Annotated in this window: 57 protein-coding genes (1 of these 57 running past the window's edge); 32 read left to right on the top strand and 25 right to left on the bottom strand. The window is 73.2% G+C overall.

Annotated features, from left to right (window positions below):
• The 6 genes from pdxS to AC5L35_RS31750 form a co-directional block, all read right to left on the bottom strand.
• Positions 1-413, bottom strand: partial view of a pyridoxal 5'-phosphate synthase lyase subunit PdxS gene (gene pdxS / locus AC5L35_RS31775; RefSeq protein WP_495063424.1) — the 5' end (the start) only. 502 nt of this gene lie to the left of the window's left edge; 413 of the gene's 915 nt are visible here — the first part of the coding sequence; its start codon is at positions 411-413; the stop codon falls past the left edge of the window.
• Between the two features lie 4 nt (positions 414-417).
• Entirely contained in the window at positions 418-1002 is a 585-nt protein-coding gene (locus AC5L35_RS31770; protein ID WP_495063423.1) for an NUDIX hydrolase, read from the bottom strand.
• Entirely contained in the window at positions 999-2132 is a 1134-nt protein-coding gene (locus AC5L35_RS31765; RefSeq protein WP_495063485.1) for a glycosyltransferase family 4 protein, read from the bottom strand. The genes AC5L35_RS31770 and AC5L35_RS31765 overlap by 4 nt, the downstream gene beginning before the upstream one ends.
• Before the next feature lie 41 nt (positions 2133-2173).
• Positions 2174-3214, bottom strand: a complete 1041-nt coding sequence (locus tag AC5L35_RS31760; RefSeq protein ID WP_495063422.1) for a phosphatidylinositol mannoside acyltransferase — start codon at positions 3212-3214, stop codon at positions 2174-2176.
• A complete protein-coding gene (gene pgsA, locus AC5L35_RS31755) occupies positions 3211-3864 on the bottom strand; it encodes a phosphatidylinositol phosphate synthase (protein ID WP_495063421.1) in 654 nt (217 codons plus the stop codon). The genes AC5L35_RS31760 and pgsA overlap by 4 nt, the downstream gene beginning before the upstream one ends.
• Positions 3865-3938: 74 nt before the next feature.
• Entirely contained in the window at positions 3939-4541 is a 603-nt protein-coding gene (locus AC5L35_RS31750; RefSeq protein WP_495063420.1) for an HIT family protein, read from the bottom strand.
• Between the two features lie 95 nt (positions 4542-4636).
• Between AC5L35_RS31750 and AC5L35_RS31745 the strand changes: the two genes are divergently transcribed.
• Positions 4637-5347, top strand: a complete 711-nt coding sequence (locus tag AC5L35_RS31745) for a VOC family protein (protein ID WP_495063419.1) — start codon at positions 4637-4639, stop codon at positions 5345-5347.
• Positions 5348-5371: 24 nt separating this feature from the next.
• Here the strand turns inward: AC5L35_RS31745 and thrS are convergent, their stop codons facing one another.
• Positions 5372-7441 carry a threonine--tRNA ligase gene (thrS, locus tag AC5L35_RS31740; RefSeq protein ID WP_495063418.1) on the bottom strand — a complete coding sequence of 690 codons (2070 nt, stop codon included), beginning with the start codon at positions 7439-7441 and terminating at the stop codon, positions 5372-5374.
• A gap of 107 nt (positions 7442-7548) precedes the next feature.
• On the bottom strand, positions 7549-8343 hold the full coding sequence (locus AC5L35_RS31735; protein ID WP_495063417.1) for a hypothetical protein: 795 nt from the start codon (positions 8341-8343) through the stop codon (positions 7549-7551).
• Between the two features lie 69 nt (positions 8344-8412).
• Here AC5L35_RS31735 and AC5L35_RS31730 point away from each other — a divergent pair, with 69 nt between their 5' ends.
• From AC5L35_RS31730 to AC5L35_RS31715, 4 genes are all read left to right on the top strand, one after another.
• Entirely contained in the window at positions 8413-9456 is a 1044-nt protein-coding gene (locus tag AC5L35_RS31730; protein WP_495063416.1) for an LLM class flavin-dependent oxidoreductase, read from the top strand.
• Positions 9457-9603: 147 nt separating this feature from the next.
• Complete coding sequence (locus AC5L35_RS31725; protein ID WP_495063415.1) at positions 9604-12090, top strand: transglycosylase domain-containing protein; 2487 nt, start codon at positions 9604-9606, stop codon at positions 12088-12090.
• Positions 12091-12117: 27 nt separating this feature from the next.
• Positions 12118-12354 carry a hypothetical protein gene (locus tag AC5L35_RS31720; protein ID WP_495063414.1) on the top strand — a complete coding sequence of 79 codons (237 nt, stop codon included), beginning with the start codon at positions 12118-12120 and terminating at the stop codon, positions 12352-12354.
• Between the two features lie 65 nt (positions 12355-12419).
• A complete protein-coding gene (locus tag AC5L35_RS31715) occupies positions 12420-13574 on the top strand; it encodes a DUF3500 domain-containing protein (RefSeq protein WP_495063413.1) in 1155 nt (384 codons plus the stop codon).
• A gap of 137 nt (positions 13575-13711) precedes the next feature.
• On the opposite strand, the gene AC5L35_RS31710 is transcribed toward AC5L35_RS31715, so the two are convergent.
• A complete protein-coding gene (locus tag AC5L35_RS31710) occupies positions 13712-14368 on the bottom strand; it encodes a nucleoside/nucleotide kinase family protein (RefSeq protein ID WP_495063412.1) in 657 nt (218 codons plus the stop codon).
• Positions 14365-16791 (bottom strand): SpoIIE family protein phosphatase, encoded by a 2427-nt coding sequence (locus AC5L35_RS31705; RefSeq protein ID WP_495063411.1) that lies wholly within the window; start codon positions 16789-16791, stop codon positions 14365-14367. Before AC5L35_RS31705 ends, AC5L35_RS31710 begins: the two co-directional genes overlap by 4 nt.
• 108 nt (positions 16792-16899) lie before the next feature.
• Here AC5L35_RS31705 and AC5L35_RS31700 point away from each other — a divergent pair, with 108 nt between their 5' ends.
• From AC5L35_RS31700 to AC5L35_RS31690, 3 genes are all read left to right on the top strand, one after another.
• Entirely contained in the window at positions 16900-17298 is a 399-nt protein-coding gene (locus tag AC5L35_RS31700; protein WP_495063410.1) for a VOC family protein, read from the top strand.
• Positions 17295-17645 carry an MmcQ/YjbR family DNA-binding protein gene (locus AC5L35_RS31695; RefSeq protein ID WP_495063409.1) on the top strand — a complete coding sequence of 117 codons (351 nt, stop codon included), beginning with the start codon at positions 17295-17297 and terminating at the stop codon, positions 17643-17645. The genes AC5L35_RS31700 and AC5L35_RS31695 overlap by 4 nt, the downstream gene beginning before the upstream one ends.
• A gap of 96 nt (positions 17646-17741) precedes the next feature.
• The gene (locus tag AC5L35_RS31690) at positions 17742-18521 is read left to right on the top strand and encodes an alpha/beta fold hydrolase (RefSeq protein WP_495063408.1); all 780 of its coding nucleotides are present in this window, start codon (positions 17742-17744) and stop codon (positions 18519-18521) included.
• Positions 18522-18533: 12 nt separating this feature from the next.
• On the opposite strand, the gene AC5L35_RS31685 is transcribed toward AC5L35_RS31690, so the two are convergent.
• Positions 18534-19421 (bottom strand): dihydrodipicolinate synthase family protein, encoded by an 888-nt coding sequence (locus AC5L35_RS31685; RefSeq protein ID WP_495063407.1) that lies wholly within the window; start codon positions 19419-19421, stop codon positions 18534-18536.
• A gap of 70 nt (positions 19422-19491) precedes the next feature.
• On the opposite strand from AC5L35_RS31685, the gene AC5L35_RS31680 reads away from it, so the two are divergent.
• Positions 19492-20397, top strand: a complete 906-nt coding sequence (locus tag AC5L35_RS31680; protein ID WP_495063406.1) for a LysR family transcriptional regulator — start codon at positions 19492-19494, stop codon at positions 20395-20397.
• A 27-nt stretch (positions 20398-20424) separates the two neighbouring features.
• On the opposite strand, the gene AC5L35_RS31675 is transcribed toward AC5L35_RS31680, so the two are convergent.
• Together AC5L35_RS31675 and AC5L35_RS31670 are read right to left on the bottom strand one after the other, a co-directional pair.
• Positions 20425-21087, bottom strand: coding sequence for a hypothetical protein (locus tag AC5L35_RS31675; protein ID WP_495063405.1), 663 nt, complete (start codon positions 21085-21087; stop codon positions 20425-20427).
• A complete protein-coding gene (locus AC5L35_RS31670; protein WP_495063404.1) occupies positions 21084-22280 on the bottom strand; it encodes a cytochrome P450 in 1197 nt (398 codons plus the stop codon). Before AC5L35_RS31670 ends, AC5L35_RS31675 begins: the two co-directional genes overlap by 4 nt.
• Before the next feature lie 92 nt (positions 22281-22372).
• Between AC5L35_RS31670 and AC5L35_RS31665 the strand changes: the two genes are divergently transcribed.
• The gene (locus tag AC5L35_RS31665; RefSeq protein ID WP_495063403.1) at positions 22373-22984 is read left to right on the top strand and encodes a TetR/AcrR family transcriptional regulator; all 612 of its coding nucleotides are present in this window, start codon (positions 22373-22375) and stop codon (positions 22982-22984) included.
• 93 nt (positions 22985-23077) lie between these two features.
• Positions 23078-23542: a RidA family protein gene (locus AC5L35_RS31660; RefSeq protein WP_495063402.1), complete on the top strand. Its 465-nt coding sequence runs from the start codon at positions 23078-23080 to the stop codon at positions 23540-23542.
• Between the two features lie 15 nt (positions 23543-23557).
• Here the strand turns inward: AC5L35_RS31660 and AC5L35_RS31655 are convergent, their stop codons facing one another.
• Complete coding sequence (locus AC5L35_RS31655) at positions 23558-23965, bottom strand: RidA family protein (protein ID WP_495063401.1); 408 nt, start codon at positions 23963-23965, stop codon at positions 23558-23560.
• A gap of 65 nt (positions 23966-24030) precedes the next feature.
• Here AC5L35_RS31655 and AC5L35_RS31650 point away from each other — a divergent pair, with 65 nt between their 5' ends.
• Entirely contained in the window at positions 24031-24639 is a 609-nt protein-coding gene (locus tag AC5L35_RS31650; protein ID WP_495063400.1) for a TetR/AcrR family transcriptional regulator, read from the top strand.
• A 28-nt stretch (positions 24640-24667) separates the two neighbouring features.
• On the opposite strand, the gene AC5L35_RS31645 is transcribed toward AC5L35_RS31650, so the two are convergent.
• Entirely contained in the window at positions 24668-25090 is a 423-nt protein-coding gene (locus AC5L35_RS31645; protein WP_495063399.1) for a TIGR03668 family PPOX class F420-dependent oxidoreductase, read from the bottom strand.
• Between the two features lie 166 nt (positions 25091-25256).
• Between AC5L35_RS31645 and AC5L35_RS31640 the strand changes: the two genes are divergently transcribed.
• The 8 genes from AC5L35_RS31640 (at position 25257) to AC5L35_RS31605 (ending at position 35389) form a co-directional block, all read left to right on the top strand.
• A complete protein-coding gene (locus tag AC5L35_RS31640) occupies positions 25257-26909 on the top strand; it encodes an ABC transporter substrate-binding protein (protein WP_495063398.1) in 1653 nt (550 codons plus the stop codon).
• A gap of 16 nt (positions 26910-26925) precedes the next feature.
• Entirely contained in the window at positions 26926-27882 is a 957-nt protein-coding gene (locus AC5L35_RS31635) for an ABC transporter permease (protein ID WP_495063397.1), read from the top strand.
• Between the two features lie 72 nt (positions 27883-27954).
• Positions 27955-28845 carry an ABC transporter permease gene (locus AC5L35_RS31630; protein ID WP_495063396.1) on the top strand — a complete coding sequence of 297 codons (891 nt, stop codon included), beginning with the start codon at positions 27955-27957 and terminating at the stop codon, positions 28843-28845.
• Positions 28842-29852: an ABC transporter ATP-binding protein gene (locus AC5L35_RS31625; protein WP_495063395.1), complete on the top strand. Its 1011-nt coding sequence runs from the start codon at positions 28842-28844 to the stop codon at positions 29850-29852. Before AC5L35_RS31630 ends, AC5L35_RS31625 begins: the two co-directional genes overlap by 4 nt.
• 79 nt (positions 29853-29931) lie before the next feature.
• A complete protein-coding gene (locus AC5L35_RS31620) occupies positions 29932-30894 on the top strand; it encodes an ABC transporter ATP-binding protein (protein ID WP_495063394.1) in 963 nt (320 codons plus the stop codon).
• An 80-nt stretch (positions 30895-30974) separates the two neighbouring features.
• On the top strand, positions 30975-31283 hold the full coding sequence (locus tag AC5L35_RS31615; protein ID WP_495063393.1) for a GNAT family N-acetyltransferase: 309 nt from the start codon (positions 30975-30977) through the stop codon (positions 31281-31283).
• A gap of 103 nt (positions 31284-31386) precedes the next feature.
• Positions 31387-34545, top strand: coding sequence for an SNF2-related protein (locus AC5L35_RS31610; protein ID WP_495063392.1), 3159 nt, complete (start codon positions 31387-31389; stop codon positions 34543-34545).
• Positions 34538-35389 (top strand): SWIM zinc finger family protein, encoded by an 852-nt coding sequence (locus tag AC5L35_RS31605; protein ID WP_495063391.1) that lies wholly within the window; start codon positions 34538-34540, stop codon positions 35387-35389. Before AC5L35_RS31610 ends, AC5L35_RS31605 begins: the two co-directional genes overlap by 8 nt.
• A gap of 69 nt (positions 35390-35458) precedes the next feature.
• Here the strand turns inward: AC5L35_RS31605 and AC5L35_RS31600 are convergent, their stop codons facing one another.
• Positions 35459-36760 carry an amidase gene (locus AC5L35_RS31600; protein WP_495063390.1) on the bottom strand — a complete coding sequence of 434 codons (1302 nt, stop codon included), beginning with the start codon at positions 36758-36760 and terminating at the stop codon, positions 35459-35461.
• Between the two features lie 64 nt (positions 36761-36824).
• Here AC5L35_RS31600 and AC5L35_RS31595 point away from each other — a divergent pair, with 64 nt between their 5' ends.
• Entirely contained in the window at positions 36825-38015 is a 1191-nt protein-coding gene (locus AC5L35_RS31595) for a trans-sulfuration enzyme family protein (protein WP_495063389.1), read from the top strand.
• Positions 38016-38123: 108 nt separating this feature from the next.
• Complete coding sequence (locus tag AC5L35_RS31590) at positions 38124-39044, top strand: TIGR03854 family LLM class F420-dependent oxidoreductase (RefSeq protein WP_495063388.1); 921 nt, start codon at positions 38124-38126, stop codon at positions 39042-39044.
• 16 nt (positions 39045-39060) lie between these two features.
• Here AC5L35_RS31590 and AC5L35_RS31585 read toward each other — a convergent pair whose 3' ends face one another.
• Together AC5L35_RS31585 and AC5L35_RS31580 are read right to left on the bottom strand one after the other, a co-directional pair.
• Positions 39061-39393, bottom strand: a complete 333-nt coding sequence (locus AC5L35_RS31585) for a DUF3817 domain-containing protein (RefSeq protein WP_433272697.1) — start codon at positions 39391-39393, stop codon at positions 39061-39063.
• Positions 39394-39453: 60 nt separating this feature from the next.
• Entirely contained in the window at positions 39454-41490 is a 2037-nt protein-coding gene (locus AC5L35_RS31580) for a transglycosylase domain-containing protein (protein ID WP_495063484.1), read from the bottom strand.
• Between the two features lie 266 nt (positions 41491-41756).
• Between AC5L35_RS31580 and tatA the strand changes: the two genes are divergently transcribed.
• Genes tatA through AC5L35_RS31560 form a run of 4 tightly spaced genes read left to right on the top strand, consistent with a single transcriptional unit; the run spans position 41757 to position 43306 of the window.
• The gene (gene tatA / locus AC5L35_RS31575) at positions 41757-41954 is read left to right on the top strand and encodes a Sec-independent protein translocase subunit TatA (RefSeq protein WP_495063387.1); all 198 of its coding nucleotides are present in this window, start codon (positions 41757-41759) and stop codon (positions 41952-41954) included.
• 37 nt (positions 41955-41991) lie between these two features.
• Positions 41992-42381: an ArsR/SmtB family transcription factor gene (locus tag AC5L35_RS31570; protein ID WP_495063386.1), complete on the top strand. Its 390-nt coding sequence runs from the start codon at positions 41992-41994 to the stop codon at positions 42379-42381.
• Positions 42382-42401: 20 nt separating this feature from the next.
• A complete protein-coding gene (locus AC5L35_RS31565; RefSeq protein ID WP_495063385.1) occupies positions 42402-42596 on the top strand; it encodes a hypothetical protein in 195 nt (64 codons plus the stop codon).
• A 56-nt stretch (positions 42597-42652) separates the two neighbouring features.
• On the top strand, positions 42653-43306 hold the full coding sequence (locus AC5L35_RS31560; protein ID WP_495063384.1) for a DUF4383 domain-containing protein: 654 nt from the start codon (positions 42653-42655) through the stop codon (positions 43304-43306).
• Positions 43307-43327: 21 nt separating this feature from the next.
• Here AC5L35_RS31560 and AC5L35_RS31555 read toward each other — a convergent pair whose 3' ends face one another.
• On the bottom strand, positions 43328-44860 hold the full coding sequence (locus AC5L35_RS31555) for an AMP-binding protein (RefSeq protein ID WP_495063383.1): 1533 nt from the start codon (positions 44858-44860) through the stop codon (positions 43328-43330).
• Positions 44861-45018: 158 nt separating this feature from the next.
• Between AC5L35_RS31555 and AC5L35_RS31550 the strand changes: the two genes are divergently transcribed.
• Entirely contained in the window at positions 45019-46305 is a 1287-nt protein-coding gene (locus AC5L35_RS31550) for an acyl-CoA dehydrogenase family protein (protein ID WP_495063382.1), read from the top strand.
• 189 nt (positions 46306-46494) lie between these two features.
• On the opposite strand, the gene AC5L35_RS31545 is transcribed toward AC5L35_RS31550, so the two are convergent.
• Entirely contained in the window at positions 46495-47466 is a 972-nt protein-coding gene (locus AC5L35_RS31545; protein WP_495063483.1) for an aldo/keto reductase, read from the bottom strand.
• A gap of 67 nt (positions 47467-47533) precedes the next feature.
• Here AC5L35_RS31545 and AC5L35_RS31540 point away from each other — a divergent pair, with 67 nt between their 5' ends.
• Positions 47534-48325, top strand: a complete 792-nt coding sequence (locus AC5L35_RS31540) for an META domain-containing protein (RefSeq protein ID WP_495063381.1) — start codon at positions 47534-47536, stop codon at positions 48323-48325.
• A gap of 9 nt (positions 48326-48334) precedes the next feature.
• On the opposite strand, the gene AC5L35_RS31535 is transcribed toward AC5L35_RS31540, so the two are convergent.
• Positions 48335-48511, bottom strand: a complete 177-nt coding sequence (locus tag AC5L35_RS31535; protein ID WP_495063380.1) for a hypothetical protein — start codon at positions 48509-48511, stop codon at positions 48335-48337.
• Between the two features lie 19 nt (positions 48512-48530).
• Between AC5L35_RS31535 and AC5L35_RS31530 the strand changes: the two genes are divergently transcribed.
• On the top strand, positions 48531-49283 hold the full coding sequence (locus AC5L35_RS31530; protein ID WP_495063379.1) for a hypothetical protein: 753 nt from the start codon (positions 48531-48533) through the stop codon (positions 49281-49283).
• A 637-nt stretch (positions 49284-49920) separates the two neighbouring features.
• On the opposite strand, the gene AC5L35_RS31525 is transcribed toward AC5L35_RS31530, so the two are convergent.
• Positions 49921-50664 carry an enoyl-CoA hydratase-related protein gene (locus tag AC5L35_RS31525; protein ID WP_495063482.1) on the bottom strand — a complete coding sequence of 248 codons (744 nt, stop codon included), beginning with the start codon at positions 50662-50664 and terminating at the stop codon, positions 49921-49923.
• 284 nt (positions 50665-50948) lie between these two features.
• Between AC5L35_RS31525 and AC5L35_RS31520 the strand changes: the two genes are divergently transcribed.
• The 3 genes from AC5L35_RS31520 (at position 50949) to AC5L35_RS31510 (ending at position 52870) form a co-directional block, all read left to right on the top strand.
• The gene (locus tag AC5L35_RS31520; protein WP_495063378.1) at positions 50949-51287 is read left to right on the top strand and encodes a histone-like nucleoid-structuring protein Lsr2; all 339 of its coding nucleotides are present in this window, start codon (positions 50949-50951) and stop codon (positions 51285-51287) included.
• 59 nt (positions 51288-51346) lie between these two features.
• Positions 51347-52399, top strand: coding sequence for a DUF3047 domain-containing protein (locus AC5L35_RS31515; protein WP_495063377.1), 1053 nt, complete (start codon positions 51347-51349; stop codon positions 52397-52399).
• 93 nt (positions 52400-52492) lie between these two features.
• Positions 52493-52870: a nuclear transport factor 2 family protein gene (locus tag AC5L35_RS31510; protein ID WP_495063376.1), complete on the top strand. Its 378-nt coding sequence runs from the start codon at positions 52493-52495 to the stop codon at positions 52868-52870.
• 57 nt (positions 52871-52927) lie between these two features.
• On the opposite strand, the gene AC5L35_RS31505 is transcribed toward AC5L35_RS31510, so the two are convergent.
• The 3 genes from AC5L35_RS31505 to AC5L35_RS31495 are packed head-to-tail and all read right to left on the bottom strand — an operon-like array spanning position 52928 to position 55643.
• The gene (locus tag AC5L35_RS31505) at positions 52928-53689 is read right to left on the bottom strand and encodes a 3-hydroxyacyl-CoA dehydrogenase (RefSeq protein WP_495063375.1); all 762 of its coding nucleotides are present in this window, start codon (positions 53687-53689) and stop codon (positions 52928-52930) included.
• Positions 53690-53741: 52 nt separating this feature from the next.
• On the bottom strand, positions 53742-54290 hold the full coding sequence (locus AC5L35_RS31500) for a GNAT family N-acetyltransferase (protein WP_495063374.1): 549 nt from the start codon (positions 54288-54290) through the stop codon (positions 53742-53744).
• 18 nt (positions 54291-54308) lie between these two features.
• Positions 54309-55643 carry a hypothetical protein gene (locus AC5L35_RS31495; RefSeq protein ID WP_495063481.1) on the bottom strand — a complete coding sequence of 445 codons (1335 nt, stop codon included), beginning with the start codon at positions 55641-55643 and terminating at the stop codon, positions 54309-54311.
• Positions 55644-55859 lie beyond the last annotated feature (216 nt).

Here is a 55859-nt window from a genome sequence, read left to right as displayed (position 1 = left end):
CCACAGACGAACGGCACGGTGAACGCCCACTTGTCGATGTGGTGCGCCTCGTCGGCCGGGGTGAGCACCTCGGACTCGTCGACGTAGTCGACGCCGAGCGACTGGAGCACCTGCGCCTCGACGAAGTGGCCGATGCGAGCCTTCGCCATCACCGGGATCGAGACGGCGTCGATGATGCCCTGGATCATGTCGGGGTCGCTCATCCTGGCCACCCCGCCCTGGGCGCGGATGTCGGCGGGCACGCGCTCGAGCGCCATCACCGCGACGGCCCCCGCGTCCTCGGCGATCTTGGCCTGGTCGGCGTCGACCACGTCCATGATCACGCCGCCCTTGAGCATCTCCGCCATCCCGCGCTTGACGCGTGCGGTGCCCAGCGCTGGGCCGGCGGTGGTCTTGGACGTTTCGGACGACACGGTTCTACCCCTCGGTTCTACGATATGCGGACACCCGATCGTACTTCAGAGCAACGATCTGCAAGTCCGGATTGGCGGCGGGCGCGACGGTGGTCACTCCGGCGTCGGCGTCGGCGATCTCGAAGTACGCCGGCAGCGGCGCGGTGCCGGCGAGATGCAGCCAGCGCACCAGCCGACGCGACCGCAGGCCGAGGGTGTCGCGCACGGCATCGTTGTACACCCGCCGGGCCAGTATGAGCAGCTGTTCGGCGTCGACGAGCTCCTCCAGCACCGCCGGGGGCAGCACCGCCCGGTCGAGGGTCGCGAGCGCCCGGCCGAGCAGGTTCTCCGCGGCCTCCCGGTCGCCGGTGGGGGCGCGGGCGGCCGCCACCGCGGCCCGCAGCCGGTCGGCCCGCTTCCCAGTGGTGGCCGCCGCGGCCGCCAGCGCCGCCGCGGCCCGGCGTTCGAGCGCGGACTCCAGACCCGCACGGGCGGCGTCGGTGCGCATGTGCAGGCGGTCCAGCCGGCGCACCCTGACGACGGTCAGCAGGATCACCCAGGCCAGCACGAGTGCGCCGGCGACGGCAGCCGTCCAGAGCACTCCGGTCACGATGCACCCCGGCCCACGGCGACCCGGCGGGGGTCGGCCGCCACCGCGGCCCGGTAGACCCGCACCACGGATGCGGCGACGGCGGGCCAGCCGAAGTCGGCGGCCCGCAGCCGGCCGGCCGCGGACATCGCGGCCCGCAGCGGTGGGTCGTCCAGCAGGGCGGGGAGCGCGGCCGCGAGGGCGGCGGCGTCCCCCGTCGGGAACAGGGCACCTGCCTGGGAGTCGCCCAGGACGGCCCGGAAGGCGTCGAGGTCGCTCGCCAGCACCGGCGCTCCGGCGGCCATCGCCTCCGCCAGCACGATGCCGAAGCTCTCGCCTCCGAGGTTGGGCGCGCAGAACACGTCGACCGACCGCAGTGCAGCCGCCTTGGTGGGGTCGTCGACGGCTCCGAGGACGTCGAGCCGGTCGGCCACCGGTCCGGCCGCCCGCCGCAGCGCCCCGACGTCACCCCGGCCCACGACCAGCACGCGCAGGTCGGGGCGCGCGGGCGCCAGCGCGCGCAGCGCGTCGAGGAGCACGGGCATCCCCTTGCGCGACTCGTCGAACCGGCCCAGGAAACCGACGGTGCCCGGCCGCGGATAGCCGGGCAGGAGTGGCCCGTCGGCGAAGGCGGGGATGTCGACCCCGTTGGGGATCTCCACGGCGTCGCCGCCCAGGTGCTGGACCTGCACGCGCCGGGCCAGTGGCGACACCGCGATGCGGGCCGTGACCTTCTCCATCAGCGGTCGCAGCATCCCGCCGAACGCGCTCAGCGCGCGCGACCGGTCCGTGGACGTGTGGAACGTGGCCACGATCGGGCCCTCGGCGGCGAACAAGGTCAGCACCGACAGGCTGAACGTGGTGGGCTCGTGCAGGTGCAGCACGTCGAAGGAGTTGCCGGCGAGCCAGCGCCGGGACCGTGCGTAGGTGACCGGCCCGAACGACACGCGCGCCACGGAGCCGTTGTAGGGCACCCCCATCGCCCGCCCGGTCGGCGTGACGAAGGTGGGCACGGGCGTGTCGTCGCCTGCGGGGGCGAGCACGCTCACGCTGTGGCCGAGGTCCTCCAGCGCGCCCGCGAGCCCGACCACGTGGGCCTGCACCCCGCCCGGGACGTCGAGCGAGTACGGGCAGACGATGCCGATCCGCAGTGGGGGCCGCCTGCCTGCCGACACCGGGTGCACCATCTCGTTCATCCCGTCTCCGCCCGGGCGACGTGGTCGGCGGTCCAGATCGGCTGCAGCGCGTGCCAGTCCGCCGGGGCCTGCGCGATCAGCGTGCCGAACGCATCGGCGATCGCCTGCGTCGCGTGTGCGACGGCGGCCCGCGTGGCGCCCGCGCCGCGCAGCGGTGAGCCGTCACCGACCGGCACCGGCTCCCCGATCGGCACGACCCAGCCGCCCGGCCTGAAGTGCGGGTAGGCCGGCATCAGAACGGCGCCGGTGAGCGCCGCGAGCCGGGCCGGGCCGGTGGGGAAGCGCGCCCGTTCGCCGAGGAACTGCACCTCCACGCCGGTGCCGGTGATGTCGCGTTCCGCCACCAGGCAGACGACGCCACCGGCGCGCAGCCGCCGGGTGAGGGCGCGGTGGGCGGCGACCGCGTCCTCGGCGGCCACGACCTCGAACCCGAGCAGCTCCCGGTAGGCGACGAATCGCCGGTAGAGCGACTCCGGACGCAACCGCTGCGCCACGGTCGTGAACCCGGCCGGCAGGCCCCGCCTGCGCAGCTCCTCCACCAGCCACACGCCGGCAGCGTCCCAGTTGCCGCTGTGCGGCACCGCGAAGACCACCCCGCGCCCGGCGTCCAGCGCCTCGAAGAACGGGCCGGTGCCGGTGAAGAACGGGTCCATCCGGGCGTGGACGGCAGCCGGGTCCATCGACGGCAGGCGGAACGCCTCACACCAGTAGCGGGCGTAGCTGCGCATGGCGTCGCGGACCAGCGCGTCGACCTCGGCGGGAGTCGCGGCCGGGACCACCCGCGCCAGGTTGGCCCGCAGCTGCGCCACCCCGGCCCCGCCGCGCCGGCTGGCGAGGTCGGCACCGAACCGGAAGAGCCCGGACGCCGCCGCGGGCGGGAGCGCGCGCACCAGCCGCCAGGCCGCCGCGAACTCGGCGTCCGCAACCCGCTCGGCGAAGCGGGGCACGGCCGCCGGCTCGCCGGGTGCCGGGCCGGCCTGCGGTCGCCCGGCGGGAGACGGCGTCCCGGCGTGGGGCGGATCGAGCCGGGCGGTCACGGGCCCGGACCGGGGTCGGCGGAGTCGCTCGCCACGGGCTCGTCCGCCGCGGCCTGCGCGCTCCGGTACACGGCCAGGATCCGCTGCCCGACGGTCCACACCGACGCCACGGCCAGCAGGCACAGCGCGACGGGCAGGGCGTAGGGCACCCCGAGACCGTGCAGCCCGGTGCCGACCAGCGCGACGATCAGCCGTTCGGCCCGCTCGACGAGGCCGCCGTCCGCGGAGAGCCCGGCGCCCTCGGCGCGCGCCTTGATGTAGGAGACGATCTGGCCGGCGACCAGGCAGACCAGGGCCGCCACGCCCAGGAGGCGCTGGTCCCCCACACCGAGGCACCACCAGGTGATCGCGGCGAACACCGCGCCGTCGGCCACGCGGTCGCATGTGGAGTCGAGCACCGCACCGAACGGCGTGCCGTGGCCCCTGGCCCGCGCCATGGCGCCGTCGATGAGGTCGAACAGCACGAAGACGGTGACCACCACCGTGCCGACGAACAGCTGGTCGCGCGGCAGGAACCAGAGTGCCGCCGCCACGGTGCCGACAGTGCCGACGACGGTGACCACATCGGGTGCGACGCCGTGCCCGACGAGCCACCGGCCGATGGGGTCGGTCACGCGGTTGATGCGAACGCGGGCAAGGACGTTGAGCATGGACTCCTGCTTGTCGACCGGGGTCCTGCCCGGCCGGCCGCAGCGCGCCGGCCGCCGCCTGGACCGTCTGCAGCCTAGCCCCGATCGGTCGGGGCCCCTCCCTGTGGCTCTCCGACCGGCGGCCAGGCCTGCGCGAGCAGCGCCCGGGTCTCCGACAACAGCTGCGGGATCACCTTCGTCTGTCCGACGACCGCGATGAAGTTGGCGTCGCCTCCCCAGCGCGGCACGACGTGCTGGTGCAGGTGCTCGGCCAGCGAGCCGCCAGCGACGGTACCGAGGTTGATCCCGACGTTGAACGCGTGCGGCGCCGCGACCTGCTTCATCGCCTTCACGGCCGCCTGGGTGAACGTCATGAGCTCGACCCCCTCCTCGGGGGTGAGGTCCTCCAGCTCGGCCACGTGCCGGTAGGGCAGCACCATGAGGTGTCCCGGGTTGTACGGGTGCAGGTTCAGCACCGCGTACACCGTGCGCCCGCGGGCGACGACGAGACCCTCCTCGTCGGGGAGGCCGGGGATGCGGCAGAACGGGCAGCCGTCGCCCCCGGCGTCCTTGATGTAGGCCATGCGGTGCGGCGTCCACAGCCTGCGGAAGCCGTCGGGTGTGCCGACGCCGTCCCGCAGCTCGACCACCGGCTCGGCCGGGCCGTCGGTCTCTCCCGGCTGGGCCGCGTCGCTCATGCTCCGATCCTAATGTCACCGCCAGGAACCTCGGCGCAGTGATCACCGAGGACCCGTGATTGCGCCGGCGTCCCACCCGCTGCACAGTGGCGCCGGTGAGACTCGAGAACATCATCTGGGACGCCCGCGATCCCCACCGGCTCGGCCGGTTCTGGGCGGCCGCCCTCGGCGCGGAGCAGATCACGAACGAGCCGGACCTCGTCGAAGCCCGGCTGCGCCTCGCCGACGACGCCTTCCTCGATCTGTGCTTCCAGCGGGTGGCCTCGCCCTCCGCCTCACCGGCCCGCCTGCATCCCGACCTCTCCGGCGGAGCGCGGCAGCAGGAGATCGTGCAGCGACTGCTCGACCTCGGCGCCGAGCACGCCGACATCGGCCAGGGCGCAGCGCCCTGGGTGGTCCTCACCGACCCGGAAGGCAACGCCTTCTGTGTGATGGAGGACCGCGAGGTCTACCGCGACACCGGACCCATCGCAGCGCTGCCACTCGACAGCGCTGATCCGGACCGGGACGCCGCGTTCTGGGCGGAGATCACCGGCTGGGTGCCCCGAGCAGGGATGCCCGGGGCAATGACGCTGCGCCACCCGTCTGGCGTCGGCCCCCTGCTGGAGCTCTGTCCCGAGCCCGAGCCCAAACGCGGTAAGAACCGGCTGCACCTCGACGTGCGCCCCGACGCCCAGGACCACGACATCGTCGAACGCATCCTGAACCGGGGAGCCACCCCGCTCACCGACCCGTCCGACCACCCGTGGCTCGTGTTCGCCGATCCCTCCGGCAACGAGTTCTGCATCCTGGCCCAGCAGACCTGAGCCAGGACCAGTAGGCACCGGCCGCTACGGGGCCGCCGCGAAGAGCTCGCCCGTCGGCGAGGTGTTGTTCCGGCTCGCGATCCAGTCGACGACCGTGGCCACGGCGTCGGCCACCGGGATCCCGTTGAGCTGGGACCCGTCGCGGAACCGGAAGCTGACCGCGCCCGCCTCGACGTCCCGGCCGCCCACCAGCATCAGGAACGGCACCTTCTGCAGCGTGTGGGTGCGGATCTTCTTCTGCATCCGGTCGTCGCCCGCGTCGACCTCGACCCGCACGCCCTGGCGGCGCAGCTGCGCGGCGACGTCCTCCACGTAGCCGACCTGGTCGTCGGTGACCGGGATCGCGACGACCTGCACGGGGGCGAGCCACGCGGGGAACGCGCCCGCGTAGTGCTCGGTGAGCACGCCGAAGAACCGCTCGATGGAGCCGAACAGGGCGCGGTGGATCATCACCGGCGTCTGGCGCGAGCCGTCGGCCGCCGTGTACTCCAGCCCGAACCGCTCGGGCAGGTTGAGGTCGAGCTGGATGGTCGACATCTGCCAGGTGCGGCCGATCGCGTCGCGCGCCTGCACCGAGATCTTCGGCCCGTAGAACGCCGCGCCGCCGGGGTCGTCGACGAGGTGGAGGCCCGAGTGCTCGGCGGCCTCGCGCAGCGCCTCGGTGGACCGCTCCCACATCTCGTCGGTGCCGACGGACTTGTCGGGGTTACGGGTGGACAGCTCGAGGTAGAAGTCGTCGAGGCCGTAGTCGCGCAGGAGGTCGAGCACGAACTTCAGCAACGACTTGAGCTCGTCCTGCACCTGCTCAGGGGTGCAGAAGATGTGGGCGTCGTCCTGGGTCATGCCCCGCACACGGGTGAGCCCGTGGATCACTCCGGACTTCTCGTAGCGGTACACGGAGCCGAACTCGAACTCGCGTAGCGGCAGCTCCCGGTACGAGCGGCCGCGCGAGTCGAAGATCAGGATGTGCATGGGGCAGTTCATCGGCTTCAGGTAGTAGTCCTGCCCCGGCTTGCGCACCTCGCCGTCCGGACCGCGCTCCTCGTCGAGGTGCATCGCCGGGAACATCCCGTCGGCGTACCAGTCGAGGTGACCGGAGATCTCGTAGAGCCGGCCCTTGGTGATGTGCGGGGTGTAGACGAACTCGTAGCCCGCCTCCTCGTGCCGGCGGCGGGAGTAGTCCTCCAGCTCGCGCCGGATGATCCCGCCCTTCGGGTGGAACACCGGCAGCCCGGAGCCCAGCTCGTCGGGAAACGAGAACAGGTCGAGCTCCGCGCCCAGGCGGCGGTGGTCACGGCGCTCGGCCTCGGCCAGCCGCTCCAGGTGAGCGTCGAGGGCCTCCTGGCTCTCCCACGCGGTGCCGTAGATGCGCTGCAGCTGCGGGTTCTTCTCGCTGCCCCGCCAGTACGCCGCCGCGGTTCGGGTGAGCTTGAAGGCGGGGATGAAGCGCGTGGTCGGGATGTGCGGCCCACGGCACAGGTCGGACCACACGGTCTCGCCGGTGTGGGCGTGCACGTTGTCGTAGATGGTGAGCTCGCCGGAGGCGTCGACCTCCATGACCTCGCCGTCCTCGGCCGCATCGGACTCCGGCCCGCCCTTGAGCTCGATCAGCTCGAGCTTGTACGGCTCGCCGGCGAGCTCCTCGCGGGCGTCCTCGAGCGAGTCGAAGCGGCGGCGGGAGAACCGCTGGCCGGCTTTGATGATCTTCTTCATCGCCGACTCGATCTTGGTCAGGTCGTCGGGCGTGAACGGCTTCTCCACGTCGAAGTCGTAGTAGAAGCCGTCGGTGATCGGCGGCCCGATCCCGAGCTTCGCCTCGGGGTACAGCTGCTGCACGGCCTGGGCGAGCACGTGGGCTGCGGAGTGCCGGATGACGCTGCGGCCGTCCTCGGTGTCGGCGCCGACGGGCTGCACCTCGACGTCACCGTCGGGCACCCACCCGAGGTCGCGCAGGCGCCCCTCGGGATCGCGGACGACGACGACGGTGCTCGGGCCGCTGGTGGGCAGACCCGCCTCGCGCACGGCGGTGCCCGCCGTCGTCCCGGCCGGCACCCGGACGGGGGCGGACGCGACGGGAGATACGGGCGCGGACACGGGAGGCCTCCAGCAGTCAGACGATGTACAAGCCGATGGTAGAGGTGTCGCGCGACCTGGTTTCCGGCAGCGTGCCGGGGGCGGTGGCTCCCACGGCCGAGGATCCCTCAGGCCAGCTTCCGCAGCCCTGCGAGCACCCGCTGCAACGCGCCGACGTCCTGGGCCCACGCCTGGGGCAGGACGGCCCCACCAGCTGGGACCGCAGCCACGGGCCGGGGCGACGGACGGCGCCGCGGGAGCGGCACCTCGACGGCCACCCTGGGCTCGGGCTCGACGTGCTGCAGCGCCAGCACCGCCAGCGCTCCGGCCCGGGCGGGCGGGCGCTGCCCGGTGAGGGTCACCAGCGCAGGTTGCTGGCCTGCCGGGCCCGGTGCGGACGATCGCCGCGGGTGGGGCACCGGCAACGGTGCTGCGACCGGCGCCTGCCGCGGTCGGGGGACCGGCACGGGCCGGACCGGAACCGCCGACACCGGCACCGGGGGGAGCGACGGGACCGCGGCGGGCGGGGGCTGCGCGACCGGCGCGGCCTGCTGCAGCCCGGTCACGCGCAGGGCCCGGCGGGCGGCGTCGAGATCGCCGTGCCTGCGGTCGATGCACACGTGCAGGACGGTCCCCGGCTCCTCGCACTCCCGCAGCACGTGCACCGAGTCCCGGCTGAAGACGACCACGTCGTCGAGTGGATCCGGCTCCGCGGCGAAGGGCACCATCGCCCGGGCGAGCTGCACGAGAGCGGTGCCGCCGTCAGCCGTGGGGGCCCCGGCCGCAGCGACGATCACCCCGTGCCGGGCGTCCACCACGTGCGCCACCCGCACCCCCGGCATGCGCAGCAGACCTGCGAGCACGGAACCGAGCGGGTCGATCTCGAGCGGACCGGTCTCGTCCGAGTCGGCGGGGGCACGCATACCTCACTCTTTCCCAAAGCTCCGGAGCAGCTCCGGTCCACCCACCTGGTCCTGCCGCCGTTGGGCTGGATGGCGGTGCGGCGGCAGGGAAGAAACTGCCTGCGCGCCGCGGTTGCACCGCGCGTGGTGCCTCTCTCCGTACTCGACCTCGTCCCCATCGGCTCCGGTTCGACGGCCACCGTCGCGCTGAAGCACAGCACCGCGCTGATCCGGCGCGTCGAGGAGCTGGGCTTCCACCGCTACTGGGTGGCGGAGCACCACGGGATGCCGGGGATCGCCAGCTCCTCGCCCGCGGTGCTGATCGCCCACCTCGCCGGGGCCACCTCGCGGATCCGCGTCGGGTCCGGCGGGGTGATGCTGCCCAACCACCAGCCGCTCGTCATCGCCGAGCAGTTCGGCACGCTCGACGCCCTGCACCCCGGACGGATCGACCTCGGCATCGGGCGGGCCCCCGGCACCGACCAGCGCACCGCACGCGCACTGCGTCGGGGATCCGCACAGCTGGGCGCCGACGACTTCCCTCAGGAGCTCACGGAGCTGGCGTCGTACTTCCGCGGCGAGGGGCCCGTGGTGGCGGTGCCGGCACACGGTCAGCAGCCGGCGATCTGGCTGCTCGGGTCCAGCGGCTACAGCGCCCAGCTGGCGGGAGTGCTGGGGCTGCCGTTCGCGTTCGCCCACCACTTCAGCGCGGCCAACACGCTCCCGGCGCTGGCGCTGTACCGCGAGGCGTTCCGGCCATCCCCCACCCTGGAGCAGCCCTACTCCATGATCGCCGCCTCGGTGCTGGCCGCCGGGACGGACGCGGAGGCCCAGCGCCTCGCCCTGCCGAGCGCGCTGCAGTTCCTGCGGCTCCGCCTCGGACACCCGAGCCCGGTCCCGACCCCGGACGAGGCGAGCGCGTACCCCTACACCGAGGAGGAGCGGGCGTTCGTCGACGACCGGCTGGCCGCCCAGATCATCGGCTCGCCCGACACGGTGCGCGACGGCGTCCACGAGCTCGTCGAGCGCACCGGGGTGGACGAGCTGATGGTCGTCACCAGCACCCACGACGGCGCCGACCGCCTCCGCTCGTACGAGCTGCTCGCAGCGGCGGTGGCGCCCGCCCGGGTCTGACGCCGCCGCCTCGGCCGGGCACGCGGACGGCCGTCGGGTCAGGGCCCGGTCACCCCCGGGTTCCGGTCCGCGGCGCCGTCGTCATGTCGGGGTCACCCACTCGGGTGATGCCGGTGACGCAGCCGCACCGTCGGCGCGGGTGCACCGTTGAACCCCACGGCCGCCGCAGACGAGCGCGACGGCAGCAAGTGGAAGGACCTCGGACGGTTGGTGGGCGGACCAGGTACGTCACGGCCCCACCGCTCCCCCGGCCCGATCGAGCGCAGGCCCGGGCCGCCCGCTCAGCGTTCCCGCGTCGCCGCACCCACCGGCCCGGGCCGGCCACAGCCGCCGAGGGGCCGGGTCGCGCCCGCGCAGGAGCCCGGCCGCCGGCGTGTCCCCGATCCCGCCGACGTCCCCGGGCCCACCGACGTCCTGCCTGCCGTCGACGGACAGGGGCAGGAGCGGCGTACCTCTGAGCCGGGGAACCCGGACGAGCAGCAGAGGAAGAAGGCGCTCTGGCGGCGCCGGGCCATCGTCGCGCTGATCGGTACGGCTGCCGCCGCGGTGCTCGGCCCGGTGCTCGCGTTCGCGATCGGATACCTCGTCCTCGCCGTGCCGAACCCGGACGATGCGGTGAACAACCAGGTGGCCACGGTGTCGTTCGCCGACGGGGACCAGCTCACCCGCCTCGTGCCCGAGGAGGGCAACCGCACCAAGGTGCCGATCGAGCAGGTGCCGCTGCACGTCCGCCACGCCGTGCTCGCCGCGGAGGACCGGTCCTTCTACTCCAACCCCGGCTTCGACGTCATGGGGATCCTGCGTGCCGTCCGCAACCAGCTACGGGGCGGCTCCGGCGGCGGCTCGACGATCACCCAGCAGTTCGTCAAGAAGGCGCTGGTGGGAGACGAGCAGACGCTCTGGCGCAAGTACAAGGAGATCATCCTGGCGCTCAAGATCTCCCAGGAGCGCAGCAAGGACCAGATCCTCTCCGACTACCTCAACACGATCTACTTCGGCCGCGGGGCGTACGGCATCCAGTCGGCGGCCCAGTCCTACTTCGGCAAGAACGCGCAGGACCTGACGCCCGTCGAAGGAGCGCTGCTGGCCGCGGTGATCCAGTCGCCGTCCCGGTGGGACCCCGCGATCAACCCGGAGCACTCGGTGGAGCGGTGGAACTTCGTGCTCGACGGCATGGTCGCCGAGGGCTGGCTCGACCCGGCCACCCGGCAGGCCGCGCAGTTCCCGCACACCGTGCCCCGGAAGACGTCCTCCGGCGGGCGGCCCGCCAACAGCAGCGGGCACATCGTCGGCGCCGTCACCGCCGAGCTCCAGGAGCTGGGGATCTCCGAGGAGGACATCGCCCAGGAAGGCCTGCGGATCACGACGACGATCGACCCCCGGCGCCAGAAGCAGGCGGTCGCGGCCGCCCACGACACGCTCGAAGGTCAGCCGGTCAACCTGCGCAGCGCCATGGTGGCCATCGACCCGGAGACCGGTGGGGTCCTCGCCTACTACGGCGGCGACAACGGCCTCGGCCTGGACTACACGCGGGTGCGGCGGCTCGCCGGCTCGACGTTCAAGCCGTTCGTGGTGCTCGCGGGCCTGCAGGAGGACCCGCCGGTCGGGCTGGGCGAGACCTTCGACGGGGCCGAGGTGCCGGGGCTGCGCAACGCCGAGGGCGCCGACTGCGAGGAGTGCGACCTCAAGCAGGCGATGACGGTCTCGAACAACGTCGTGTTCAACACCCTCGCCAAGCAGGTCGGCCCCGAGGCCGTCGCGGCCGCCGCCCGGTCGGCCGGCGTCACCGCGCCCCTCGACGACCCGAACGAGGGCATCGCGCTGGGGAACAAGGAGGTCAGCGCCCTCGAGCTGGCCTCGGCGTACGCGACGATCGCGGCCGGCGGCGTCTGGCACCAGCCGCACCTCGTCACGTCGGTCGTCACCGCCGACGACCGGGTGCTCTACCAGGCCGACACCGAGGGAGAGCGGCGGTTCCCGGAGCGGGTGGCGCGCAACGTCACCGAGTCGATGCTGAACGTCGCCTCCCACGACGACCTGGCCCTCCCGGGCGGCCGCCCGGTGGCCGCGAAGACGGGCACGGTCCAGTCGCGGTTCGAGGGCCAGAACAACGACGCGTGGATGGCAGGCTTCACCCCGTCGATCGCCTCGGTGGTCTGGATGGGGACGGACATGAACTCGCCCATCCGCACGGCGCGGGGCACCCCGATCGACGGGGCCGGCCTGCCGGGCGAGGTGTGGCACCAGTTCATGGCCCAGGCGGTGGACGACGAGCCGGTCGAGCAGTTCGCCCCGTTCCGCCCCATCGGTGAGGGGCCCTCCGATGCGGGGTCCGGTGCCCGGGCCTCGGCCACCCCGACCTCGGCGGCCACCGCCACCCCGACACCCACCACCGGGCCTCCGGCCGCCGATCCCGCGGCGCCGTCCGGTGCCCCCGACCCGGCCGACGAGGACCGGGAGACCGCGCCCCGCCACGGCGTACTCGGCGGGGCGGACCCGGAACCCGAGGACCAGGACCAGCGCGCCGCGTCACCCGACGGGGCGAGCTCCACCACCAGGGCTCCGATGTTCGGTCAGGCCGACCCCGAGACGACCACCCCCACGCCGGACTGCTCGGTAACCGACTGTGGCTGACGCGCCGGCGGCTCTAGGCTGTCGGGTGTGGCCGCGGGGCTGGGCGAGCGCACGTTCCAGGTGCTGACCTGGCTCTCCGAGCGTGGTGTCGTCCTGTACGTGCCGGAGATCGAGGCCTCCACCACCGTGTCGGCGATGCCTGATGCCGACGCCGCGGTACGGTCGCTCATCGCCGACCTCACCGGGCTCGACCCGGCTACCGTCCGGTGTGAGATCCGCCCCGGACGACCCCGCGGTTTCGGGGGTCCCTCACCGTTCGTCTGATACCCGGCCGCCGCTGTGATCACATGGGCCCGGCGGGCGGTGCTCCGGCGTCGTACCGTCGCGACATGGTGCTGGCAGCGAGCGAGGCGACCCGGCAGGTCGCGGACCGGATGGCCGAGGCGGCGAACGCGTGGCTGGAGTCCCTGGACGCGCAACAGCGCGAGGTGGGCACGGGACCGGTACCGGGCGGGGACGACCCGTCCGACGCCGATCGGCTCCGCTGGTTCTACACGCCGACCGACCACGGCGGCCTCACCGTCCACCAGCAGCGCCCCGCCCAGCAACGGCTGGCCATGCGGCTGGTCGGTACCGGGCTGTCCACGCCCGGCTACGTCACGGTGGCCACCGTGATGGGCCTGGAGAACGTGCTCGACCACACCGAGGACTTCGCCGTGTCGTTCGGGCGGGAGCGCGGGCGGGACCCGGGCCTGTACTACCTGCGGGTGTTCGGGGAACCGGGCGGATCGGCTCCCTGGGGGTGGCGCTTCGGGGGACACCACGTGTCGCTCAACAACCTCGTCGTCGACGGCCGCGTCGCCGCGACCACGCCGTGCTTCCTCGGCGCCGACCCGGCCACCTCGACGCTGCTCGGCGACGCCCGGCTGCGCCCACTCGGAGCTCCGGAGGACCTGGCCCGCGAGCTCGTCCGCTCGCTGCGGCCCGAGCTCGCCGAACGGGCCGTGCTGCTGCCCCGGGCCCCGTCCGACATCATCGGGGGCAACCGGTCGCGGATCACCGACGGCGACCAGGTCATCCCTCTGGCAGGCGTCTTCGGCAGCCCGCTCCCCGACCCCGGGGAGCAGCAGCGGCTGCAGGCCCAGAGCGACAGGGCCGACGCTGCCACCGGCCTCGACAGTGCCGACCACCGCACGCTGGCGCTCACCGACACCCCGAAGGGCATACCCGCCTCGGAGCTCGACGCCGGGCAGCGCGAACTGCTGCTGCACCTGCTGCGGACCTACCTCGGCCGCGTCCCGGACGAGGTCTCGCCGTTCGAGCGCTACCGCGACCCGGCGGCGCTCGACGCCGTTCACCTCGCCTGGGCGGGCTCCACGGTGGCCGGTGAGCCGCACTACTACCGGCTGCAGGGCCCCCGGCTGCTGGCCGAGTGGGACAACACGCAGCGCAACGTCAACCACGCGCACGCGGTGTGGCGCGACCCGGAGGCCGACTTCGGGCTCGACGTGCTCGCCGCGCACCGGGCGGCGCACCACAGCTGAGCCCCCGCCCGCCCCCCGCCCGTTGCAGCAAAGCCACTTTCATGCAAGCTCGTTGCCGCAACGTGGCTTTGCTGCAACTCGGGCCGGGCTCGGCGCCGGTGGTCGACGCCGGTGGTCGACGCCGGTGGTCGGCGCGGTCAGCCGACGGCCGGGAGCGACTCCAGCAGGGTGGCCGGGACGACCACGTCGGCCCGGGGTCTGGTCGCCTCCACCAGCGCGGCGTTGGGTTCGTCGACGGCCGCCACCCAGGCAGTGGCGTGGGCGGGCGGTTTTCCGAACGCGACGTGGCGGGCGGTGAGCTGCGCCAACCGGACGTCGGGGCGCGGGTCACAGAACCACACCTCGTCGAGCTCGGGGCGGACCTGCGCCCACCGGCCGCGGTCGAGCAGAAGGTAGTTGCCCTCGGTGAGCACCAGCCGGGCGCTCCTGGGCACCGCGATGGCCCCGGCCAGGGGCTGCTCGAGATCCCGCTCGAACGCGGGCGCGTAGACCACGTCCTCGGACGGGTCGTCGTCCGCGGCCCGCAGCCGCCGCAGCAGCGCGACGTAACCGCCGACGTCGAAGGTGTCCGGAGCGCCCTTGGCGTCCCGGCGACCGAGGGCATCCAGCGCCACGTCGGCGAGGTGGAACCCGTCCATCGGCACGTGCGCGACGTCCTGGTCATCCAGGCGTGCCAGCAGGGCCGCCACCAGCGTGGACTTCCCCGCGCCCGGGCTGCCGGTGATGCCCAGGATCGCGCGTCGTGGCCCGGCGGCCAGTGCGGCGGCGCGCCGGACGAGATCGTCGAGCGTCATCCGGGTTCCGCCGCGACCCGCAGCGCGAGCACCGCGATGTCGTCGCCCGTGTCGGCGATGCCGGCCTGCACGAGGCGGTCGCAGAACCCGGGGAGCGGCAGGGTGCAGCCTTGGCGTACGAGGTCCAGCAGGGCCGCGCCCGCCGTGTCGCCGGGGTCGCGGCGGCGTTCGAACAGCCCGTCGGTGTAGAGCAGCAGCGTCGAGCCCGGCAGGATCCGGACCTCCCGGTCGTGTCTGCGCGCGGCGGGTTCGACCCCCAGTACGACGTCGATGCGGCCGGTGAGCAGCTGCGGCTCCCCGTCCGGGCCCACCAGTATCGGCGCGGGGTGCCCGGCGTTGGACCAGCGGAACACCGCGCCGTCGGCGGTGGAGGTGAGCCTGCCGTAGACGAGCGTGGTGAACCGCGTGACGTCGAGACCGGACAGCACCCGGTCGAGCTTGCTCAGCACCACCGACGGCGCGGCCTCGCTGTCGTGCGCGAGCCCCCGGAGCATGCTGCGCAGCTGGCCCATGGTGGCCGCCGCGGGCAGGTCATGACCCTCGACGTCGCCGACCCCCACGGCCAGGTCCCCCGAGGGCAGCGCGAACGCGTCGTACCAGTCGCCCCCCACCTGGAGCTGCGCCGCCGCCGGCCGGTAGCGGGCCTCGATCTCCACGCCGGGAAAACGCGGGGGTTCGGTGAGCATCGCGTTCTGCAGCGCCAGCGACACCTCACGGCTCTGCTGGAACGCCACCGCGTTCTCCACGGCCACCGACGCCCGGGTGGCGAGCTCGCGGACGAGAGCGAGGTCGTCCTCGGTGTAGGGCGCCCGGTCGGCGCACGCGATGAGCAGGAGGGCCGCCACGACCGCCCCACCCGACAGCACCGGCGCCACCAGCATCGAGTGGGCCCCGGTCTCGGACGCCCACCCGGCCTGGTCCGGCGGGGGCTGCCACGACGGCACCGTCGCGTCGGGCACGTGGATCAGCAGGGGCGCGGCGCCGCGGGCACTGCGGGCCACGGGGTGGTCGCCGGAGAACACGAACCTCTCGTGGCTCCCGGGCATCGTCGGGATCCCCGGCGCCCTCCGCGTGACCGACCGCCGTCCCGTGAGCCGGCGTTCGCCGGGCGCGCCGGAACCGGTGGGCGAGCTCCACACCCGGGACAGCGGGTCGGGGTCGACGAGGAACACCCGGCACAGGTCGGCGAACTGCGGGACCACCGACTCGGCCAGGGCCACCAGCTCGCCCTCCGGGTCGAGCGCGGCGTTCATCGCGTGCGTGGCCTCGGCCAGTACGGCCAGCCGCTCGCGGGCGCGCATACTGACGTCGATGTCGGTCTCGGTGCCCACCCACTCCACCACCCGGCCGCCGGAGTGGACGGGGACGGCACGCGTGCGGAACCAGCGGTAGCCCCCCGCGGCCGTGCGCAGCCGGTAGGAGCGGACGAACACGGCAGCGGGGTCGGCGGTGGCAGCCGCCCGCCACGACGCCGCGAACTCGGCCCGGTGGACGGGATGGACGGCGTCGAGGAAGCCCCACCCGCGATGCTCCACGGCGCTCTGCCCGGTGATCGCGCGGAGGCCGGGGGCATCGCGCACGGCCCTGCCGTCGGCCTCCCGGATCCACACCGCGGCGCTCGTGGCCTCCACCAGGCTCTGGTAGCGGTTGAGCGCGTGCTCGCGCTGCGCCGCGGCCTGGGCCAACGCCTTGCGGGTGTTCTCGGCCGCGGTGACCTCCACGAGCACCGCGCCGGCCCCGACAACCGCGCCGTCGGGCCCGCGCACCGGGTAGTAGTGCGTCCGCCACTCCTGGAACGGGCCCCGCCCGTGCCACAGCCGTCCCCGTACCGGGACGTCGGTGCGGGACTTCCCGTCGCTCAGCACCGCCCGCAGATCCTCGGCGATCACGGCGCCGACGGCCCCGTGGACCTCCTCCAGCGTCCGCCCCAGCCGTTCGTCGGGGCTGCCGCCGTCCATGTCGAACACGGCCCTGTTGAGGCGCCGGTACCGCAGTTCGGTGTCGAAGTACGCGAGCCCGACGGGGGCGGTCTCCCACAAGGCATCGAGCAACCCGGACGCCTCGTCCGCCGCCTCCTTGTCGCCGACGTCCTGCAGCACGCCGAGCACGGTGTCGCGGGGGCCGGGGACGACGCGGACGTACAACGGCCAAGGGCGGTCGCCCGTGGCCGCGAGCCGTCCGCTGAACGGGCGCCCGGCGCGCAGGTCGTCGAGGAACCCGGTGACGGTGGAGGGCCCGAACACGGTGGCGGCGGGCCCGGCCGCGCCGTCGCCGAGGACGTGGCGCCCCACCGTGTCGCTGCTCGACCGGCCGGTGAGCCGCTCGGCGGCGGCGTTCCAGAGCACGACACGGCCGTCGTCGTCGAGGGCGAAGACGCCGACAGGAAGTAGTCCGACCAGCTCGGCGAACAGGTCGTCGGGCACGGCTCTCAGCGTAGGTGCCGCTCCGGCCCCGCTCCACGCGCATGACTGCCGCGAACAGTTCCCATTCGTGCAAGCCACACCCCGGGGGCCGGGCCTACTGTCCGCTTCATGGCCATTCATCCCACTCTTCGTTACGACGACCCGGGTGCCGCGATCGCGTTCCTGACAGGCGCGCTGGGCCTCGTCCAGCAGCAGATCTACACCAACGACGACGGCACGATCGCGCACGCGGAGCTGAGCTTCGGCGACGGCGTCGTCCTGCTCGGCACGCGGACCGGCAGGAGTGATCCGTTCGACACCGGCCACGCGGTGCTCTACCTCGTGGCCGACGGCGCCGACGCCGTGGACGCGCATCACGGCCGGGCCGTGGCCGCCGGGGCCGAGGTGGTGCAGGAGCTCACCGACCAGCCCTACGGCTCCCGCGAGTTCGCGGTGCTCGACCCCGAGGGAAACATCTGGACGATGGGCAGCTACCGGCCGGTGATCAAGCCCGCGGACCAGGCGTGACCGATCCGCTCGCCCGCCTCCGGGCGCTGTGTCTGGCGCTGCCCGAGGTGACCGAGAAGGTCAGCCACGGCGAGCCGACATGGTTCGTCCGCAGGACGTTCGTGATGTACGCCGACCGGCACCACGACGACCGGGTCGCGTTCTGGTGCGCGGCACCACCGGGCGCGCAGGATGAGCTCGTCGCCACGGCCCCCACCCGGTTCTTCCGGCCGCCTTACGTCGGTGGCCGCGGCTGGCTGGGGGTCTACCTCGACGTCGACGACGTGGACTGGGACGAGATCGGCGAGATCGTCCTCGACGCCTACCGGGTCATCGCCCCGAAGAAGCTCACGGCCCTCCTCGACTAGTGCGGTGGCCAGGAACGTTGCCGGGGTGATCGCGTGATCGGAACGGCGCGCGAGGACCCCGGTGGAGGTTTCTGGCCGCCGCACTAGGGTCGGCGGGTGCCGGATCTCCCGAGGGTCGAGTTGCCCGGTGGACGGATCGAGTACGACGACGTGCCGGCCGATACCGCCCGCGGCGAGCTCGCACCCCTGCTGTTCCTCCACGAGGGTCTCGGGTCCGTGGGGCTGTGGCGCGGCTTCCACCAGCGCATCGCGGCCGCCACCGGACGCCGGGCGGTGGCCTACTCCCGCTTCGGCCACGGGCACTCCGACCTGCCACGGCAGAAGCGCACGCCGCGGTTCATGCATGACGAGGCCGCCACCGTCGTCCCGGCGCTGTGCTCCGCACTCGGGCTGGAGCGCCCGGTGCTGGTCGGGCACAGTGACGGCGCGTCCATCGCGCTGCTGCGGGCCGCCGCGGCGCGGAACGACATCGCCGGGCTGGTCGTGCTGGCGCCGCACGTGTTCGTGGAGGACGCGGGCCTCGGCGGGGTCGAGCAGGCCCGGCGCACCTACACCGAGGGCGACCTGCGCACCCGGATGGCCCGCCACCACCGCGACCCCGACGCCACGTTCTGGAACTGGAACGACGTGTGGCGGGGTGACGCGTTCCGCGACTGGGACATCCGGCCCGAGCTGTCCGCGATCACCTGTCCCGTGCTCGCGATCCAGGGCACGGCCGACCCCTACGGCACCGTCGCGCACGTCGAGGCGGTGCGGGACGCGGCAGGCGGGCCGGTCGAGATGCTGGTGCTCGACTGCGGCCACGCCCCCCACCTGGAACGACCCGACGTCACGGAGCAGGCGGTGGTGAGGTTCCTCGGCACCCTGCCGGGATAGGGCTCCCACCGCTCAGCAGGCGGTCAGCCGGTCCAGCCGAGTCAGCGCGGCAGCCACGGCGTCCGGGTGGGCAGGCAGGAGGGGCAACCGCACCGCGGGGGTGGGGATCCGCCCGGTGGCGTGGAGCACGGCCTTGAGAACGGTCGGGTTCGGCTCGGCGAACAGCGCCGCGGACAGGCAGGCCAGCTCTGCGCTCTCCCGCCCGGCGACGGCGTCCCCCGCCCTCCAGGCCGCGACCATGTCCACGAACCGCGTGGTGCACAGGTGTGCCGACGCGAGCACCCCACCGGCCGCCCCGATCGCCAGCAGCGGGGCCGCGACCACGTCGTCACCTGCCAGTACGGCAAATCCCGGCGGTGGGTCGGCGAGCAGCGCCACCGTCTCGGCGTCCACCGAGCGGACCGCCTGTTTCACCCCGACGACCCCCGGCAGGGCGGCCAGTCCGCGCAGCGTGGCGGCCGACAGCGACCGGCCGGTGCGACAGGGGACGTTGTAGACGACGAGCGGCACCGGGCTCCGCCGGCTGAGGTGCGCGAAGTGCGCGACGACACCCGCTTCGGTGGGCCGGGTGAACGGCGGGACGGGTACGAGCGCCGCAGTGATCTCGGGCCACACCTCCAGCGTGCGGAGTGCGGCGGCGCTGCCACGCGTGTCGTTCGTGCCTGCCCCGACGATCAGAGGCGCCCCGGCACTGCGGCACACCGCCGCACAGACGTCCACGACGGTGCGGCGCTCGGCGTCGTCCAGGGCGGCAGCCTCTCCTGTGGTGCCGAGCGCGACGATGCCGGCCGCACCGCACTGCAGGACGTCGAGCGCCAGGCGTTCCAGCGCCCCGGTGGCGACGGCATCGTCGGAGGTGAGCGGGGTGACCAACGGGACGAACAGGCCGCGGAGATCCATGGTCCGATCATCGCGAGGAGAACCCGTCACGTCGCGTTCGCATTTCTGGCGCAAACCCTAAGCTGAGCTGATGCTCGACGTCCGCCGTCTCCGGCTTCTGCGCGAGCTGGCCCATCGCCGCACGATCGCCGCCGTCGCGGCCGCTCTCGCCTACACACCCTCCGCGGTGTCGCAGCAGCTCAGCAGCCTGGAGCGGGAAGCCGGGGTGCGGCTGCTGGAGCGCTCGGGGCGCCGGGTCGTGCTGACCCCCGCAGCCCTGACCCTCGTCGAGCACACGGAGGTCGTGCTGGAGCGGCTGGAACAAGCATCGGCAGCACTCGCCTCGATGCGCGACGGGCCGGCCGGACCGCTGCGGATCGGGGTGTTCCCGTCTGCCGGGCGGACCGTCATCCCGCCTGCGATCGCCGCGCTCACGGATCGCCACCCCCATCTCGAACCGTCGGTGCAGGAGATCGACCCGGCCGCGGTTGCGGGGGCGCTGCGAAGCGGTGAGCTCGACGTCGCGCTCGTCCACAGCTACGACTTCGTCGCGGATCCCCCCGAGCCCGGTCTGGACACGACGCACCTCTTCGACGAGCGGATGTTCGTCGCAACGCCCCGCGACCTCGCTCCACGGCCCGGCGAGGACGATCCGCTCGGTCGATGGCGCGACGCACCGTGGATCGTGGCACCCACCGCCACCCGCTGCGGCACGATGACCCTCCGGGCGTGCGCACGCGCCGGCTTCCGCCCGCGCGTGCGCCATGTCGTCGACGACTTCTCGACGGTGCTGGCCCTGGTCGGGGTCGGATGCGGCGTGGCGCTCGTCCCGCAGTTGGCGGCCGCGGAGCCCGCCCCGGACGTGGTGCTCACCCCGGTGCCGATGAAGCGCAGCACGCTGGGCGCCTGCCGCCGAGGGTCGAGCAAGCACCCGCCGATCGCGGCGTTCCTGCATGCCGTGCGTCCACCAGCCTCTGGCGCAACTTCGGAGCCGTAGTGCTTTCTGCAGCCCGTCTCGGCAGCTTTACGGCTCCGAAGTGCGGGGAGCGCGGACGGCTGCGACCAGGGCCCTCGGGTCGTCTGCGTAGAGGCTCAACCTCGTGATCTGCGCGGAATGGTCCCGCGGCAGGGCTACGGTGACGGGCCGGGTCAGCTCGATCTCGACGGTGGTCTGGCCGCCGACCAGGACGTGCAGGTGGCCTCCGTCGGTCTGCACGGACCGCGACCCGGGACGGCTGCGGCGGACGTGCCGGACGCCGGCGACCGCGTCCCAGCCGATGTGCACGTCGAGGCTCGTCCCGTGCCGGATCCGGAGGCCCGCCGGCCCGACGGCATGGGGGTGGACGGTGACGGCGGCCAGCATCCCCAGCATCAGGATCGTTCCCCAGATGCCGAGGACGAGCAGCACGATCCGCAGCCCGGGCCACGGGATCAGCAGGTCCAGTGCGACGACCTCCAGAACCGAGAGGCCGGTCATCACCAGCATCGGTGCCAGCAGCGGGCCGCGGTAGGGGAAGGCCGTGTCTCCCGGTGCGAGGTCCGGGCGGCGCCGGAGCCAGCGGGCGAGGCTGCGCCAGCTCCCCGTCTCGAACCGCACAGCGCGCCGGGCGAGCGCCGCCACCGCCGTGCGGCCGCGGGCGGCACCGGTCGACGCCGTGGCGCGCTCGCTGTTCATGGGGCGGGTCACCAGGTGACGGGCAGGGCGGCCGGCCCGGAGTCGACGAAGCCGTGGATCCAGGGGATCTCCTCGACCGGTCCACCCAGGCGCAGCCCGGGCAGCTGCGCGGCGAGTGCGCGCAGTGCGGCCCGGATCTCCACGCGGGCCAGTGCCGCGCCCAGGCAGTGGTGCGGGCCGCGGCCGAAGGCGATGTGGGAGTCGGGCCGGTCGAGGACGAACCGGTCGGGGTCCGGGAAGCGGGCGGGGTCCCGGTTGGCGGCCTCCAGCCGGGCCAGGACCATGTCCCCGGCCGCGACGGACACGCCGGCCAGCTCGACGTCCTGGTGGGCCCACCGCGGGAGCGCCTCGCCGGTGACACCGGACTGCTGCCGCAGCACCTCCTCCACCACCGCGTCCAGCCGGTCCGGGTGGGCGGCGAGTACCGGTAGCTGCCCGCTCGTGACGAGATGGATGGTGGCCACGGACATGCCGTTGCACGCGCTGAGGTACCCGGCGCTCACCAGCGTGGTCACCATGGCGACGAGCTCGTCCTCGCTCAGCAGTTCGTCGTGCCCCGGCCGGGTGCCGTCCTCGTGCACGCCGACCAACGCGCTGATGAGGTCGTCACCCCGGTCGGCCCGCCGGGCGGTGACGAGCGCGGCGGCGTAGTCGGTCAGGGCCGCCCAGGCCTGCTCCACGACCGCGGCGACCTGCTCGCTCGAGCCGGCGGCCGCGTCCGCGGTGAGAACCGCGTCGGCCCACTCCCGCAGCTGGGCACGCTCGGGTCCGGGGATGCCGACCAGCTCGCCGATGGTGCTGATCGACAGCGGGGCCGCGACGGCGTCGACGAGGTCGGCGGGCGGGCCTGCCGCGGCCATGGCGCCCACGTACCGGTCGGCGAGGGCCTCGATGCGCGGACGCATCGCCTCCACGCGCCGCGGTGTGAAGGCCGCCGACACCAGGCGGCGCAGCCGGGTGTGTGCGGCTCCGTCCTGGAACAGGGTGTGGTTGCCGGGGTGGCCACCCCCGGGCGGGGCCACCCCGAACCGCGGGTCGGACAGGACGGTCACCACGGCGTCGTACGAGGTGACCAGCCACGCCGGCATCCCGTACGGAGTGGTCACGCGGGTGACGGGCTCGCTCCCGCGCAGCTGCGCGTAGGCCGGGGGTGGTTGCAGGAGGTCGGGGCGGTCGAGCGGCAGGTGTAGGGCGGCGGTGGTCATCGGGTCCCCCAAGAAGGTTTGGCAATACACCTGCAACGTAAAGCTCGCCGGGACTTCGAGTCAATACGACTGCAATGTGAAAGACTGCCGCGGTGCCGAAGAAGGTCGACCACCGGGCCCAGCGCGCCCTGATCGCCGACGCCCTGATGCGGGTGGCCGCCACCCGGGGCCTCGAGGCCGTGAGCCTGCGCCATGTGGCGACCGAGGCAGGCGTGTCCACCGGCATGGTGCAGCACTACTTCCGCACCAAGGACCAGATGATGATCTTCGCCCTGGACATGGTCAGCGCCCGCGTCCAGGCCCGGCTCGCCGCCGAGGCGGGTGACCAGCAGGTCGTCCCGACCCCCCGGGACCTCGTGCGCGGACTCCTGCTCCAGATGCTGCCGCTGGACGAGGAGCGCGCCACCGAGGGGAAGGTGGCGCTGGCCTTCCTCTCCTACGCCGCGGTCCGCCCGCACGTGGCCGCGGAGCTACGGGAGAACACCGCACAGATGCGGGACTTCTTCGCCGACCAGATCCGGGCGACGAGCCCGGCCGAGCGCGGGGTCGATCCGGAACTCGCCGCCACCGTCCTGCTCGCGCTCGTCGACGGGCTGGGCGTCCACGTCCTCGGCGGGCACTACTCCCCCGCCGACGCACTGGCCGCGCTCGACCAGTACCTCGACACCGTCCTTCCGGCCGAGGCGGCCTCACCGCGGCCGTGAGCCGACGACCCGCCCCACCCGCATCGAATCCCGCCACAACCGCCCGAACGCGGCGAGAACGATCACCTCGCCTGCGCCACGTACGGTCGCGCCATGAACGTCGAGAGCCGACTCCGCGAACTGGGCATCGAGCTCCCCGCCCCGCTCGGCCCGGCCGGGAACTACGTGCCGGCCGCCCGGGTGGGCGACCTGGTGTACCTCTCCGGAGTGGGGCCGGTGCGCCCGGACGGGAGCTTCGTGGTCGGCAAGGTCGGTGACGGCGGCCTGGATCTCGACACCGCGCGTGGGGCCGCCCGGCTCACCGGCCTGCAGCTCCTCGCGGCGCTCCGGGCCGAGATCGGCGACCTGGGCCGGGTGCGACGGGTGGCGCGGATCTTCGGCATGGTGAACTGCGCCCCCGGCTTCAACCGGACGCCCGCGGTGATCGACGGCTGCTCCGACCTGCTGGTCGAGGTGCTGGGCGACGCCGGCCGCAGCGCGCGCTCCGCGGTGGGGATGGCGGAGCTGCCGTTCGACATCGCCGTGGAGATCGAGGCCGTGGTCCAGGTGAGCGCGTGACGGACGGCCCTTCGGTCAGTCGAGGACCGCGGTGGCCTCGACCTCGACGAGCAGATCGGGTTCTCCCAGCGCCGCCACGCCCAGCAGCGTGATCGGCTTGACCGGGTCGACCCCCAGCTTCGCGGCCGCCCGGGTGACGCCCTCTCCCAGCAGCGGCATCTTGTCGGGCGTCCAGTCCACGACGTAGACGGTCAGCTTCGCCACGTCGTCGAAGGATCCGCCGGCCTCGGCCAGTGCGGTGCCGATGTTGAGGTAGGCCTGCTCGACCTGGGCGGCCAGGTCTCCCTCGCCGACTCGACGCCCCTCGGCATCGCGGGCGACCTGGCCGGCCACGAACACCAGCTTCGACCCGGTGGCGACCGACAGCTGGCGGTAGGCATCGGGTTTCGGCAACCCGTCGGGGTTGATCAGCGTCACGGTCATGGCCACTCCTCGACATCGGTGCAGGCGTCCGCCGAAAACATATCAGCGTTATGTATTGTGGCGCCATGGTGAGGACAGGAGACCCCGCGGTCCGCTCCCTCCTGATCGACCGGGCCGCGCAGATGCTCGCCGCCCGGCAGCCGATCACGCTCCGCTCGCTGGTCGCCGGCACCGGCGTGTCGACCATGGCCGTCTACACCTACTTCGGCGGCATGGACGGCCTGTGGAAGGCCATGCGCCAGGAAGGCTTCACCCGCCTCGCGACCCGGCTCGCCGCGGTCTCGCCGTCGGCCGATCCCGTACGGGACCTGGCCGCTCTCGGCGCCGCGTACCTGTCCAACGCACTGGCCGGGCCCGATCTCTACCGCGTCATGTTCGACGCCGGTTTCGATCTCGCCGACGCCGACGCCGCTGACGACACGCTGCAGTGCCTGGTCCGGACGGTCGAACGGGCCACGGCCGCCGGCCGCTTCCGCGACGACGTCGATCCGCTGGAGCTGGCCACCCAGAGCTGGACCATCGGTCACGGGCTGGCGTCACTGGTCGCCACCGGCCCGTTGCCCCGCCAGGCGCTCGCCCACGGTGTGCCGCTGCTGACCGCCCTTTACACCAGCGCGGGCGACGACCGCGAGGGGTGCCGCCGGTCGGTCGACGACGGCTGGCTCGCCTTCTGAGGCTGCGCACCGCGTCGATCGGCGGGGGTCAGGTGGCCGTCCACCCGCTGCACCGGACCGGGGTGATCACCAGCAGTACGCCGGCAGGCGGCACGGCCGCGTAGGGCCGGTACTTGGCCCGCAGCTCGGCGAGCGCGCGTTCCCGCAGCGGCCCGGTCTCGTGGATCTCGGCCGTGCCGTCCACCCGAACCCACCACAGCGTGGACCAGTCGTCGGCGTAGTGGTCGACGACGAGCCCGACGCGGGGGTCCCGGCGCACGTCGTCGAGGCGCGCGAGCCGGCTGCTGCGTTTGGGCTTGACCTCGTCGACCACCGAGCAGACGAGCCCGTCCACGAGTGCGAAGGTGATCGGCACCAGCCGGGGGGTGCCGTCGGCCCGCAGCGTGGCCAGGCGACCGACGGGGGCGCCCGCGAGCCTGGCGAGCTGCTGCGCAGTGTCGAGGGCGGGCACTCAGGCCCCGCAACGGTGAGTCATCGCTCCAGTGTGGCCGGTGACGCCCCGGTCGGCGCGGCAGCTGTCGTGTTTCAGCTAGATCAAGAGTCCTTGTGCACCATGGTCACACCCTCTGTATACATACTACGTTCACCCGACCGAATGAACGGCCGGAGGTAGAACGATGGGGCTCAGCCTGATAGCACGAACGATCCGGGGGCGGGGGGCGGCGGCACTCGCGATCGCGCTGGCAGCGGCCGTCGCCGTCGGCTGCGCGCCGGTGCAGCAGGCCGCCGGGCCGGCCGCGGAGCCCGCCGCCGACTCCTTCGGCACTCCCGCCGACCCCGCTGCGGTGCAGCAGGGCGGCACGCTCACCATGGCCCTGTCGGCCGAGCCCGACATGCTCGACCCGACGCAGTCCCGCTCGCTGTACTCGCGCTACGTCTTCCACACGATGTGCGAGAAGCTCTACGACCTCGACGAGCACACGCGGATCGTCCCGCAGCTGGCCACCGCGCTGCCCACGATCTCGCCCGACGGGCTCACCGTCACCATCCCGCTGCGCGAGGGGGTGCGCTTCGCCGACGGCACGCCGATGGACGCGCAGTCGGTGGTCACCACGTTCCAGCGCAACCTGACGATGGCGGGCTCCGGCCGGAAGAGCGAGCTCGGGCCCGTCACGTCCGTGGAGGCGCAGGGCGCGAGCTCGGTGGTGGTCCACCTCTCGACGCCGTTCGCCCCGCTGACCTCGGCGCTCGCCGACCGGGCCGGCATGATCATGAGCCCGGCGGCGCTGCAGCAGCTCGGCGACAAGTTCGGCACCGCGCCGGTGTGCGTCGGGCCGTTCAAGTTCGAGAACCGCGTGGCCCAGAACTCGATCGACGTGGTCCGCGACCCGAACTACTACGACGCGGGCAAGGTCCATCTCGACCGCATCACCTACCGGATCATCACCGACGCCAGCATCCGGGCGGCCAACCTGCAGTCCGGTGACGCGCAGGTGGCCGACACGCTCTCCACCCAGGACGTCCCCGGCCTGCGCACCGCAGCGGGCATCCAGGTGCTGCAGTCCAACTCGCTGGGCTACCAGGGCATCACGTTCAACGTCGGCAACGTCTCGGGGCTCGGCAACCCGGTCGGCGACGTCGGCACGCCCGTCTCGCGCGACCCCCGCATCCGCCAGGCGTTCGAGCTCGCGGTGGACCGCCAGGGCCTCGTGCAGGCCGTGTTCGGCGGCCTCTACACGCCGACCTGCTCGCCGATCAGCCCGGACACCGAGTTCACGAGCGAGGCCGCGCAGGCCTGCGCGGCCCACGACCCCGCCGCCGCACGCGCCCTGTTGCAGGAGGCGGGCGTCCCGGTCCCCTACAAGATCTCGATGATCACGTCGAACAACCCGGACTCGCTGCGGCTGGCCCAGGCCCTGCAGGCCACCGTCGCCGACGGCGGGTTCGACCTCCAGATCCAGCCCGTGGAGTACTCCGCGCTGCTCGACCAGCAGGACCGCGGCGACTTCGAGATGCTGCAGCTGGGCTGGTCGGGCCGCATCGACCCGGACAACAACATCACCAACTACCTCAGCACCGACGGCGGGCAGAACGTGGCCGGCTACAGCAACGCGGCGCTCGACGCACTGCTCACCCGGGCCCGCACGAGCACCGACCAGGCCGAGCGCGTGCGGCTCTACGGCGAGGTGGTGACGGCGATCCACGCCGCCGACCCGATCGTCTACCTGTACCGCATCCGCAACTTCACCGGCGTCACTGACAAGGTGGCCGGCGTGCAGGTCTTCCCGGACGGCATCGTGCGGGTCGCCTTCGCCGGCCTGACCCGCTGACGGGAGCACGTCCGGAATGCGGTCCTACCTGCTCCACCGGTTGTGGCAGTCGGCGGTGACGCTGGTGCTCGCGACGATCGTGGTGTTCCTCGGCGTGCGCGCGCTGCCGGGCGACCCGGCGCTCGCGTTCGCCGGGGAGGAACGTGACGCCGCGTCGCTCGCGGCGATCCGCGAGCGGCTCGGGCTCAACGACCCGCTCGTCGTCCAGTACGGGAAGTTCGTGCTCGGGGCGCTGCGCGGGGATCTCGGCACCTCCACGCGGACCGGGATCCCGGTCTCCACGATGATCGGCACGGGCCTGCCCGTGACGATCGAGCTGTCGGTGCTGGCGCTGCTGGTGGCGATCGTGCTGGGCGTCACCGCCGGCGTGGTGGCCGCCGTGCGGCGCGGGCGCCCCGCGGAGTGGTTCGCCAACGCGCTGGCGCTACTCGGACTGTCGGTCCCGAACTTCTGGCTCGGCCTGATCGCGATCCTCTACCTGGCGGTGGGTCTCGGCCTGTTCCCGGCGTCGGGCTTCGTGCCGTTCGGGGAGGACCCGGTCGCCAACCTCCACCACCTCGTGCTGCCCGCGCTCGTGCTCGGCACCGGGATCGCCGCGATCGTGATGCGCCAGACCCGCTCGGCGATGCTCGAGTCGCTCGGGGCCGACTACATCCGCACGGCGCGGGCCAAGGGCGCCTCGCCCCGCGCGGTGATCGGCCGGCACGCCCTGCGCAACAGCCTCGTCGTGGTGGTCACGGTCGTCGGGCTGCAGTTGGGCATCCTGATCTCCGGGGCCGTCGTCACCGAGCGGATCTTCGGGCTGCCCGGGTTCGGGAAGATGACGATCGACGCGGTGTTCCAGCGCGACTACCCGGTCATCCAGGGCGTCGTCCTCGTGACGGCGGCCGCCTACATCCTGATCAACTTCCTGGTCGATGTCGCGTACTCGCTCATCGACCCGCGGATCCGAGTGGCGGGAGGACAGTCATGACCGCCGACGTACTCCCTCCCGCGGAGGCGAAATCATGACCGCCGACGTACTCCCTCCCGCGGAGGCGAAATCATGACCGCGACCGAGATCGCCACCCCGCCCGCACCGGACCCGGGCGGCGAGCCCCCGCGGCGCCGCGCCGCCCTGCGCAGGCTGCGGCGCAGCCCGCTGGGGATAGCCGGGTTCGTGGTGCTAGCCCTGGCCGTACTGGCCTCGGTGCTCGCCCCGGTGCTCGCGCCCTACTCGCCCGCCCAGGTGAACTTCGACGCGCCGTTCCAGATCCCGGGCACCGTCGGTTTCGCCCTGGGCACCGACGACCTGGGCCGCGACGTGCTCTCCCGCATCCTCTTCGGGCTGCGGGCGTCGCTGGAGGTCGGAGTGCTCGCCGTGGCGCTCGCGCTGGCCGTCGGGGTCCCGCTGGGCCTCGCGGCCGGCTACTTCCGGGCCCTCGACGCGGTGATCTCCCGCTTCACCGACCTCATGCTCGCCTTCCCGTTCCTCCTGCTGGCCGTCGGGCTCGCCGCCATCCGCGGCCCAAGCCTCGGCAACGCGGCGCTGGCACTGGGCATCTCCCAGATCCCGGGCATGATCCGCGTGGTCCGCTCGGAGACGTTCCGCCTCAAGAACCTCGACTTCGTCGCGGCGTCGCTGGTGGACGGGGCGAGCGACGTGTGGGTGCTCGGGCGCCACGTGCTGCCCAACGCGCTGTCCGCGGTGATCGTGCAGGCCACCGTGGCCATCCCGCAGGCGATCATCGGTGAGTCGGTGCTGTCGTTCCTCGGGCTGGGCATCCAGCCGCCCGACCCGAGCCTCGGGACGATGCTCGCCGACGCCCAGCAGTACGCCGCCCAGGCGCCGTGGACCGCCGTGGTGCCCGGCCTGGCGATCATGCTGGTGGCGCTCGCGTTCAACCTGTTCGGCGACGCGCTGCGCGACGCCCTCGACCCGAGGAGCTCCCGGTGACGGCACAGGGCGAGCCCGTTCTCACCGTGCGCGACCTCCGGGTCACGTTCCGGACCGACGACGGGCCGGTGTCCGCCGTCGACGCCGTGTCGTTCGACGTCCGGCCGGGCGAGGTGCTCGCGGTGGTCGGGGAGTCGGGGTGCGGCAAGAGCGTCACCGCGATGAGCATCGCGGGACTGCTCCCCCCGTCGGCGACCGTCACCGGATCCGTCCGGTTGCGCGACCGGGAGCTGGTCGGGGCCCCCGAGCCGGCGCTGCGTTCGGTGCGCGGCGCTGAGGTGGCCTACGTGTTCCAGGAGCCGATGACCTCGCTGAACCCCGTGTTCACCGTGGGCAGCCAGATCACCGAGACCCTGCGGATCCACCAGAAGCTCTCGCGGAAGGAGGCGCTGGGGCGGGCCGTGGAACTGCTCGCGCTGGTCGGGATCCCGTCGCCGGCCTCGCGCGTGGGGGCCTACCCGCACCAGTTCTCCGGCGGGATGCGGCAGCGGGTGATGATCGCCATGGCACTGGCCTGCGATCCCGCGGTGCTGGTGGCCGACGAGCCGACCACGGCCCTCGACGTCACCGTGCAGGCCGCCGTCCTCGACCTGCTGCGCGACCTCGGCACGCGGCTGGGCACGGCGATCGTGCTGATCACGCACGACCTCGGCGTGGTGGCCGACATCGCCGACCGCGTGCTGGTCATGTACGCGGGCCGGGTCGTCGAGACCGGCCCGACGCAGGAACTGTTCGACGCTCCGCGGCACCACTACACGCTGGGCCTGCTCGGCGCGGTGCCGACCGCGGGCCGCCGCGCCGCGGGGGGACGGCTCCAGGAGATCCCCGGGCTGGTGCCGGTGCTGCACGAGCAGCCCGACGCGTGCACGTTCGCCGAGCGGTGTCCGGCCGCCGACGACCAGTGCCGCTCGGCCGCGCCGGCCCTCCAGCCGCGCGACACGGATCCGACGACCCACCGGGCCGCCTGCTGGCATCCGGCAGACGCCCTCCTCGCGAAGGGACGGTAGGACGATCACTGACCTCGAGGAGCACCCGGCCCGGGAACAGGGCCAGGAGCCTGCCGCTCTGGAACTCGACGACCTCGTGATGCACTTCGGCCCCGTGCGGGCCGTCGACGGCGTCAGCCTGCGGATCGAACGCGGACGGGTACTGGCACTCGTCGGCGAGAGCGGGTCGGGCAAGTCGACCGTCGGCCGGTGCGTCGTGCGGCTGCTGGCGCCGACGTCCGGCACGGTGCAGCTGGCGGGCACCGACGTCACCCACCTCAGCAGGCGGGCGCTGCGCCCGCACCGGCGTGAGGTCTCCATCGTGTTCCAGGACCCGGCGAGCTCGCTCGACCCGCGGCTGTCGGTCGGCGACATCGTGGGTGAGCCGCTGCGGCTGCTCGGGCTGGCGAGCTCGCGCCGCGACCGGGAGACCCGCGTGGGCGACGCGCTGGAGCAGGTGGGGCTGCGGCGCCAGGTCGCGCAGCGCTACCCCCACGAGATGTCCGGGGGGCAGCGCCAGCGGGTGAGCATCGCCCGCGCACTGGTCTCGTCGCCGCGGCTGCTGGTGGCCGACGAGCCCACCAGCGCGCTCGACGTCTCGGTGCAGGCCTCGGTGCTGAACCTGCTCGCGGACCTGCAGCGCGACCTGGGCTTCGCGTGCCTGTTCATCACCCACGACCTGTCGGCCGTGGAGTACCTGGCCGACGAGGTGGCGGTGATGTACCTGGGCACGCTGGTGGAGCAGGGGTCGCGGGAGGCGGTGTTCGACTCCCCGTCCCACCCGTACACGCAGGCGCTGCTCTCGGCCGCTCCGCTGGCGGACCCCCGCGAGCAACGGGCCCGTCGCCGCGTGCTGCTCACCGGCGAGATCCCCTCGCCCACCGCCCCTCCCCCGGGCTGCCGCTTCCACACGCGGTGCCCGGTGGCCGTCGAGCGGTGCCGCACCGAGGTGCCCCTGCTACGCACCACCGCCATCGGTCAGGTGGCCTGCCACCTGGTGGCCGACGACGGCAGCGGGCCCGACGTGCGGCAGCAGCAGCCGGTCCCGGTGGGCGAGGGCTGAGCGGCGCTCGGACCCTCCCGGAGGGCAAGCTGGGCGTCGTTCGCCGACGTCCGTCCGCACGGCTCCACAGGAGGCAGCACATGACCGAACCGCAGGTGCTCGACGTCGCCGAGTGGTCCCGGTTCGAGATCCACCTCGACGGCACGCTCGCCGGGTTCGTGGCGTACCGCACGGGCCGGGGAACGATCACGTTCGCCCACACCGAGATCGAGGGCGCCTTCGAGGGGCTGGGCCTGGGCAGCAAGCTGGTACGGGGCGCACTGGACGCCGCGCGGTCCCGCGGCCTGGCGGTGCTGCCCCAGTGCCCGTTCGTCCGCGGCTGGCTCCAGAAGCACGAGGACTACCTCGACCTGGTGCCGGAGGACGAGCGCCCGCGCTTCGGTCTCTGACGGTCGCACCCGAGCGTCCCTCTGAAGGCCGCTCGGTGCGGCTCGTGGTGACCACCATGCCGGGCGGGCGTGTGTTGTCGGAGGGTCTCCGTAGCCTTGACGCGTGCTCGCCGTCCACGCCCTCTGGTCCCCCGGCCGCGGGGTCCTGCTCTGGGCCGAGGACGGCGCGCGTCCCACCACCTCGTCGAGCCGGTCGCTGCGGTCCGCGCGCCCCCACCCGTTCGCGGCGCCGTCGTCGGCACTCACCGCGCTCCACCCGGGCAAGCCCGCCACCGTCACGCTGCTGCTGCCCTCCCGGCCCGGCGGCCCGCTCGCGTCGCCGGAACTGGTGCGCAGCGGCGGCCGCGGCGGCACCCCGCCGCGGGGCGGCCCGGTGCTGCGGGCGTGGTCGGTGCCCGCGCTGGCCGTCGACGTCGCGGAGCTGGACGACCCCGCCGACGAGGTGCGCTACGGCTCCTCGGTGGCCCACCTGCGCGCCGTGGCGGAGCTGGCGGCCGATCTCGCCGCGCGCGGCCGGGTGTTGCCCACCCTGGTCCGGCAGGGTCCGCACGCGTTCGCCCGGTGGCGCCCGCTCGTCCAGGGCCTCGACGCCGTCACGTTCGACGCGCTGGTGGCCGCTCTCCCGCCGGTCGGTCGCGCGGAGGCGGTGGGCGCCGGACGCGGCCGGCCGGCCGGGGCCGACCCGCACCCGCTCGTCAGCGACGCGCTGCACGCGCTCACCGACGCCGCCGTCCGCGACCGGCTGGCCCGCGCACCCGAGCCCGTCACGGTGCTCCCACCCCGACCCGGCCGCGAGGCCCGGCAGCTCCTGGCCACGGAGTCGTGGCTCGCCGCCCTGCTCACGCCCGACGGGCGGCTCGGTGGCGACCGCGGCCTGCCGGCCACGGAGCTTGCCGCGCTCGCAGGCGCCGTCGCGGAATGGGACGAGTTCGGCGCCACGGCCACCGGTGAGGGCCGCGCGTGCTTCCGGCTCACCGAGATCAGCACCCTGCACGACCCCGCCGACCCAGAGCCCGACACGCTCGACCAGACCGGCGACGGCACGCGTTGGGTGCTCGACTTCCTCCTGCAGTCCACCGCCGACCCGAGCCTGCTCGTCCCGGCCGAGCAGGTCTGGTCCGGCGGCGCCGCCCGGCTGATCGCGGAGCCGCAGGAGCTGCTGCTCGCCGAGCTCGGCCGCGCCTCGCTGGTGCTCCCGGCGATCGCCCCCGCGCTGCGGCAGGCCCGGCCGTCCGGGCTCGACCTCGACGTCGCGGGCGCCCACCACTTCCTCACCGCGGGGGCCGCGCTGCTCGTCGAAGCCGGGTTCGGTGTCCAGCTCCCGGCCGGGTGGGACGGCTCGCGCCGGGTCGGGCTCACGCTGAGTGCGCGCAGCACCCCGGCCGACCGCGTCCTCACCCGCAGCGGGCTGGGCCGCGAGGAGCTGGCCGACTTCCGCTGGTCGATCGCGGTGGGCGACGAGGAGCTGTCCGAGGAGGAGATCACCGACCTGGTGGCCACCAAGGCGCCCCTGGTGCGGCTGCGGGGTAGGTGGGTGAGCGTCGACGCCGAGCGGCTGCGCGCCGGCCTGGAGTTCCTGCGCCGGGCCCGCAGGCGACGCGCCGACGGCGCGCCCACCGCCGCAGAGGTGCTCGCTCTCGCCCAGCGCCATCCCGACGACTGGGACGACCACCACTGGGAGAGCGACGAGGAGCACGGCGCACCGCTGCCCGTCACCGCCATCCACGCCGACGGCTGGATCGGCGCGCTGCTCGCGGGCGAGGTCGAACGCACGATCACCCCGGTCGAGCCGCCCGCCGGATTCCGCGCGCAGCTGCGGCCCTACCAGCAGCGCGGCGTCTCGTGGCTCGCGTTCCTCTCCACGCTCGGGCTGGGGGCGTGCCTCGCCGACGACATGGGCCTGGGCAAGACGGTGCAGCTGCTGGCCCTGGAGGCGCTCGAACGCGCCCAGCAGGAGCGCGGCCCCACCCTGCTCGTCTGCCCGATGTCGCTGGTCGGCACGTGGCAGCGCGAGGCCGCCCGGTTCGCCCCCGACCTGCGGGTGCTCGCCCACCACGGGCCCGGCCGCCGCCACGGCGCGGAGCTCGAGGCGCAGATCCACGAGGCCGACCTCGTGGTCACCACCTACGCCACCGCCACCCGCGACGGCGACGAGCTCGCCGCCGTCGCCTGGCGTCGGCTCGTGCTCGACGAGGCCCAGGCCGTGAAGAACAGCAGGGCCTCCCATGCACGCGCCGTGCGGCGGTTCGACGCCGAGCACCGCGTGGCGCTCACCGGCACGCCCGTGGAGAACCGGCTGGCCGAGCTGTGGTCGATCATGGACGTGCTCAACCCCGGCCTGCTGGGCTCCGCCGAGAAGTTCCGCGCCCGCTACGCCATCCCCGTGGAACGCCACGGCAACACCGAGGCCGCCGCGTTGCTGCGCCGCGTCACGCGCCCGTACCTGCTGCGGCGGGTGAAGACCGACCCGACGATCATCGACGACCTGCCCGACAAGATCGAGGTCACCCAGCACTACCGGCTCACCCGCGAGCAGGCCTCGCTCTACCGCACGGTCGTCGACGACATGATGGAGAAGATCGCCGACTCCCGCGGCATCGAGCGCCGCGGCAACGTGCTGGCCGCGATGGCGAAGCTCAAGCAGGTCTGCAACCACCCGGCCCAGCTGCTCCACGACGGTTCGCCGGTCGGCAGGCGCTCCGGCAAGATCATCCGGCTGGAGGAGATCCTCGCCGAGATCCTCGACGAGGGTGACCGCGTGCTGTGCTTCACCCAGTTCACCGAGTTCGGCCACATGCTCGTGCCGCACCTGGCGGCCCGCTTCGACACCGACGTCGCGTTCCTGCACGGGGGCACGCCCAAGAAGCGCCGCGACGAGATGGTCATGCGCTTCCAGGCGGGCGAGGGGCCGCCGGTCATGCTGCTCTCGCTCAAGGCGGGCGGCACCGGCCTCACCCTCACCGCCGCCAACCACGTCGTGCACCTCGACCGCTGGTGGAACCCCGCCGTGGAGAACCAGGCCACCGACCGCGCGTTCCGCATCGGACAGCGCCGCAACGTCCAGGTGCGCAAGTTCGTGTGCCCAGGCACGGTCGAGGAGCGCATCGACGACATGATCACCAAGAAGAAGGCGCTGTCGGAGATGGTGGTGGGCGACGGGGAGGGCTGGCTCACCGAGCTGTCCACCGACTCGCTGCGCGAGCTGTTCACCCTGGGCTCGGAAGCGCTCGAGGAGACGGTGGAGGAGGCCGACGATGCCTGACCCCGATCCGTTCTGGTGGCGCGACACCGAACCCGCACGCCCGCGCCGGGTCGAGGGGGGCATCCAGATCAACAGCACCCGCGGCCCGGTGGCACGCACCTGGTGGTCGCAGCGGTTCCTCGGCGTGCTGGAGTCACTCGGCGTCGGCGGCAGGCTCTCGCGGGGCCGCAGCTACGCGCGGGCCGGCCAGATCATCTCCCTCGACGTCGACGCGGGCGGGGCCGTCGCCCAGGTGCAGGGCTCCCGGCCCCAGCCGTACCGGGTGCGGATCGGCGTGCCGGCCTTCGGCAAGACCGAGTGGGCGGCGGTGGCGCAGGCACTCGCCGACGACGCGTCGTACGCCGCCACGCTGCTGGCAGGCGAGATGCCCCGCGAGATCGAGACGGTGTTCGAGGCCGTCGGGCTCTCGCTCTTCCCCGCCGGCAACCGCGATCTCGTGATGGACTGCAGCTGCCCCGACCACGCCGTCCCCTGCAAGCACCTCGCCGCGGTGTTCTACGTGCTCGCCGACCGGTTCGACACCGATCCCTTCCAGATCCTCGCGCTGCGCGGTCGCGACCGCGAGATGCTCCTGGAGGACCTCCGCACCCGCCGCGCCGCCGCGGCGCCGGCCGGACCGGCCGACGGTGTGCCGGCGCTCGCCGACGTCATGCACGAGTACTGGAGCGCGGGGCCGGGGCTCCCGGAGCGGCTGACCGGGCCCCGCACCCCACCCGACGCGGTGCTCGACCAGGCGCCCGAGTTCGCCGTCGACGTGCGCGGCGAGCGGGTCGCCGACCTGCTGCGCCCGGCCTACCGCGCCCTCGCCGGGGAGGACAGCACACCGGGCGTCCACGGGCGGTGAGATCGACACCAGCGTGGTTTCGGACGCGATCAGGCACTCTGGTGTCCATCTCGCGGGGAGCAAGCAGCGTCAGCGGAGCGACTCCAGCTGTGCGGCGATGCCGAGCAGCCGCGCCTCACCCCCTGGCGGGGCCACCACCTGCACGCCGACCGGCAGGCCGGTGGGGTGCACCCCGGCGGGCACGGACATCGCCGGGAAGCCCGCGAGGTTCCACGGGGTGACGAACGCGCTGTGCAGTGCCTGGGGGAAGTTCGCGAGCCACGACCTGCGGTGCCACATCTCCGCCTTCGCGGGCATCGCCTGGAGCATGGGCAGGACCAGCACGTCGTGCTCGGTGAAGAACTCCCGCGCGCGGGCCGTCCATTCCTGGCGGGCGCTCTCGCGGACCAGCCCGGCCCTGCGCACGACACGCCCGATCCGCGCGTGGGTGCGGGTGCGCCGCTGGAGCAGCTTGCGGTCGAACTCCTCCGCGTGCTCCGACGGACCTGCGAACCAGCGGGCGGCGGTGGCGTTCAGCTGTCCCGATCCGTACGACGGGGTGGCCTCCCGGACCGTGTGGCCTGCCGTGCCGAGCAGCTGCGCCACCTGGGTGGCCACGGCGGTCAGCTCGTCCGGTGCCGCACCCCCACCCGGGACCTGGGTGGACACGGCCACCCGCAGCGTGCCCGGCTCCGTGAGCTGCGCCAGTGCGGGCCGCTGGGCGAGCACGGAGAGCACCAGGGCCGCGTCAGCGGCGGTCGTCGTGAGCACCCCGTGGGTGTACAGGCCGCAGAAGAGGTGGGTGTCCGACGCGGCGACCACACCCCTGCCGGGCATGAATCCGACCAGCCCGCACACCGCAGCGGGCCCGCGGATCGAGCCGAGCGCGTCGGTGCCGTGGGCCACCGGCACCATGCCGGCCGCGACGGCCGCCGCGCTGTCTCCCGACGATCCACCGGCCGTGTACGCCGGCACCACGGGGTTGCGGGTGATCGCGTCGGGAGTGTCGGTCATCGGCCAGTGACACAGCTCGGGGACGTGGGTCACCCCGACCATCACGGCACCGGCGGCGCGCAGCCGGGCGGCGATCTCGCCGTCGGCGGCCGCGGGCTGCCGCGACCCCGCCTGCGAACCCCATCCCACGTACTCACCGGCGACGGCCGTGACGTCCTTGACGGCGATCGGCACCCCGGCCAGCGGGAGGTCCGCGAGGTCGGGCCGCTCCCCCACCGCACGCGCCTCGGTCACCGCCTCCTCTGCCCGGACGCGCCGGAACGCGCCGATCGCGGCGTCACCTGCCAGGATCCGCGCCAGCACGTCCTCGGTGACCCGCACGGGATCGAGCGACCCCGCCCGCACCGCACTGGCCACCCCTACAGCGGTACTCACCATGACATGACCTGACGTACGTGGGCGGCATGCGCCCGGTTCGACTCGGGCGCGGTACGAATGCAGGGTGTCCGACATCCCGCACCTCGCCACGCTCGCCGTCCATGCCGGCAACGCCGTCGACGCCGGCACCGGAGCGATCCGCCGTCCGCTCGTCATGGCCAACTCCTATGCCCTGCCCGACGACCCGTCCGAGCTGAGCTGGTCCGGCACCGGCACGCCGCTCTACACCCGCAACGGCGGCGCCAACCAGGGCTGGCTGGAGGAGAAGCTCGCCGCGCTCGACGGCGGCACGGCGGCGGTGGCGCTCGCCAGCGGGATGGCCGCGCAGCACGCGGTGTTCTTCGCCGCGCTGCGCTCGGGCGACCACGTGGTCAGCTCCGACACCACCTACGTGGGCACCTACCGGCTGCTCACGGAGCTGTTGCCGGCGAAGTACGGGATCACGGCCACGCTGGTCGACTCCTCCGACCCCGCCGCCGTGGCGGCGGCGATCCGGCCCGAGACGCGCCTGGTGCACGTCGAGACCCCGGCCAACCCGACCACCCGGATCACCGACGTGGCCGCGGTCGCCGAGGTCGCGCACGCCGCCGGGGCGCTGTTGTCGGTGGACGCGACGTTCGCCACGCCGGTGCTGCAGCGCCCGCTCGCGCTGGGCGCCGACGTCGTCGTGCACTCCCTCACGAAGTACATCAACGGCCACGGCGACGCGATGGGGGGCGCGGTCATCGGCGGCGGCGAGGCGGGCACGGCGCTCGTCGAGGACGTCCGCCGCGAGGCGATGGTCAACGTGGGCGGGGTGATCAGCCCGTTCAACGCCTGGCTGATCATGCGGGGCTCGGTGACCCTCCCGATGCGGATGCGGGCTCACTGCGCGGGGGCGATGGCGGTGGCCCGGTTCCTCGCCGACGACCCGCGAGTGGCCTACGTGGCCTACCCGGGCCTGCCGTCCCACCCGCAGCACGCGCTGGCCGCCCGGACGCTCGACGGTGGGTTCGGCGGGATGCTCGCGTTCGCCGTGCGGGGCGACGCCGCGGCGCAGAACAGGTTCGTCGCCGCGCTGCGGCTGATCACCTCCGCGGTCTCGCTCGGGCACGACGAGTCCCTGATCGTGCACGTCGCAGGCGACGACGAGCGGTCGAGCCACTACCCCGAGGAGTTCCGCCGCTACGGCCACCTGCGCTTCTCGGTGGGCCTGGAGGACCCCCGCGACCTGACGTCCGACCTGGCCCAGGCCCTCGACACGCTCGCGACCTGACCCGCGACATGGAGACATGTCGCTGTTCGGCGGGGGCTTCGGACAGCGACAGGTGACCATGTCGCGGCGGGCGCAGAGCACGCAGAAGGCGCGCGTAACGTCGGGGCCGTGAAGGTGCGCATCGGGATCGGGTCACTGCCACTCGCCTCCGGGCCGGGTCCCGGTCCCGAGCTCGCCGAGCTCATCGACGAGCTCGAGAAGCGCGGCATCGACTCGCTGTGGCTCGCCGACACGGCGTCCGCCCCGACGATCGACCCCGTCGTGGGCATGGCCTTCGCCGCGGGTCGTTCCCGCAACCTCAAGCTGGGCACCGGCGTACTGGTGCTCCCCGGGCGCAACCCCGCCCTCGTCGCCGCCCAGCTGGCGTCGCTGGCCGCGCTCGCTCCCCGGCGGATCCTGCCGGCGTTCGGGGTGCGGTCGGCCACCCCGGCCGACCGCGGCCTCTACCCGGTGCCCGACGGCGCCAGGGCCGCCCTGTTCGATGAGGCGCTCACGGTCGTGCGCCGACTGCTCAGCGAGCCCCGCGTCACCCACCACGGGCGCTTCTTCGAGCTGGAGGACGCGTCCGTGGCCCCGTTGCCTCCCCGCCCGCTGGACCTGTGGCTGGGCGGCCGCGCCCCCGCCGGGCTGCGGCGGATCGGACGGCTCGCCGACGGCTGGCTCGGCAGCGTCGTCACCCCGCCGGAGGCCGGGGACGCGCGGGCCGAGATCGAGCGGGCCGCCGGGGAAGCGGGCCGGGAGATCGAGCAGGACCACTACGGCACGAACATCGCCGTGATCCCGCCCGGCGCCGCCGACTCCGACGTCGACGCGGCACTCGACCGGGTGGCGCGGCGCCGGTCCGACATCGACCCGGCACTGCTGGTGCCCCGTGGCTGGGACGAGGCCCGCGAGCAGGTGCGCCGGTTCGTCGAGGTCGGGCTGACGAAGTTCGTGATCCGCCCCGCGGTGCCGATCGGGTCGTGGCGCGGGTTCCTCGACCAGTTCAGCAGCGAGCTCGGCGGCCTGGAGGCCGAGCTCAGCTCCTGAGCGTCGACCCGCCCGGCTACTCCGCCGCGAGCGGGACGGACAGCTGCCCGTTGCGCCGGGCGCGCCGCTCGAACCACAGGGTGGCGAGCGGCGGGATGCTCGCCACCAGCGCCAGCGCGGTGGTCGATGCGCTCCACCGGAACTCGCGCGCCACCATCAGGGTGATCACGACGTAGGCCAGGAAGAGCACCCCGTGGATCGGCCCGAACACGGTGACCCCGATGTCGTCGCGCACCACGACGTACTTGAAGAACATCCCGATCAGCAACCCGGCCCAGGAGCAGGCCTCGGCGATCGCGATGGCGCGGAAGACGAGGGCGCCCGTGGTCGGGGAGGAGAAGGCTGCCATGCCTCCACTCTGCCCGACGGTCGACCCACTGCTTCTACCGGGTGTCGAAGGTAACCCGGCCTACGAGTTCCGCCCCCTCAGGTACTCCGGTGCCGGTGTCGCCAGCGGCACAACCGGGGTGCCGGCGAGGATGTCGTTCGCCGCCTCGTAGAACGTGCGGGCCGGCGCGCCGCCGCCGAAGAGCGTGCCGCTGGAGCAGGTGCTGGGCGGCGACCCGTCACAGATCGGCCGCGGGTTCCTGGAGTCGTCGAACACGATGGCCGCGCCCGCGAGCTGCGGCGTGGCGCCGACGAACGCCGCGGACTGGAAGATCTGCGTGGTTCCCGTCTTCGCCGAGGTCGGCCGGTGCCAGTCCTCCGCCGAGGCGGCAGCGGCCGACGTGCCGCCGGGCCCGTCGTCCTGGCTGAGACCGTTGGCGAGGGTGTCGGCCAGTGCGGGAGCCACCGCCTGGTTGCACGCCTGCTCCTTGATCGGAACCGGGTTCCCGTTCTCGTCGGTCACGGAGTCGATCGGCGTGGGCGGGCACCACATGCCGTGGCTCTGCAGCGTCGCGTCGACGTTGGCCAGCTCCAGGTCACTGGTCGGGGTCACGCCGAGCGTGAAGGACGCCTGCTTCTCCGCCTTCACGGTGTCGGCGATCGACAGCGCGCCCGGCTCGTCGCTCACCGGGTCGTTGAGCGAGGTCATGCCGAGCCGCAGCGCCATGTCGACGATGGGCGCGACGCCCGTGCTCTCCTCCAGCTTCACGAAGGCGGTGTTCGGCGACTCGGCGAGCGCCTTGGTGAGCGTCAGCTGCGGGGCGAGGGTCTCCTCGGCGTTGTGCACCGGGATGGCGTGTCCCGACCCGTCCTTGTAGATCGGGGAGACGTAGCCGCTCGGCGGGACGTCGATCACCGAGTCGATCCCGATGAGGCCCTGCTCCATCGCCGTGGCCGCGGTGAAGATCTTGTACACCGATCCGGCACCGAGGTTCTCGGGCTGGAAGGGCAATCCGTAGCTGGACTGGCCGGGGCCGTTGCCGTAGGTGCGGTTCGCCACCATCGCCGTGATCCGGTGCTGGGTCTGCCCCGGCTGCACGAACGAGAGCACGTCGGCGACGTGCGGCGTCGTCGGCGGCACCTGGCTGTCCACCGCGGCCTTGGCCTTGGCCAGCGCGACGGGGTCGAGCGTGGTGCGCACCGTGTAGCCGCCGGACGCGAGCTGCTCGGACGTGAAGCCGGCCTGCTTCAGGTACCGCACCACATAGGCGCAGAAGTAGCCCGCGTCACCCGCGGCGGTGCAGCCCTCGTCCGGCACGTCCGAGGTGGGGGAGACACCGAGCGTGGACGCGGTGGCGGCTGCCGTGTCGGCGTCGTTGATCGAGCCGAGCTGGTGCATCTGCTGGATCACCACGTTGCGCCGCGCCGTGGCGGCGTCGGGGTGCTGCACCGGGTCGTACTGGGTGGGGCTCTGCACCATCCCGGCGAGCAGGGCCGCCTCGGGGATCGTCAGCTGCGAGGCGGTGGTGCCGAAGTACACCTGCGCCGCAGCCGCGACGCCATAGGCACCGTGTCCGAAGTAGACGATGTTGAGGTAGCGGGTGAGGATCTCGTCCTTGCTCAGCTCGTTGTCGAGCTGCACCGCGAGCTCGGCCTCGTGGATCTTGCGCGCGAGGCTGGGGGCGATGGCCGCTTGGCGCTGTGCGTCGGTGGTGGCCGCGACGTACAACTCGTAGTTCTTCACGTACTGCTGCGTGAGTGTGGACCCGCCCTGCTGCGCGCCGCCTCCGGCGTCGTTGACCAGGGCGCGGACCGTGCCGACCGGGTCCACGCCGCCGTGCTCGAAGAAGCGCCGGTCCTCGATGGCGACGATCGCCGCCTTCATCGCCGGTGAGATCTGCGCACTCGTGGCGGGGAGGCGGAACTGGTCGTAGAGGTACGCGATGGGTTTTCCGGTCGAATCGGTCACCGTGGTGACATCGGGAGTGTTTCCGGCGAGCAGCGCCGCCGGCGCGACATTGACCGATCCGCTACTGACCTGGGCGGCCAGCAGGCCGATGCCACCGACCACGGGAAAGGACATCACGGCCAGTACCACGGCCGCCACCACGCCCAACACTGCCAAACGCGCGCTCTTGCGGGGAACACTCACGCACCACATCTACCAGGGGCGATACCGGCCGCGCAGAGTTGGGACAGCGCGGCATGGACCTCAGAAACAGGATCACCCACCCGTTGCGGACCATTCACCGATTGCCGCTCCGGGATATTCCTGGACTTCCCGACAGGGGCACACTCGAGAGGTCCCCGGTAGAGCAGAGGACGACACCGCGGAAGACGACGCAATAATCGTGCCGAGAAGACGGCACAGCGAAAGGTGGAGAAATGGGCGAGCTCAGCCCCTGGCACTGGCTCATCGTGATCGGCGTGTTGGTTCTGCTGTTCGGCGCCAAGAAGCTGCCCGAGGCGGCGCGCGGGCTGGGCCGGTCGGCGCGGATCCTCCAGGCCGAGCTGCGGGCCGGCACCACCCCGGCCACCGACCCCGAGCCCGGACGGCCTGTCGCAGGCGAGGAGAAGGAGTAGCCGGACACCGACGTACGTGGTGGTCCACCCCCCTCGGATGCAGGCCGTCCTCGAAGCCCTCGTCGAACCGCGCAGGCGCGACATCCTGAGGCTCGTGCGCGACGGGGAACTGCCTGCCGGTGCCATCGCCGAGCAGTTCCCCGACGTCGCACGCCCCACGGTGTCGCAACACCTGCGGGTGTTGCGCGGCGCCGGACTGCTCGTCGAACGTCGCGACGGCACGCGTCGCTTCTACCGCGCCCGGCCCGACGCGCTCGCCGAGCTTCGCGCGTTCGTGGCGGACCTGTGGGACGCCCGGCCGGCCGACGTCCTGGCGGTCGCCGAGGAGGAACGCGGTGACGACGCAGCCGGACCTGCTCGACCTGCTTCGTCCCGGCGCAGCCACCGTGAGCCGGGCAACACCTGTCCGGTCACCCATACTGGCTGATCAGGAGGACGATCGAGCTCATGACCCGATGGATCCCCGGTGTGCTCGGCGTGCTCATGATCTTCTTCGGGGCGGTGTGGACGTTGCAGGGGGCCGACCTGCTCCTCGGTAGCTTCATGACCGGCTCCCGGCTGTGGCTCATCATCGGGCTCGTCCTGCTGATCGGCGGGATCGCGCTGCTGTCCCGCACGGTCCGCAGCCGCGCCCGCCACTGAGCCATTCTGGTCCAGATCGACTCGCGCATGCCGATGACCAGGTTCACCATGACTCCATGAACAAGGTGTGGCGCGATTCCCACAGTCGTCTCGACACCGTGCACCGCGTGGGCGCGGTGTTGTTCGGCCTGGGCCTGTGGGTCTTCGGCATCCTCGGCCTGGTGAACCGGCTCGACCCGTTCTCCCTCACCGGTGCCCCCGTACTCGGTCTCTCGTCCAACGGCCTGCTGTCGGTGATCTCGCTGGTCGTGGGCGGGATCCTGATCGCGGCGGCCGTGCGCGGCGGGCGCACCGCTTCCACCGTGACCGTCACGGTGGGCACCCTGTTCGTCCTGTCCGGGCTCCTCAACGTGCTCGTGCTCGGCACGCCGTTCAACCTGCTCGCGTTCCGGATGTCCAACGTGATCTTCAGCCTGGTCGCGGGCGCGCTCCTGCTGTTCCTCGGCGCGTACGGGAGGTTCACCGGCGGCCTGCCGGAGGACAACCAGTACCGGGCGGAACGTCACGGCACCCACGACGCCGAGGACGTCCCGCTGCCGACCGTCTTCCGCGACGCGGAGGACGTGATCGCGGCACGGGAGCTCGCCGAGGCCGAGCGGGCCGTCGCCCAGCACGCGGCGTCGCCGGCACAGGCCGACGGCGTTGCGGCAGCGATGAAGTCCCGGCGGGCCGAGGACCGCGTGCAGGCCTGGCGTGCCAGCGCCCGCTGAGCGCCCCTGGAGCACCCGAGCTCAGCGAGCCCGGTCCCGCAGCACGAACTTCTGGACCTTGCCGGTGGAGGTCTTGGGCAGCTCCCCGAAGATCACGAGCTTCGGCGCCTTGAACCGCGCCAGTCGCCCCTTCACGTGGTCGATGATCTCGACCTCGGTGACGCTCGCACCCTCCTGCAGCGTGACGTAGGCGACCGGCACCTCGCCCCACCGCTCGTCCGGCGCCGCGACCACCGCGACCTCCCGCACCGCCGCGTGCTCCGCGATCGCCTGCTCCACCTCGACGGACGCGATGTTCTCCCCGCCGGAGATGATCACGTCCTTGCTCCGGTCACGCAGCTCCACGTACCCGTCGGGATGCAGCACGCCGAGGTCCCCGGTGCGGAACCAGCCGTCCGGCGCCGCCGCGGCCGTGGCCTCCGGGTCGTGCAGGTAGCCGAGCATCACGTTGTTGCCGCGCAGGGCGATCTCGCCCACCGTCGTGGCGTCCGCCGGGACGTCCGCGTCCACCACGCGCGCCCGGCACGAGATCATGTTCGCCACGCCCTGGCGCGCCTTCAGCCGGGCCTGCTCCGCGGCGCCGAGGTCGTTCCACTCCGGGCGCCAGTCGCAGATCATCACCGGCCCGAACGTCTCGGTCAGCCCGTAGAGATGGGTGACGTCGAAGCCCAGCTCCCCCATCCGCCGCAGGATCGTCGGGCTCGGTGGGGCGCCACCGGTGGCCACCCGCACCGGCGGGCCGTCGAGCGGGGCCGCCTCCGGCGCGTACGCGAGCATCGAGAGCACGGTGGGCGCCCCGTTGAGGTGGGTGACCCCCTCCTCCCGGATGAGCCGCCACACCTGCGTGGGGTCCACCTTCGGCAGGCAGACGTGCGTGGCGCCCGCCGCGGTGACCGCCCACGGGAAGCACCAGCCGTTGCAGTGGAACATCGGCAGCGTCCAGAGGTGCACCGCCGACGGCGAGAGCCCGGTGTGCCCGACCATCGCCAGTGCCTGCAGGTAGGCCCCGCGGTGGTGGTACATCACGCCCTTGGGCCGCCCGGTCGTCCCCGAGGTGTAGTTGATCGAGAGCAGCGACCGCTCGTCGGCGGGTGTCACCGACTGCGGGACGGCCGCGGCCAGGAGCTCCTCGTACTGCTCCCCCACCCGCACCCGCACCGGCGGCGTGGTCCCGGCGCTGTCGAGCCTGCCCACCACGTCGGCGACCAGGTCGTCGAACATCGGGTCGTGGACGAGCACCCCGGCCTGGGAGTGCTCCAGGATGTAGGCCACCTCCGCCGCCGCCAGCCTGGTGTTCAGCGCGACCAGCGGGACCCCCGCCCACGGGACCCCGAAATGCGCCTCGAGCAGCACGTGCGTGTTCGGCGCCAGCACCGCCACCGGACGGCCCCCGGCGAGCGGGGCCAGCACACCCGCGAGCTGCCGGCAGCGCCGGTGCAGCTCCGCGTAGGTCCATCGCTGCTCGCCGTCGACCACCGCGGTGCGGTCGCCGTGTGCGGCTGCGGCCCGATCGAGGTACGACACCGGTGTCAGGGGCTCGAACGAGAGGTCCACGCCGTCAGCATCTCCTGCCCGGCACGAGGTCCGCACTCCCTGACCCCGGCGGGTAGGGACGGCCGGGAGGTCGGCAGCGCTGTCGTCGAGCCGATCTCCGGGGCACGATGGGCCGCAGGGATCGAGCCGGTCCCGGCGACGATGCGGAGGCACGGACCATGGCGTGGGACTTCTCGACGGAACCCGAGTTCGAGACGCAGCTCGAGTGGATGCGCGAGTTCGTCCGCACGGAGATCATCCCGTTGGAGACCCTCGACCTGGACCGCGCGACGTTCGCCCGGATCACCGCCCCGCTCAAGGAGCAGGTGAAGGAGCGCGGGCTGTGGGCGGCACACCTGCCTCCCGAGCTCGGCGGCGGCGGGTTCGGGCAGGTCAGGCTCGGGCTGATGCACGAGATCCTCGGACAGTGCCGGTACGCGCCGGGCATCTTCGGCAACCAGGCTCCCGACTCCGGCAACGCGGAGCTGCTCGCCATCGGCGGCACCCCGGAGCAGAAGGAACGCTTCATGTACCCGCTGCTGCGCGGGGAGGTGCGCAGCAGCTTCTCGATGACCGAGCCCGGCGCGGGAGCGGACCCGACACTGCTGTCCACGCGCGCCGTGCTCGACGGGGACGAGTACGTGATCAACGGCCACAAGTGGTTCTCGTCGAACGCCTCCCACGCCGACTTCCTGATCGTCATGGCCGTGACCGATCCGGACGTGTCCGCCTACCAGGGGTCGTCGATGTTCGTCGTGCCCGTGGACACACCCGGGGTGCAGATCCTGCGGGACATCCCGGTGATGGACCACCCCACGATCGGCGGGGCGCTCTACGGCGGCCACGCCGAGATCCTCTACACCGACGTGCGCGTGCCGAAGGAGAACCTCGTCGGCAGCCCCGGTGACGGCTTCCGGCTCGCCCAGCAGCGGCTCGGTCCCGGCCGGATCCACCACGCGATGCGCTGGCTCGGACAGTCGAAGCGGGCGTTCGACATGCTGTGCGAGCGGGCCGTCAGCCGCTACACCCACGGGTCGGTGCTGGCCGATAAGCAGATGGTGCAGGACTGGGTGGCCACGTCGGCCGCCGAGATGCAGGCGGCCCGGCTCATGACGCTGCACGCCGCCTGGACGATGGACCAGGTCGGTGCGGCCAACGCTCGCGTCGAGATCGCCATGATCAAGTACTGGGGCGCGAAGGTTCTCCACGACGTGATCGACCGGGCGATCCAGGCGCACGGCTCACTGGGGTTCTCGGGCGACCTGCCGCTCGAGTCCATGTACCGGGCCGCCCGCGCGGCCCGGATCTACGACGGCCCCGACGAGGTGCACAAGACCACCGTGGCCCGCCGGATCCTGCGCGGCTACACCCCGGCCGAGGTCCCCACCGAGCACATCCCCACCCGCACCGAGGCCGCCCGGAAGAAGTTCGCGGAGTACCTGGAGGGCGCCACCGCGAACCTCTAGCCCCCCGCCCCCCGCCCCCCGCGAGTCGCCCGAAACGCGCCCGCGAGTCGCCCGTCCCGCGCCCGCGAGTCGCCTGATCCGGACGCGCGAGTCGCCTGATCCACGCGCGCGAGTCGCCCGTTCCGCGCTGGTCGGCGCCCGGGCATCGGGAGGAACCCGATGCCCGGGCGTGGTTGCCGATCTACCGGCCTACCAGCGGTCGTGCACGTGCGGGTGGACCAGCTCGTCGTAGACCTCGCGGACCGCGGCGTGCACCTGCTCCCCCAGCGGGGCGAGGTCGGCGGCTGCGGCGTTCCCCCGGGCCTGCTCGGCGTTGCGGGCGCCCGGGATCACCACGGTGACCTGGGGCAGGTCGACGATCCAGCGCAGTGCGAACTGCGCCATCGTCGCCTCCGCCGGCACCAGCGCCCGCAGCCGCTCGACGGCCTCCAGGCCCACCTCGAACGGCACGCCGGCGAACGTCTCGCCCACGTCGAAGGCCTCGCCGTGCCGGTTGTAGGTGCGGTGGTCGTCGGGGCCGAAGGTGGTGGACGCGGTGTAGCGCCCCGAGAGCAGACCGGACGCGAGCGGCACCCTGGCGATGATCGCGACCCCGGCCTCGGCGGCCGCGGGCAGCACCTGCTCGAGCGGCTTCTGCCGCAGGGCGTTGAGGATGATCTGCACGCTCGCCACACCGGGCCGGGCGATCGCGGTGAGCGCCTCGTCCACCCGCTCGACGCTCACGCCGTACGCCGCGATGCGCTTGTCGGCCACCAGCTCGTCGAGCGCGTCGTAGACCTCGTCGCGGGAGTAGACGGGAGTGGGCGGGCAGTGCAGCTGCACGAGGTCCAGCGTGTCGACGCCGAGGTTGGCCCGGGAGCGGTCGTTCCAGGCCCGGAAGTTCTCCCGCGTGTAGTTCTCCGGCACCTGGTCGGCGCGCCTGCCCATCTTCGTGGCCACCGTCAGCTGCGCGTCGCCCCGCTCACGCAGGAACCGGCCGACGAGCGTCTCGCTGCGGCCGTCGCCGTAGACGTCGGCGGTGTCGAGGAAGGTGACGCCCGTGTCGACGGCGCCGTGCAGCACCGCGAGGGCGTCGGACTCGTCCACCTGCCCCCAGTCCGAGCCGAGCTGCCAACACCCCAGCCCGACGACCCCTACCTCACGTCCCAGCCGTTTCGCCATTCGCTTCTCCACATACCGAGCCTAGGCTCGGTGCAACCGGGGACCCGCTCGGCTCCGTCCTCACGGCATGCGCCCCGTACGGATCGTGGTCGGGCTGGCGTTCGTGGCGGTGACCGCCTGCGGGCAGCCGGTGGTCCCGGCGGGAGGAGGTGGACCCGTGGACGTCGCGGAGCTGGTCGGCAGCTGGTCGGTGAGCGGCACCGGAACCGCGGATGCAGTGCTCGTCATCGACAGCAACCGGTTCGAGGTGAGCTCCGGCCGCGACGTCCGGTACGGCGGCTGGCGCGCCGACTCGTCCGGGCTGTTCGTGGCGCACGTGTCCACCGCGCGCGGTGAGTGGCCGCCCGACCTGTCCACGCCGCCGTGGCTGGAGGCGGCCACCGCCGTCACGCGCGCGGGCTCCGATCTCGTGCTGCTCGACGCCGCCGGCGAGCCGACGGCGCGGCTGTCACCACAGGCCGGCCCACCGTCTCCCCCCGGAGGGCCCGCCGGACACTTCGGCCCGGCAGCACCGTTGCCGGCCGGGGTGGCGCCGCACGAGCGGTCCCGGCTGCTCGGGCGCTGGGAGATCACCGACCGCGAACAAGCGGCCCGAGCGCCGGAGCCACCGCACGTCGACCTGGCGGCGGAGGGCTCCTGGACCGGCTCGGACGGCTGCAACACCGGCGCCGGCCGGTGGGTGAGCGGTCCGGGCGGCATTCTGCTGGCCACGGGCGGCCCGATGGCACTGAGGGGCTGCGACGGCATGGCCGGCGTCCCCGGCTGGCTGGCGAGGTCGGCGCGGGCGGGGTTCGACGGCGCGACGCTCGTGCTGTTCGACGTGGACGGGCGCGAGCTCGGCCGGCTGATCCGGCCCTGATCGCCGGAGTCAGCCGGGCTCGCGGCGGGCGCCTGCCGCGGCGGCCTCGGCCACCCGATCGTGGAGCCGGCCCCGGATCTCCTCCGGCGTGTAGGACCGCCTGCGCCGCTCGGCGCGGACCGTGACGGCCCCGGTCGCCGCCACTCCCGCGAGGCCGGCGAGCCCCACCCACTTCCACCAGCGCATGGCGGTTAACCTACCGGCCGTGCCGGCCAGCGTGATCACCCTCGACCGGGCGTGCGAGCAGGCCCGTACCGGCGACGTCTGGATCTTCCGTGGCAGCAGCCCGGCCGACCGGGCCATCCGCGGCATCACGAACGCCCCGGTCAACCACGTCGGCATGGCACTGGTCGTGGACGACCTGCCGCCCCTCATGTGGCACGCCGAGCTGGGACGGTCGCTTCCCGACCTGTGGTCGGGCACGCACCAGCGCGGCGTCCAGCTGCACGACCTGCGCGACGCGGTGCTGCAGTGGGGGCACCGCTACGACCAGCGGGCCTGGTTGCGGCAGCTGGACGGGCCGCTCAGCCGGGAGATGGAGGACGCGGCGCTGCGCACGGTGGCTCGGCTCGACGGCACCCCGTTCCCCTCCACCGCCCGCCTGGCCGGTCGCTGGCTCCGGGGCCGGCTGCCCACACTGCGTCGCCCCGGCGGTGGCCACGGCGACAGCAGGGCGGAACCGGCGCCGGGCCCGGAGACGGCCTACTGCGCCGAGGTCGTGGCGGTCACCTACGAGGAGATGGGTCTGCTCGCCGAGCACCACAGCCCCAGCTGGTACGACCCGGGGCGCTTCTGGAGCGGCGACGAGCTGGACCTCGCGCCAGGTTTCCAGCTGGGCGGGGAGATCGCGGTGACGCTCCCACCCGCTCCTTCGCCGTCCCGCGCCGCGGCCGCGCCGGCCCGCCGGGCGGCGTGGCGCCCGGCGCTGCGGCTCCGGCGACACCGGGCAGGCGCCTGAATCCGCCTGCTCCCGCTGTGCCGGCCCCGTGGCGGCGAACGGCGAGACACCGGCACTTCCGGCGGCCCCCTTCCGCGGTGCCATTCCCCCGCCCATACCGACGCCGCTATCAGCGCCGACGCCTGCCATTCCGGGCCGGCCCTACTGCACACCGGCAGCCGCGCCGCATCGACCGCGCCCAGCTGATCGCGTGCGTAACCGGTGGGACCGATGGGCCACCACCGGCGAGACCGTTCTGTCTCATCGATCGGTGCCATCCATCGGAGAAGTTGTGAATCCGCTGTGGCAAACCCCACGCGTCGGGCTTCATCGAAACGCACCGTTTCGATGAACGCACGCCGACAACGGTTCGCGGCCGGACGGGCACGACTCAATGGTCGTCCCGGACGGCCGACCCACCGCGGATGCCGCGCAGCCCGGACATCACAACGGCCGTGTCACATCTCGGGAGCCACATGCGTCACATCTCGGAGCCACATCGGGCTGGATCACGTCCACAAGACCGGATCACAAGCCTTGGCACAACTGGGCGCGGCGCCGACGTGGCACCGCCCGACCGTCAACTCGGGACGGTCGAGTCAAGACCAACATCGTCCTCGTGACACCGCTCCATGGCGAGCGATTATTTGCGGTGGAGTCATCGGCCGTTCCAGCGCGGGGGACGCTTCTCACGGAAGGCCGCCACCCCTTCGGCGGCATCCTGCGACTCGTTCACCGCAATCTGGGCCCGTTCCGTGGCAGCCCAACCGCGAGCGTCCTCGTCGGCCACCACCTCGGCCATCGCACCCAGCGTGGCGCTCTGCGCCACCGGCGCATTGGCACAGACGCGCTCCGCGAGAGCCAGCGCCGCTTCCTCCGCCTCCCCCGGCTCTACCAGCGCATTGACCAGGCCGAGCGTCCATGCACGCTCGGCGTCCAACGGCTCGCCCGTCAACAACATCTCGGTGGCGATGTTGCGCGGCAGCGCCCGCTGCGCCCGGAAAAGGGCACCGCAGTTCGCGATCAGCCCACGTGCGGTCTCCGGAAGCGCGAACCGCGCAGTCCGTGCGGCCACCACGAGATCGCAGGCCAGTACGAGCTCGAACCCGCCTCCGTAGGCGATTCCCTCGACGGCAGCCACCAACGGCGTGTGCCGATCGCGCCGGGCCACGCCGTAGTTGCCTCCTCTTTCGGTGGGGGGACCCGCGCCATCGGTCAGGTCGGTGCCCGCCGAGAATGCCAACGGGGTTCCGGCGAGCACACCGGCCCACAGCTCTGGATCATCGTCCAACTCGTTCAAGGCGGCGTCCAGAGCAGCGGTCATACCCTCGTCGATCGCGTTGCGCTTGGCCGGGCGCTCCATCCGGACCAGCAGGATTCGCCCGCGTCGTTCGACCGTCACACCCACGGTTCGAGCCTAGTCGGCCGAGCGCGCCCAGCGTCACCTAGTGGCCTGACCGGCTCTTTTCCCGCATCGGCGATCCCATTCGGTCGGAATGGCCGGGGCCACCGGGGGCAGCGGGTCGGCCCGGGCGGCACGGATCCGTCCGACCCCGATCGACAATGGGCACCTCACTCCTTTATTATCGTCTCGCAATTGCCACCCACCCCTGTTCGGAACCGTGGAACCCTCGTACCACAGCGAGGGCGTCCCGGCGTACCCGGAGCCCCTGAAAGGCAGCGCACATGGCGAAGCAGACAACGGTCACCCTCGTCGACGACCTCGATGGCAGCGAGGCGGAGGAGCAGATCGAGTTCGCGATGGACGGGAAGGCCTACGAGATCGACCTCTCGGCAGCCAATGGTGCCAGATTGCGCACGGCCCTCGAGCCCTTCATTTCCGCTGCCCGCCGTACCGGCGGCCGTCGTCGTTCGGGCGCCACCGCCGTCGCTACCGCTCGTCCCAGCACCGACCGCGAGCAGAACCAGGCCATTCGGGAATGGGCTCAGGCGCAGGGGATGAAGATCTCGGAGCGGGGCCGCATCCCGTCCAACGTGCTCGAGGCGTACCACCAGAGCCACTGACGCTCTCACGGAACAGCTGATGGGGCCCGCCGCGCCGGGCGATCTGCCACAGTAGGGCGATGATCGAACCGGCGGCGGTGCACCTGGTGCTGCCGGGCGATTCCCCCTCCTGGACGGGCACCGGCATCGAGGTGGGCCGCGGCGACCGCGTCACGCTGCTCGGCTCGGGTCGCATCAGCTGGTCGCCGACCCACTGGGGCGGCCCGAAGTACCACCTGTGGGGCCGCGTCCCCGGCGGGGAGATCTTCGGCTGCACCCAGGACACCACCACCGTCGTCGTCGACAGCTCGGGCACCCTGGAGTTGTGCGTCTCCCTGGGCGCCTGGGCGGACCGGTCGGGCACGCGCGTCACGAACGCCTGTGCCGACGACTTCTCGGGGCGGCAACGCGGGTCGCTGGCGGTCACGGTGCTCCACTGGCCGCGGGGCGTCGACCCGGTCGACGGGCTGGCGGCGCTGCGGCCCACCGCCGCCGACCCGCAGCTCGCCGCAGCCGAACGGCGCAGGCTGCTCGACCCCGTGGTGCCGCCCGCCGGCTGGTCCTACCTGCTGGCCCCCGGCCCGGGCGACATCTACCGGCACGCCGTCACCGACGGCAGGCCGGCGATCGACGTCGTCTGCGACAACGCGGCGGGCGTCCTCGAGAAGGACGTCGACGTGGCCCTGCACGGCGACACCACCATCGAATGGAGCTGGCGGGTCGAGGCGCTGCCCGGGGCCGCGGCGGAGAACACGACCTGGACGCACGACCTCCTCGGGATCACCGCGGTGTTCACGCCCGCAGCGCCGGCCCCCGCCGCGCCCGCACCCAGCCTCAACTGGTTCTGGAGCACCGCGCTCCAGCCCGAGGCCGACGCCTTCGGCTGCCCCGTCCCCTGCCGGGCCGAGCGCGAGACGCACATCCCGGTGCGCAGCGGGCCCGCCGGGCTCGGCCGGTGGCGGCGCGAGTGCCGCGACGTGCGTGCCGACCACGAACGCTTCGTCGGCCCGGCGCCGGCGCGCATCCGATCACTGCAGCTGGTGGCGGTGAGCCACTTCGGCCACGGCACCGGCCGGGCGACGTTCCGCGACATCGTCCTGCACAGTCGCGGCAGGCGCATCCAGGTGCTGTGACCTCGGGCCTTACCTCCGAGGTGATCGACCGGGCACCCGCGGCCGGGCGAAGGTCGTCCTGTCACCGTCCACCCGTGAGCCCCGGAGGCCCCGATGTCCACCACCCCCACACCCGACACGCTCGTCCAGAACTACCTGGCGGCCTGGAACGAGACCGATCCGGCCGTCCGCCGTGCCGCCGTCGAGGCCGTGTTCACGCCTGACGTGCGCTACGTCGACCCGCTGGCCGACGTAGCAGGCACCGACGGGCTGGACGCACTGATCGCCGGTGCGCAGCAGCAGTTCCCGGGCATGGAGTTCCGGGCGGTCGGCGACGTCGACCGCCACCACGACGTGTGCCGGTTCCGCTGGGGCCTCGGCCCGGCGGGCGCCGAGCCGCTCGTGATCGGCTTCGACGTGGTGGCCGTCGCCGCCGACGGGCGGATCACCACCGTGCACGGCTTCCTGGACCGGGTCCCGGCCACCGTCTGACCGGACCGGCGTGCTCCGACCGGCGGGGCCGGCGCCTGCCTCGGCGCCGGCCCACCGTCAGCGCGGGCCCATCCGGATCGCGCCGTCGAGCCGGATCACCTCGCCGTTGAGCATGGGGTTGGCCACGATGTGCGCGGCGAGCGCCCCGAACTCGGCCGGGCGGCCCAGCCGGGCCGGGTGCGGCACCTGCACGCCGAGCGACGTCCTCGCCTCCTCCGGCAGGCCCGCCAGCAGCGGCGTGTCAAACAGGCCCGGCGCGATGGTGACCACCCGGATGTAGCTCGAGGCGAGATCGCGGGCGATCGGGAGCGTCATGCCCACCACTCCGCCCTTCGACGCGGAGTAGGCCGCCTGGCCGATCTGGCCGTCGAAGGCGGCAGCCGAGGCGGTGTTGATGATGACACCGCGCTCCTCCCCCACCGGCTCGTGCGCCACCATCCGCTCGGCGGCTAGCCGCAGCACGTTGAACGTCCCGATCAGGTTGATCTCGATGATGCGGGTGAAGTCGGCGAGCGGGAACACACCCTTCCGGCCGATCACCCGGATCGCGTTGCCGGTGCCGGCGCAGTTGACGGCCACCCGCAGCGGGCCCAGCCCGTCGGCGACGTCGAGCGCGGCCGCCACGTCGCTCTCGCTGCGGACGTCGCCTGCCGCGAACCGCACCGCATCGCCGAGCTCCGCGGCCCGTTCCTCTCCCGGCGAGCTCGGCAGGTCGAGGATCACGACCTTCGCACCTGCCGCCACGAGCGCCTCTACGGTGGCGAGCCCGAGCCCGGACGCGCCCCCGGTGACCACGGCGACGCCGTCGGTGATCTCCACAGATCCTGCCTCCGTCCAACCGTCACAACTGACTGTTGATCTGGTGGTGTTGTCATACCACCGCGGCACCGGGGGCCAGGAGGCGCCACACCACCTCGACACCCACCTCCGCGGCGCTGCGCTCGTCCTGCGGCGGTCGCCGGTCGACCTCGTCGAAGCCCAGGCGCCTCGGGATCGCGCCACTGGCGACGTTGGCGAGGTCGTGCACGATCTCGACCCGGTCGGCGCCGATGCGGAACGCCTCCGCCGTCAGCGCGGCGGCAGCGGCCGTGGCGTACCCCCGCCCGACGTGCGCAGGGTGGACCCAGTAGCCGATCTCGAAGCCCCCCTGACCGATCCGGCTCATCATCGAACAACTGCCCGCCACCGCCGCCCCGGGAGCGACGATGGCGTAGTCGTAGTCGATGCCCCACTGCTCATCGGTCCGGGCCAGGTAGGCCACCGCGTCAGCCGTCGAGTAGCCACGGGCGGCCCAGGCCATCCACGGGGAGAGGTGCTCCAGCGACTCGCTCACCACGCGGTACAGGACCTCGGCGTCGGCGCGTTGCCAGCGTCGCAGCACGACGGCGCCCGAGGTGAGCTCGTCCGCCGCGGTCAGCACACGTCGATTCTGCCGGTGTCACCACACCGTGAGCAGTAGATGGTTGACCAGCAGCGTCAGCACCGCCTGGGCCACCAGCCACCAGCGCACGTGCCGGGGCGGCAGCAGCGCGCACCCCACCACCATCCACACCCCGAACGGCAGCCAGATCCGCTCGACCTCCGCCTTGCTGAGCCCGGACGCATCGGCCGCGAGCGCCGCGACGACCGCGGCGGCGACCAGCAGGGCCGGTGCGACCGGCAGCGACCGGGGCGAGGCGGCGAGCCTGCGCAGCCCGGCGAGGACCGCGGGGCCGGTGGCCAACACCAGCGCGGCGAGGTTGGCCCACACGAAGTACTCGTAGGGGCGACCGGCGGCGGCGCTCGCCGCGTAGATGATCCGCAGCAGGTGCAGTCCCGTGAACCACCAGAAGCCCGCGGCGGTGAACGCGGCGACCACGACCAGCACTCCCGCGGTGGCCAGCACGGCGGCGCGCCACCGCCGGGTCACCACCAGCACGGCCAGCGCGAGCAGCCCGCCCAGCACGAGTCCGTAGGAGAGGTAGAGGACGAACCCCAGCAGCAGACCCCCGGCCACGGCCGCGACGTCGGCCCGCAGGCCCCGGCGGGTCGCGCCGACCGCCAGCAGGGCCACGCCCCAGGCCAGCACGCCGGCGAACATCCCGTCCGCGGACACCCCCACCCACACGGCACCGGGGAACAGCACGCCGAACGGCAGGGCCGACCGGGCCACGTCCTCCGCGCCCAGCGCCCGCAGGGTCACAGCGACTGCCGCGCAGGCCGACGCCCCGACCAGGATCACGGCGATCCCGGCCGGCCCGCCGCCGCCCAGCCCGATCCGGTCCAGCCACACGAACAGCAGGAACACACCGGGCGGGTGCGCCCCGACGTGCGTGGTCCAGTGCACGGGCTGGTCGGTGAGGATGAAGTCGGTGAACGTCCGCAGCATCGCCGGGATGTCGGTGACCTTCGGGACGTCGTACAGGTACTCCTGGTCGGTGGTGAGCCGCCCCGCCACACCGACGGCCCACCCGTCGACGAGCGCCAGCCCGAGCGTCCAGACCACGGACGCGGCCCACGCGAGGAGCAACAGGGGGCGCCAGGCGAGCCGCTGTGCGACGGCCGGGCCGCGCGCCGCCACGAGCACGCCGACGACGATCGCGACCGGTGTGCCCGGGCCGACGTGCGGTGCCCAGCTCGCGAGCAGCGGCGGGAAGCCGAGGAAGATGTCGACCCCGTCGCGCAGGAGTTGCCACCCCACGAGCGCGGCGGCCACGACGAGCGCCGCACCCGCCCCCACCGCGGCGAGGTCGAACGACAGCCCGGCTCGCCGGATCCGCGTGTCCGGGAGCATGCGCGTCACGCGGACAGGATGCCGGACCCACCCGGCCCGAGGCGCCCCCCGACGCCGCCCGTTCGCAGCCGGTAAGGACCGGTCGGTGCGGCCCCTGCTCCGGGTCCGGGCGACTCGCGCACGCGAAACGGGCGACTCGCGGACGCAATGCGGGCGACTCGCGGGGCTGGGGGGGTGGGGTGGGGGTGGGGGGTGCGTTATTCGGCGGCGGGGGGT

It is taken from the genome of Pseudonocardia sp. OZ21, assembly GCF_059359135.1.
This window is presented reverse-complemented; position numbering and strand designations above follow the sequence as displayed.

Bases quoted from the DNA above. Each gene is read 5' to 3' on its own strand.
- AC5L35_RS31655 (WP_495063401.1), bottom strand. From the start codon at position 23,965: ATGACCGTGACGCTGATCAACCCCGACGGGTTGCCGAAACCCGATGCC.
- AC5L35_RS31510 (WP_495063376.1), top strand. From the start codon at position 52,493: ATGTCCACCACCCCCACACCCGACACGCTCGTCCAGAACTACCTGGCG.
- AC5L35_RS31540 (WP_495063381.1), top strand. From the start codon at position 47,534: ATGCGCCCCGTACGGATCGTGGTCGGGCTGGCGTTCGTGGCGGTGACC.
- AC5L35_RS31730 (WP_495063416.1), top strand. From the start codon at position 8,413: ATGGCGGTGCGGCGGCAGGGAAGAAACTGCCTGCGCGCCGCGGTTGCA.
- AC5L35_RS31660 (WP_495063402.1), top strand. From the start codon at position 23,078: ATGAACGTCGAGAGCCGACTCCGCGAACTGGGCATCGAGCTCCCCGCC.
- AC5L35_RS31600 (WP_495063390.1), bottom strand. From the start codon at position 36,760: ATGGTGAGTACCGCTGTAGGGGTGGCCAGTGCGGTGCGGGCGGGGTCG.
- AC5L35_RS31635 (WP_495063397.1), top strand. From the start codon at position 26,926: ATGCGGTCCTACCTGCTCCACCGGTTGTGGCAGTCGGCGGTGACGCTG.
- tatA (WP_495063387.1), top strand. From the start codon at position 41,757: ATGGGCGAGCTCAGCCCCTGGCACTGGCTCATCGTGATCGGCGTGTTG.
- AC5L35_RS31670 (WP_495063404.1), bottom strand. From the start codon at position 22,280: ATGACCACCGCCGCCCTACACCTGCCGCTCGACCGCCCCGACCTCCTG.
- AC5L35_RS31685 (WP_495063407.1), bottom strand. From the start codon at position 19,421: ATGGATCTCCGCGGCCTGTTCGTCCCGTTGGTCACCCCGCTCACCTCC.
- AC5L35_RS31700 (WP_495063410.1), top strand. From the start codon at position 16,900: ATGGCCATTCATCCCACTCTTCGTTACGACGACCCGGGTGCCGCGATC.
- AC5L35_RS31680 (WP_495063406.1), top strand. From the start codon at position 19,492: ATGCTCGACGTCCGCCGTCTCCGGCTTCTGCGCGAGCTGGCCCATCGC.
- AC5L35_RS31735 (WP_495063417.1), bottom strand. From the start codon at position 8,343: ATGCGTGCCCCCGCCGACTCGGACGAGACCGGTCCGCTCGAGATCGAC.
- AC5L35_RS31520 (WP_495063378.1), top strand. From the start codon at position 50,949: ATGGCGAAGCAGACAACGGTCACCCTCGTCGACGACCTCGATGGCAGC.
- AC5L35_RS31585 (WP_433272697.1), bottom strand. From the start codon at position 39,393: ATGGCAGCCTTCTCCTCCCCGACCACGGGCGCCCTCGTCTTCCGCGCC.
- AC5L35_RS31710 (WP_495063412.1), bottom strand. From the start codon at position 14,368: ATGACGCTCGACGATCTCGTCCGGCGCGCCGCCGCACTGGCCGCCGGG.
- AC5L35_RS31545 (WP_495063483.1), bottom strand. From the start codon at position 47,466: ATGGCGAAACGGCTGGGACGTGAGGTAGGGGTCGTCGGGCTGGGGTGT.
- AC5L35_RS31605 (WP_495063391.1), top strand. From the start codon at position 34,538: ATGCCTGACCCCGATCCGTTCTGGTGGCGCGACACCGAACCCGCACGC.
- AC5L35_RS31615 (WP_495063393.1), top strand. From the start codon at position 30,975: ATGACCGAACCGCAGGTGCTCGACGTCGCCGAGTGGTCCCGGTTCGAG.
- AC5L35_RS31565 (WP_495063385.1), top strand. From the start codon at position 42,402: ATGACCCGATGGATCCCCGGTGTGCTCGGCGTGCTCATGATCTTCTTC.
- AC5L35_RS31570 (WP_495063386.1), top strand. From the start codon at position 41,992: ATGCAGGCCGTCCTCGAAGCCCTCGTCGAACCGCGCAGGCGCGACATC.
- AC5L35_RS31550 (WP_495063382.1), top strand. From the start codon at position 45,019: ATGGCGTGGGACTTCTCGACGGAACCCGAGTTCGAGACGCAGCTCGAG.
- AC5L35_RS31650 (WP_495063400.1), top strand. From the start codon at position 24,031: ATGGTGAGGACAGGAGACCCCGCGGTCCGCTCCCTCCTGATCGACCGG.
- AC5L35_RS31620 (WP_495063394.1), top strand. From the start codon at position 29,932: ATGCACTTCGGCCCCGTGCGGGCCGTCGACGGCGTCAGCCTGCGGATC.
- AC5L35_RS31750 (WP_495063420.1), bottom strand. From the start codon at position 4,541: ATGAGCGACGCGGCCCAGCCGGGAGAGACCGACGGCCCGGCCGAGCCG.
- AC5L35_RS31630 (WP_495063396.1), top strand. From the start codon at position 27,955: ATGACCGCGACCGAGATCGCCACCCCGCCCGCACCGGACCCGGGCGGC.
- AC5L35_RS31515 (WP_495063377.1), top strand. From the start codon at position 51,347: ATGATCGAACCGGCGGCGGTGCACCTGGTGCTGCCGGGCGATTCCCCC.
- AC5L35_RS31640 (WP_495063398.1), top strand. From the start codon at position 25,257: ATGGGGCTCAGCCTGATAGCACGAACGATCCGGGGGCGGGGGGCGGCG.
- AC5L35_RS31560 (WP_495063384.1), top strand. From the start codon at position 42,653: ATGAACAAGGTGTGGCGCGATTCCCACAGTCGTCTCGACACCGTGCAC.
- AC5L35_RS31715 (WP_495063413.1), top strand. From the start codon at position 12,420: ATGGTGCTGGCAGCGAGCGAGGCGACCCGGCAGGTCGCGGACCGGATG.
- AC5L35_RS31495 (WP_495063481.1), bottom strand. From the start codon at position 55,643: ATGCTCCCGGACACGCGGATCCGGCGAGCCGGGCTGTCGTTCGACCTC.
- pgsA (WP_495063421.1), bottom strand. From the start codon at position 3,864: ATGCTCAACGTCCTTGCCCGCGTTCGCATCAACCGCGTGACCGACCCC.
- AC5L35_RS31535 (WP_495063380.1), bottom strand. From the start codon at position 48,511: ATGCGCTGGTGGAAGTGGGTGGGGCTCGCCGGCCTCGCGGGAGTGGCG.